At 57.7% G+C, this 57,430-nt stretch carries 53 protein-coding genes and 2 pseudogenes (2 of these 55 only partly in view); 29 read left to right on the top strand and 26 right to left on the bottom strand.

Going from position 1 to position 57,430, the window contains the following annotated elements; translation table 11 throughout:
• The 16 genes and pseudogenes from ABWH92_RS09095 to puhB form a co-directional block, all read left to right on the top strand.
• A protein-coding gene (locus ABWH92_RS09095) for a ferredoxin:protochlorophyllide reductase (ATP-dependent) subunit N (RefSeq protein WP_375574223.1) crosses the window boundary here: on the top strand, positions 1–342 show its 3' portion. Its footprint begins 930 nt before the window's first position; the window shows 342 of its 1,272 coding nt (coding positions 931–1,272); the start codon falls outside the window, past its left edge; the stop codon is at positions 340–342.
• Positions 343–345: 3 nt separating this feature from the next.
• Positions 346–1,947, top strand: a complete 1,602-nt coding sequence (bchB, locus tag ABWH92_RS09090) for a ferredoxin:protochlorophyllide reductase (ATP-dependent) subunit B (protein ID WP_375574086.1) — start codon at positions 346–348, stop codon at positions 1,945–1,947.
• Positions 1,922–5,705: pseudogene (locus tag ABWH92_RS09085) on the top strand (magnesium chelatase subunit H). The gene bchB and the pseudogene ABWH92_RS09085 overlap by 26 nt, the downstream one beginning before the upstream one ends.
• A complete protein-coding gene (gene bchL, locus ABWH92_RS09080) occupies positions 5,702–6,643 on the top strand; it encodes a ferredoxin:protochlorophyllide reductase (ATP-dependent) iron-sulfur ATP-binding protein (RefSeq protein WP_375574085.1) in 942 nt (313 codons plus the stop codon). Before ABWH92_RS09085 ends, bchL begins: the two are co-directional and overlap by 4 nt.
• Positions 6,643–7,344 (top strand): magnesium protoporphyrin IX methyltransferase, encoded by a 702-nt coding sequence (gene bchM, locus ABWH92_RS09075; RefSeq protein ID WP_375574084.1) that lies wholly within the window; start codon positions 6,643–6,645, stop codon positions 7,342–7,344. The genes bchL and bchM overlap by 1 nt, the downstream gene beginning before the upstream one ends.
• Positions 7,341–8,792, top strand: coding sequence for a PucC family protein (locus ABWH92_RS09070; RefSeq protein WP_375574083.1), 1,452 nt, complete (start codon positions 7,341–7,343; stop codon positions 8,790–8,792). The genes bchM and ABWH92_RS09070 overlap by 4 nt, the downstream gene beginning before the upstream one ends.
• 24 nt (positions 8,793–8,816) lie before the next feature.
• A complete protein-coding gene (locus ABWH92_RS09065; RefSeq protein WP_375574082.1) occupies positions 8,817–9,116 on the top strand; it encodes a hypothetical protein in 300 nt (99 codons plus the stop codon).
• Complete coding sequence (gene acsF / locus ABWH92_RS09060) at positions 9,113–10,219, top strand: magnesium-protoporphyrin IX monomethyl ester (oxidative) cyclase (protein ID WP_375574081.1); 1,107 nt, start codon at positions 9,113–9,115, stop codon at positions 10,217–10,219. The genes ABWH92_RS09065 and acsF overlap by 4 nt, the downstream gene beginning before the upstream one ends.
• 10 nt (positions 10,220–10,229) lie before the next feature.
• Positions 10,230–10,964: pseudogene (puhE, locus tag ABWH92_RS09055) on the top strand (putative photosynthetic complex assembly protein PuhE); the annotation flags it as partial.
• A gap of 282 nt (positions 10,965–11,246) precedes the next feature.
• On the top strand, positions 11,247–12,461 hold the full coding sequence (gene hemA, locus ABWH92_RS09050) for a 5-aminolevulinate synthase (RefSeq protein WP_375574222.1): 1,215 nt from the start codon (positions 11,247–11,249) through the stop codon (positions 12,459–12,461).
• Between the two features lie 273 nt (positions 12,462–12,734).
• A complete protein-coding gene (locus ABWH92_RS09045) occupies positions 12,735–13,211 on the top strand; it encodes a c-type cytochrome (protein WP_375574080.1) in 477 nt (158 codons plus the stop codon).
• 240 nt (positions 13,212–13,451) lie between these two features.
• On the top strand, positions 13,452–15,146 hold the full coding sequence (bchE, locus tag ABWH92_RS09040; RefSeq protein WP_375574079.1) for a magnesium-protoporphyrin IX monomethyl ester anaerobic oxidative cyclase: 1,695 nt from the start codon (positions 13,452–13,454) through the stop codon (positions 15,144–15,146).
• A complete protein-coding gene (gene bchJ / locus ABWH92_RS09035) occupies positions 15,146–15,793 on the top strand; it encodes a bacteriochlorophyll 4-vinyl reductase (protein WP_375574078.1) in 648 nt (215 codons plus the stop codon). The genes bchE and bchJ overlap by 1 nt, the downstream gene beginning before the upstream one ends.
• Before the next feature lie 44 nt (positions 15,794–15,837).
• Positions 15,838–16,383: an isopentenyl-diphosphate Delta-isomerase gene (idi, locus tag ABWH92_RS09030; protein WP_375574077.1), complete on the top strand. Its 546-nt coding sequence runs from the start codon at positions 15,838–15,840 to the stop codon at positions 16,381–16,383.
• A 360-nt stretch (positions 16,384–16,743) separates the two neighbouring features.
• Positions 16,744–17,541, top strand: a complete 798-nt coding sequence (gene puhA, locus ABWH92_RS09025; protein WP_375574076.1) for a photosynthetic reaction center subunit H — start codon at positions 16,744–16,746, stop codon at positions 17,539–17,541.
• A complete protein-coding gene (gene puhB, locus ABWH92_RS09020; RefSeq protein WP_375574075.1) occupies positions 17,538–18,707 on the top strand; it encodes a photosynthetic complex putative assembly protein PuhB in 1,170 nt (389 codons plus the stop codon). The genes puhA and puhB overlap by 4 nt, the downstream gene beginning before the upstream one ends.
• Before the next feature lie 710 nt (positions 18,708–19,417).
• On the opposite strand, the gene pufM is transcribed toward puhB, so the two are convergent.
• The 11 genes from pufM to ABWH92_RS08965 all read right to left on the bottom strand — a co-directional run bounded on the left by pufM (position 19,418) and on the right by ABWH92_RS08965 (position 29,619).
• Positions 19,418–20,536, bottom strand: coding sequence for a photosynthetic reaction center subunit M (pufM, locus tag ABWH92_RS09015; RefSeq protein ID WP_375574221.1), 1,119 nt, complete (start codon positions 20,534–20,536; stop codon positions 19,418–19,420).
• Between the two features lie 9 nt (positions 20,537–20,545).
• Complete coding sequence (gene pufL / locus ABWH92_RS09010) at positions 20,546–21,376, bottom strand: photosynthetic reaction center subunit L (RefSeq protein ID WP_375574074.1); 831 nt, start codon at positions 21,374–21,376, stop codon at positions 20,546–20,548.
• A gap of 129 nt (positions 21,377–21,505) precedes the next feature.
• A complete protein-coding gene (gene pufA / locus ABWH92_RS09005) occupies positions 21,506–21,703 on the bottom strand; it encodes a light-harvesting antenna LH1, alpha subunit (RefSeq protein ID WP_375574073.1) in 198 nt (65 codons plus the stop codon).
• Between the two features lie 29 nt (positions 21,704–21,732).
• Complete coding sequence (locus ABWH92_RS09000; RefSeq protein ID WP_375574072.1) at positions 21,733–21,879, bottom strand: hypothetical protein; 147 nt, start codon at positions 21,877–21,879, stop codon at positions 21,733–21,735.
• Between the two features lie 195 nt (positions 21,880–22,074).
• Complete coding sequence (locus tag ABWH92_RS08995; RefSeq protein ID WP_375574071.1) at positions 22,075–22,296, bottom strand: hypothetical protein; 222 nt, start codon at positions 22,294–22,296, stop codon at positions 22,075–22,077.
• Between the two features lie 58 nt (positions 22,297–22,354).
• The gene (gene bchZ / locus ABWH92_RS08990; RefSeq protein ID WP_375574070.1) at positions 22,355–23,833 is read right to left on the bottom strand and encodes a chlorophyllide a reductase subunit Z; all 1,479 of its coding nucleotides are present in this window, start codon (positions 23,831–23,833) and stop codon (positions 22,355–22,357) included.
• Positions 23,827–25,362: a chlorophyllide a reductase subunit Y gene (bchY, locus tag ABWH92_RS08985; protein ID WP_375574220.1), complete on the bottom strand. Its 1,536-nt coding sequence runs from the start codon at positions 25,360–25,362 to the stop codon at positions 23,827–23,829. The genes bchZ and bchY overlap by 7 nt, the downstream gene beginning before the upstream one ends.
• 122 nt (positions 25,363–25,484) lie before the next feature.
• Entirely contained in the window at positions 25,485–26,537 is a 1,053-nt protein-coding gene (locus ABWH92_RS08980) for a chlorophyllide a reductase iron protein subunit X (RefSeq protein ID WP_375574069.1), read from the bottom strand.
• The gene (bchC, locus tag ABWH92_RS08975) at positions 26,534–27,487 is read right to left on the bottom strand and encodes a chlorophyll synthesis pathway protein BchC (RefSeq protein ID WP_375574068.1); all 954 of its coding nucleotides are present in this window, start codon (positions 27,485–27,487) and stop codon (positions 26,534–26,536) included. The genes ABWH92_RS08980 and bchC overlap by 4 nt, the downstream gene beginning before the upstream one ends.
• A 103-nt stretch (positions 27,488–27,590) precedes the next feature.
• On the bottom strand, positions 27,591–28,721 hold the full coding sequence (locus tag ABWH92_RS08970) for a methyltransferase (RefSeq protein WP_375574067.1): 1,131 nt from the start codon (positions 28,719–28,721) through the stop codon (positions 27,591–27,593).
• A gap of 28 nt (positions 28,722–28,749) precedes the next feature.
• Entirely contained in the window at positions 28,750–29,619 is an 870-nt protein-coding gene (locus tag ABWH92_RS08965; protein ID WP_375574066.1) for a polyprenyl synthetase family protein, read from the bottom strand.
• A gap of 109 nt (positions 29,620–29,728) precedes the next feature.
• On the opposite strand from ABWH92_RS08965, the gene crtD reads away from it, so the two are divergent.
• Together crtD and ABWH92_RS08955 are read left to right on the top strand one after the other, a co-directional pair.
• Positions 29,729–31,258, top strand: a complete 1,530-nt coding sequence (gene crtD, locus ABWH92_RS08960) for a 1-hydroxycarotenoid 3,4-desaturase CrtD (protein WP_375574065.1) — start codon at positions 29,729–29,731, stop codon at positions 31,256–31,258.
• Positions 31,259–31,401: 143 nt separating this feature from the next.
• Positions 31,402–32,121, top strand: a complete 720-nt coding sequence (locus ABWH92_RS08955) for a hypothetical protein (protein ID WP_375574064.1) — start codon at positions 31,402–31,404, stop codon at positions 32,119–32,121.
• Here the strand turns inward: ABWH92_RS08955 and ABWH92_RS08950 are convergent.
• The 6 genes from ABWH92_RS08950 to ABWH92_RS08925 form a co-directional block, all read right to left on the bottom strand.
• The gene (locus ABWH92_RS08950) at positions 32,118–32,603 is read right to left on the bottom strand and encodes a TspO/MBR family protein (RefSeq protein ID WP_375574063.1); all 486 of its coding nucleotides are present in this window, start codon (positions 32,601–32,603) and stop codon (positions 32,118–32,120) included. The two genes, ABWH92_RS08955 and ABWH92_RS08950, sit on opposite strands and share 4 nt — an antisense overlap.
• An 81-nt stretch (positions 32,604–32,684) precedes the next feature.
• Positions 32,685–33,683, bottom strand: coding sequence for a phytoene/squalene synthase family protein (locus ABWH92_RS08945; RefSeq protein ID WP_375574062.1), 999 nt, complete (start codon positions 33,681–33,683; stop codon positions 32,685–32,687).
• A gap of 127 nt (positions 33,684–33,810) precedes the next feature.
• Positions 33,811–34,761, bottom strand: coding sequence for an alpha/beta fold hydrolase BchO (bchO, locus tag ABWH92_RS08940; protein ID WP_375574061.1), 951 nt, complete (start codon positions 34,759–34,761; stop codon positions 33,811–33,813).
• 2 nt (positions 34,762–34,763) lie between these two features.
• Positions 34,764–36,614, bottom strand: a complete 1,851-nt coding sequence (locus tag ABWH92_RS08935; protein ID WP_375574060.1) for a magnesium chelatase subunit D — start codon at positions 36,612–36,614, stop codon at positions 34,764–34,766.
• Positions 36,615–36,621: 7 nt separating this feature from the next.
• Positions 36,622–37,611: a magnesium chelatase ATPase subunit I gene (bchI, locus tag ABWH92_RS08930; RefSeq protein WP_375574219.1), complete on the bottom strand. Its 990-nt coding sequence runs from the start codon at positions 37,609–37,611 to the stop codon at positions 36,622–36,624.
• A 96-nt stretch (positions 37,612–37,707) separates the two neighbouring features.
• On the bottom strand, positions 37,708–38,835 hold the full coding sequence (locus tag ABWH92_RS08925; protein ID WP_375574059.1) for an ATP-grasp domain-containing protein: 1,128 nt from the start codon (positions 38,833–38,835) through the stop codon (positions 37,708–37,710).
• 88 nt (positions 38,836–38,923) lie between these two features.
• Here ABWH92_RS08925 and ABWH92_RS08920 point away from each other — a divergent pair, with 88 nt between their 5' ends.
• Positions 38,924–40,435, top strand: coding sequence for a phytoene desaturase (locus ABWH92_RS08920; protein WP_375574057.1), 1,512 nt, complete (start codon positions 38,924–38,926; stop codon positions 40,433–40,435).
• A 41-nt stretch (positions 40,436–40,476) separates the two neighbouring features.
• Here ABWH92_RS08920 and ABWH92_RS08915 read toward each other — a convergent pair whose 3' ends face one another.
• The 4 genes from ABWH92_RS08915 to ABWH92_RS08900 all read right to left on the bottom strand — a co-directional run bounded on the left by ABWH92_RS08915 (position 40,477) and on the right by ABWH92_RS08900 (position 42,848).
• Positions 40,477–40,944, bottom strand: coding sequence for a DUF6194 family protein (locus tag ABWH92_RS08915; RefSeq protein WP_375574055.1), 468 nt, complete (start codon positions 40,942–40,944; stop codon positions 40,477–40,479).
• Positions 40,907–41,605 (bottom strand): helix-turn-helix transcriptional regulator, encoded by a 699-nt coding sequence (locus tag ABWH92_RS08910; protein WP_375574053.1) that lies wholly within the window; start codon positions 41,603–41,605, stop codon positions 40,907–40,909. The genes ABWH92_RS08915 and ABWH92_RS08910 overlap by 38 nt, the downstream gene beginning before the upstream one ends.
• A 9-nt stretch (positions 41,606–41,614) precedes the next feature.
• Complete coding sequence (locus ABWH92_RS08905) at positions 41,615–41,920, bottom strand: hypothetical protein (RefSeq protein ID WP_375574051.1); 306 nt, start codon at positions 41,918–41,920, stop codon at positions 41,615–41,617.
• Between the two features lie 142 nt (positions 41,921–42,062).
• The gene (locus tag ABWH92_RS08900) at positions 42,063–42,848 is read right to left on the bottom strand and encodes a hypothetical protein (RefSeq protein ID WP_375574049.1); all 786 of its coding nucleotides are present in this window, start codon (positions 42,846–42,848) and stop codon (positions 42,063–42,065) included.
• 82 nt (positions 42,849–42,930) lie between these two features.
• Between ABWH92_RS08900 and ABWH92_RS08895 the strand changes: the two genes are divergently transcribed.
• The gene (locus ABWH92_RS08895) at positions 42,931–44,298 is read left to right on the top strand and encodes a cytochrome P450 (protein WP_375574047.1); all 1,368 of its coding nucleotides are present in this window, start codon (positions 42,931–42,933) and stop codon (positions 44,296–44,298) included.
• Here the strand turns inward: ABWH92_RS08895 and ABWH92_RS08890 are convergent.
• From ABWH92_RS08890 to ABWH92_RS08875, 4 genes are all read right to left on the bottom strand, one after another.
• Positions 44,295–44,894, bottom strand: coding sequence for a ferric reductase (locus ABWH92_RS08890; protein ID WP_375574046.1), 600 nt, complete (start codon positions 44,892–44,894; stop codon positions 44,295–44,297). The two genes, ABWH92_RS08895 and ABWH92_RS08890, sit on opposite strands and share 4 nt — an antisense overlap.
• 14 nt (positions 44,895–44,908) lie before the next feature.
• The gene (locus ABWH92_RS08885) at positions 44,909–45,391 is read right to left on the bottom strand and encodes a twin-arginine translocation pathway signal (protein WP_375574044.1); all 483 of its coding nucleotides are present in this window, start codon (positions 45,389–45,391) and stop codon (positions 44,909–44,911) included.
• Between the two features lie 91 nt (positions 45,392–45,482).
• A complete protein-coding gene (locus tag ABWH92_RS08880) occupies positions 45,483–46,520 on the bottom strand; it encodes a cysteine synthase A (RefSeq protein WP_375574043.1) in 1,038 nt (345 codons plus the stop codon).
• Between the two features lie 135 nt (positions 46,521–46,655).
• Positions 46,656–47,885, bottom strand: coding sequence for a YbiU family protein (locus ABWH92_RS08875; protein WP_375574041.1), 1,230 nt, complete (start codon positions 47,883–47,885; stop codon positions 46,656–46,658).
• A gap of 205 nt (positions 47,886–48,090) precedes the next feature.
• On the opposite strand from ABWH92_RS08875, the gene ABWH92_RS08870 reads away from it, so the two are divergent.
• From ABWH92_RS08870 to nagA, 9 genes are all read left to right on the top strand, one after another.
• Positions 48,091–49,575, top strand: coding sequence for an FGGY-family carbohydrate kinase (locus ABWH92_RS08870; RefSeq protein ID WP_375574039.1), 1,485 nt, complete (start codon positions 48,091–48,093; stop codon positions 49,573–49,575).
• Positions 49,576–49,687: 112 nt separating this feature from the next.
• Positions 49,688–50,428: a GntR family transcriptional regulator gene (locus ABWH92_RS08865; protein WP_375574037.1), complete on the top strand. Its 741-nt coding sequence runs from the start codon at positions 49,688–49,690 to the stop codon at positions 50,426–50,428.
• Positions 50,425–51,153 carry an SIS domain-containing protein gene (locus tag ABWH92_RS08860; protein WP_375574035.1) on the top strand — a complete coding sequence of 243 codons (729 nt, stop codon included), beginning with the start codon at positions 50,425–50,427 and terminating at the stop codon, positions 51,151–51,153. Before ABWH92_RS08865 ends, ABWH92_RS08860 begins: the two co-directional genes overlap by 4 nt.
• Positions 51,154–51,193: 40 nt before the next feature.
• The gene (locus ABWH92_RS08855; RefSeq protein ID WP_375574033.1) at positions 51,194–52,474 is read left to right on the top strand and encodes an ABC transporter substrate-binding protein; all 1,281 of its coding nucleotides are present in this window, start codon (positions 51,194–51,196) and stop codon (positions 52,472–52,474) included.
• Between the two features lie 15 nt (positions 52,475–52,489).
• Positions 52,490–53,365 carry a carbohydrate ABC transporter permease gene (locus ABWH92_RS08850; RefSeq protein WP_375574032.1) on the top strand — a complete coding sequence of 292 codons (876 nt, stop codon included), beginning with the start codon at positions 52,490–52,492 and terminating at the stop codon, positions 53,363–53,365.
• Positions 53,362–54,189 (top strand): carbohydrate ABC transporter permease, encoded by an 828-nt coding sequence (locus tag ABWH92_RS08845; protein WP_375574030.1) that lies wholly within the window; start codon positions 53,362–53,364, stop codon positions 54,187–54,189. The genes ABWH92_RS08850 and ABWH92_RS08845 overlap by 4 nt, the downstream gene beginning before the upstream one ends.
• 21 nt (positions 54,190–54,210) lie before the next feature.
• Entirely contained in the window at positions 54,211–55,302 is a 1,092-nt protein-coding gene (locus ABWH92_RS08840) for an ABC transporter ATP-binding protein (RefSeq protein WP_375574028.1), read from the top strand.
• 15 nt (positions 55,303–55,317) lie between these two features.
• Complete coding sequence (nagB, locus tag ABWH92_RS08835; protein WP_375574026.1) at positions 55,318–56,100, top strand: glucosamine-6-phosphate deaminase; 783 nt, start codon at positions 55,318–55,320, stop codon at positions 56,098–56,100.
• Positions 56,093–57,253, top strand: coding sequence for an N-acetylglucosamine-6-phosphate deacetylase (nagA, locus tag ABWH92_RS08830; RefSeq protein WP_375574025.1), 1,161 nt, complete (start codon positions 56,093–56,095; stop codon positions 57,251–57,253). Before nagB ends, nagA begins: the two co-directional genes overlap by 8 nt.
• 8 nt (positions 57,254–57,261) lie before the next feature.
• Here nagA and ABWH92_RS08825 read toward each other — a convergent pair whose 3' ends face one another.
• Positions 57,262–57,430 carry the final stretch of a fumarylacetoacetate hydrolase family protein gene (locus ABWH92_RS08825; protein ID WP_375574023.1) on the bottom strand. Its footprint extends 515 nt past the window's final position, so only the last 169 of its 684 coding nucleotides appear in the window; the start codon falls outside the window, past its right edge; the stop codon is at positions 57,262–57,264.

Genomic DNA, 57,430 nt, shown 5'->3' with positions numbered 1-57,430 from the left:
CTTGCCCGCTTTCTGCATGCCGAGCTTGGCATGGTCCCCTTGGAAGTGGGCACCCCCTTCTTGAACAAAGCCCTGATGGCACCTGAGCTCGACGCCCTGCCGGATGAGGTGCTGGTCAGCGAGGGTCAGGATGTCGACAAGCAGTTGGATCGTTGCCACGACCAGCGCCCTGATATCACTGTTTGCGGCCTTGGCCTTGCGAACCCTCTGGAGGTCGAGGGCCTAACGACCAAATGGTCGATCGAACTCGTCTTCACCCCCATTCAGGGCTACGAGCAAGCTGGCGATCTGGCTGAACTCTTCGCCCGTCCGCTAGTGCGGCGGACAAGGCTGGAGGTCTAGGCGATGCAGCTCACCGTCTGGACCTATGAAGGCCCGCCCCATGTCGGAGCGATGCGCATCGCCACCGCGATGAAGGGCTTGCACTATGTGCTGCACGCGCCGCAGGGCGACACCTATGCCGATCTGCTGTTCACGATGATCGAGCGGCGAAAAGAGCGCCCGCCCGTCACCTACACCACCTTCCAGGCTCGTGATCTGGGCAAAGACACGGCCGAGCTGTTTCAGACAGCTGCGCGCGATGCCTATGCACGCTTCCAGCCGCAGGCCATGATCTGCGGTGCAAGCTGCACCGCTGAACTTATCCAGGACGATCCAGGTGGTCTCGCCAAGGCGATGGATTTGCCGATCCCCGTAATTCCCTTGGAGCTGCCTTCTTACTCCAAGAAAGAGAACTGGGGCGCCTCGGAAACCTTCTACCAGCTGGTGCGCGGTATTGCGGGTGCACAGGCACCGGCGCCGGGCACAACGCGGGCACCACGCCCAGAGGGCCAGCGTCCCACAACTAACCTTCTAGGGCCCACGGCCCTGGGCTTCCGCCATCGCGACGATGTCACCGAGATTACACGGCTGCTTGGCAGCTTAGGCGTCGATGTGAACGTGGTTGCCCCCCTGGACTGCACGCCCGCCGATCTCGCCAAGCTGGGAGATGCCGACTTCAACGTCGTGCTCTATCCGGAAATCGCTGAGACAGCAGCCAATTGGCTGAAGCGCGCATTTGGACAGCCGAAAACAAAGACCGTTCCCATCGGGGTTGGTGCCACGAAACAGTTTATCCGCGAGGTCGCGGAAATCATCGGGGCGGATGCCGACGCGCTCCTAGCAGCCGAAGAAAGCCGCCTACCCTGGTATTCGCGATCCATCGATTCCACCTACCTCACTGGCAAACGCGTTTTCATCTTTGGTGATGCCACACATGCTCTGGCGGCTGCCAAAGTTGCTGAGAGCGAAATGGGATTCAAAGTTGTTGGGCTAGGGACATACAGCCGCGAATTCGCCCGCGACGTGCGCGCTGCCGCCAAAGAGTATGGCGTCGAGGCGCTGATCACCGACGATTATCTGGAAGTTGAGCAGGCCATCATCGAGGCCACGCCAGAACTGGTGCTTGGTACGCAGATGGAGCGCCACATTGCCAAGCGCCTAGGTATCGGCTGCGCGGTGATTTCTGCACCTGTTCACGTTCAGGACTTCCCCGCACGGTATTCCCCCCAAATGGGCTTTGAGGGCGCAAATGTGCTCTTTGACACCTGGGTCCACCCGCTGGTGATGGGCCTTGAGGAGCACCTGCTGGGCATGTTCCGCGACGACTTTGAATTCTCCGATGCCAACGGACCTTCGCACCATGGCCATGCGCCAACGCGTGCCGCTCAAGAGCCCGAAACAGCAGCTGCTGAAGCACCGGTTCAAGAAGCTGCCAACACACTGATCGACAACCCGGCTGACATGCCAACCGGTTGGACCGCCGAGGCTGAAAAGGAACTGAAAAAGATACCGTTCTTTGTGCGCGGAAAGGCGCGCCGCAACACGGAAGTTTTCGCCGCCGAACACGGGCTGGCGCAAATCACTTTGGAGACGCTCTACGATGCTAAAGCTCACTTCGGCCGCTGACGGCACGCCAGTGAAGGTGGTGATCGTCACGCTGGACAATCATTTGTCCGGTGCGGTGGAGCGCGCCCAAAAAATGCTGCTACGTGAGATGCCCGGCGTATCCATCGTGCTGCACGCGACATCTGAATGGGGCGACAATCCGGACGCTCTGGAGGCCTGCAAGAACGACATAGCCACCGGCGACATCATCCTCGCCACCATGCTGTTTCTGGACGATCAAATCCAGGCCATCCAACCGGCTCTTGAAGCCAGGCGCGCACGCTGCGATGCCATGATCGGCATGATGTCAGCGGGAGAGATCGTCAAGCTCACCCGTGTCGGCCAGTTCGACATGAGTGCCAAGCAAAATGGTGCGATGGCGTTGCTCAAGCGCCTGCGCGGTTCCAGCAAAAAGTCCGGCGAGCAAAGCTCTGGCGCCAAGCAGATGGCGATGCTGAAGCGTCTGCCGAAAATTCTGCGTTTCATTCCTGGCACTGCGCAGGATGTGCGCGCCTACTTCCTGACGCTGCAATATTGGCTGTCCGGGTCGGATGAAAACGTCGCCAACATGGTGCGCTATCTCGTCAGCCGCTATGCTGCTGGTCCACGCGAAAATCTGCGCTCCTCCATCAAAGCGGATATGCCAACGGCCTATCCAGAGGTGGGCATCTATCACCCGGACCTGCCAACCCGCGTTACTGAAACCGATGCTGGTTTACCAACACCCGCCAAGGCACATGGTACGGTGGGGCTCATCCTCATGCGCTCTTACCTTCTGGCAGGTAACACAGCGCACTATGATGGGGTCATTCGCGCCATCGAAGCGCGTGGTTTGAAAGTCATCCCGGTCTTCGCGTCCGGTTTGGATGCGCGCCCAGCCGCGGAAAAGTTTTTCGTCAAAGATGGTCGCCCCATCGTGGATGCAATGCTTTCGCTGACCGGCTTCTCACTGGTGGGCGGTCCCGCCTACAATGATGCCAAGGCCGCCGAAGAGATGCTGGCTGGGATGGACGTTCCCTACCTTGCAGCTCACGCTATTGAATTTCAGACCCTGCAGGATTGGGCAAAGTCCAACCGTGGCCTGATGCCGGTGGAATCAACCATCATGGTGGCGATCCCCGAGCTAGATGGCGCCACCGAACCCACTGTTTTTGGTGGCCGTGTCGACCCGGCGGGCAGCCCATGCACTGGATGCCACAAAGCCTGTGATTTCTGCGACCCAGACCTCGCCAAGCTGATGCAGGTCTGCTCAGAGCGCGCCGAGCGCTTGGCTGAGCGTATCGACCAACTGATCACACTTCGTCGGTCCGACCGTGAAGATCGTAAAGTCGGCATCGTGCTTTTCAATTTCCCGCCCAATGGCGGCAACACCGGCACAGCCGCTTACCTTTCGGTCTTCCGCTCACTCTACAATGTGCTGCAAGGCCTTGAAGATGAGGGCTATGATGTGGAGATGCCCGAAAGCGTGGACGCGCTGCGTGATGCGGTCATCACTGGCAACGCCGCTCAGTATGGCGCGCATGCCAATGTCCACGCACGCATCCCGGTCGATGATCATGTCCGCCGCGAACCCTATCTGAAAGAACTGGAAGCCGTTTGGGGACCAGCGCCAGGCGCGCAGCAAACCGACGGTCAATCGATCTTTGTGTTGGGGGCGCAGTTCGGCAACGTCTTTGTCGGCGTGCAACCTGCCTTCGGCTATGAAGGCGATCCGATGCGCCTGCTCTTTGAGCAAGGCTTTGCACCAACCCATGCTTTCTCAGCTTTCTATCGCTGGATGCGCGAAGACTTCGGCGCCGAAGCTTATCTGCACTTTGGCACCCATGGCGCCCTGGAATTCATGCCCGGCAAGCAGACCGGCATGTCCGGCAAATGCTGGCCTGATCGCCTGATCGGCGATGTGCCCAACTACTATCTCTATGCCTCCAACAACCCATCAGAGGGCATGATCGCCAAGCGGCGCGCTGCTGCCACGCTGATCAGCTATCTCACGCCACCACTGGCGCAAGCCGGGCTCTACAAAGGCCTCAACGAGCTGAAAGCCTCCATCGAGCGTTGGCGCGGCATGGATGATGTTTCAGGTGCTGAGGCCGAGAGCTTGGCAACGCTTATCCAGACACAAGCTGCCGAGCTTGATCTGGCCGAAGAAACACCCGCCTGGGAGCAGAGTGCAGGCGAACACATCGTCGCGCTACAGGAAGCCGTTCTGGAGCTTGAATACACACTCATCCCCCACGGATTGCACGTGGTTGGCGAGCCGATGAGCGAGCTTGAGCGTGCCGACATGATCCAAGCCATCGCGGAGTCAGCCCACGGCTTGGACCTTGGGCAAGAGGACGCGCTGGCCATCGTAAAAGGCGAGGATCCCACGCAAGAGATGGATGTCGAAACGCTCAATGCTTTGGCACAAACAGACAGGCTCTTGTCTGAAGACCATGAGCTCAAAGCGATCATCCATGCATTGGATGGCGGTTTCATCACACCAGCGCCAGGCGGCGATGTTGTGCGCACACCGGAAGTTCTACCGACCGGCCGCAACATTCACGGCTTCGATCCATTCCGCATCCCCTCCGCGTTCGCAATGGCCGATGGCGCACGCCAAGCCGACCGTCTACTTGCCCGCTACAAGGAAGAAACCGGCGCGCTGCCGACCTCGGTGGCGCTCGTTCTCTGGGGCACCGACAATCTGAAAACCGAAGGCGGCACCATCGCGCAAGGTTTGGCACTGATGGGCGCGGCCCCTCGCTTTGACAGCTATGGCCGCCTCTGCGGGGCACAACTAACACCGCTCGAAGAGCTTGGTCGCCCACGGGTTGATGTGGTGATGACGCTGTCAGGCATCTTCCGCGACTTGCTGCCGCTGCAAACCAAAGTTCTTGCTGAAGCGGCGCTTCTGGCTGCAGAGGCCGATGAGCCGCTCGACCAAAACCCCATCCGCGCCCATGCATTGGCCTACGCCGAGCAGCATAGGTGCGACATGGAAACGGCTGCGCTGCGCGTCTTCTCCAATGCCGATGGCGCTTATGGTTCCAACGTCAACAATTTGGTCGAAGCTGGCACCTGGGATGACGAGAACGAGTTGGCTGAGACTTATGAGCGCCGCAAAAGCTTTGCTTACGGTGCCTCGGGCAAACCCGTTCAACAAGCTGCGCTTTTGCAGTCCATGCTGGCGGATGTCGACATCGCTTATCAAAACCTCGAACTCAGTGGAACTCGGCGTCACCACGATCGACCACTATTTCGATACGCTTGGCGGCATCAGCCGTGCGGCCACCCGGGCCAAGGGCGATGCAATCCCGGTCTACATTGGCGATCAAACTCGTGGCGAAGGCAAGGTACGCAGCCTCTCTGAACAGGTGGCGCTGGAAACCCGCACCCGCATGCTCAACCCCAAATGGTACGAAGGCATGTTGCAGCACGGCTATGAGGGCGTGCGCCAGATTGAAGAGCATGTGACCAACACCATGGGTTGGTCGGCCACCACCGGTCAGGTCCAGCCCTGGGTCTACCAGCAACTCACTGAAACCTATGTGCTCGACCCAGAGATGCGTCGCCGCCTAGCCGAGTTGAACCCAACCGCATCGGCTCGTTTGGCTGGCCGTCTGCTGGAAGCCCATGAACGTGACTATTGGCAGCCCGACGACGCCGTTCTCGATGCGCTGCGCGACGCTGGCGAAGAGCTGGAAGACCGTTTGGAAGGCATCGGTATTCCCGCCAACGACACAAATCATCAACAAACCGCCGCCGGGCAATCGATCGGCATGGAGGCCGCAGAATGAACATCGTGACCCCACCGCCGACAGGCACCAAGACCACATTGCTTGATCGCTCACCCAAAGGCTTTTCAACCGGCCACGAGGATGGCGAAGGCTCGGTCCAGGTCAAAATGGACCCTGCTATGACCATCGACACCGCCAAGGTGTTTGCTGTTTACGGCAAGGGCGGGATCGGCAAATCGACCACCTCGTCCAACCTCTCGGTGGCCTTCTCCAAGCTCGGCAAGCGCGTTTTGCAAATCGGCTGCGACCCCAAGCACGACAGCACCTTCACGCTGACCAAGAGCCTCTGCCCGACCGTCATTGACGTGCTCGAAGAAGTGGACTTCCACTCTGAAGAGCTGCGCACCGAAGACTTTGTGTTCGAGGGCTACAATGGTGTCATGTGCGTCGAGGCTGGCGGCCCACCTGCCGGTACCGGCTGCGGCGGCTATGTTGTCGGCCAGACCGTGAAGCTCTTGAAAGAACACCATCTGCTTGAAGACACCGATGTGGTGATCTTCGACGTGTTGGGTGATGTAGTCTGTGGAGGCTTTGCGGCTCCTCTTCAACATGCCGAAAAAGCTCTGATCGTCACTGCCAACGACTTTGACAGCATCTTCGCGATGAACCGCATCGTGGCAGCCATTAAAGCCAAATCGAAAAACTATGATGTGCGCGTCGGCGGCGTGATCGCCAACCGTTCCAAAGCCACCGATGAGATCGACCGCTTCAACGAGGTGGTTGGCCTTGAGCGCGTGGCGCACCTGCCGGACTTGGATGAAATCCGCAAAAGCCGACTGAAAAAACGCACCCTCTTTGAGATGGACGAAACGCCAGCTGTTCTCGCCGTCCAGGAAGAATATCTGCGCCTGGCCGCCAGTCTCTTGGTGGATGACACCATCTGCGATCCCTCCCCCATGAAGGACCGCGATATCTTCGACTTCCTGGGGTTTGACTGATGGCCAGCACATACCTTGATCGCCGTGGCGAAATCGAAGCCTATTTTGATCGCACTGCCGCCAAAACCTGGGAGCGCCTGACGTCCGACGCCCCAGTCTCTGGCATTCGCGCCACGGTACGGGCAGGCCGCGATGCAATGCGCGCCACGCTGCTTTCTTGGCTCCCCGACGATATGACAGGCCAACGTGTGCTCGATGCCGGTTGCGGTACTGGTGCATTGGCTGTCGAAGCGGCCAAACGCGGCGCCGAGGTCGTTGCTGTCGATCTCTCCCCCAATCTGGTGGATGTTGCCCGCGAACGCATGCCTGCAGGCCTGAAAGGCTCGATCACCTGGCACGCTGGCGACATGCTGGATGAAAGCTTTGGACGCTTTGACCATGTGGTCGCTATGGACTCTGTCATCCATTATGAATCAGGCGACAAAGTCGGTGCTCTAGCTCGTCTTGGCGAGCGTACCGACGGTCAGGTGCTTTTCACCTTCGCGCCCAAAACGCCATTGCTGGCTGCCATGCACACGGTTGGCAAGCTTTTCCCGCGCGGTGATCGCTCACCAGCCATCGTGCCGATTTCAGAGAAGAAGCTGCGCCGCCTCGTCGATGAGCGCATGCCCGACTTTGCGGCAGGCAACACCAAACGCATCGCATCAGGTTTTTATACCAGCCAGGCCTTCCAGATCACACGAACGGAGCCGCGCACGTGAGCAGACGGCTGCCCCAGCTCAAAGATCAGTGGACCAAGATTGGACCACGCTTTCTGCCGTTTGCTGATGCTGCAACCGATGAGCTGCCGCTGCCCCGCTTGCTGCGCCTGGCACTGTTCCAGATTTCCGTTGGTATCGCGGTGACACTGATCACCGGAACATTGAACCGCGTGATGATCCTTGAACTGTCGGTTCCAGCTTGGCTTGTCTCCATCATGGTGGCTCTGCCCCTGCTCTTTGCACCACTGCGGGCGCTCATCGGGCACAAATCCGACACCCACAAATCCATCCTTGGCTGGAAGCGTGTGCCGTACATCTGGTTCGGCACCATCTTTCAGTTCGGCGGCTTGGCCATCATGCCGATGGCCATTTTGCTCATGAGCGAGGGAGGTGGGCCGTTCTTCCTGGGCCACATGATCACTGGTCTCGGCTTCCTGCTGATTGGCCTTGGCCTGCACACCACGCAAACCGCAGGACTTGCTCTGGCCACAGATCTCGCGCCCCAAGAAAGCCGTCCACGTGTCGTAGCCCTGCTTTACGTGATGCTGCTCATCGGCATGGTGATCGGTGCGCTGGGTTTCTCGTGGCTCCTCGCCGATTTCAGCCACCCACGTCTTATTCAGGTCATTCAAGGGGCGGCAGTCGTTACCATCGTGCTGAACGTCATCGCGCTTTGGAAGCAGGAAGCGCGCAACCCAGCCGCCACTGCGCCCGACCTCGCTCGGCCAACATTTTATGAGGCGTGGCGCGCCTTCACCAGCACCAACCGCACCGGTCGTTTGCTGCTTGCTGTTGGTTTGGGCACGCTAGCCTTTTCCATGCAAGATATCTTGCTGGAGCCCTATGGAGGGCAGGTGCTCAACCTGTCGGTCAGCGCAACCACGTTGCTCACCGCTCTGTTTGCCGGCGGTACACTGGCAGGCTTTGCACTGGCCGCACAGCGCCTGGGCAAGAACTGCGATCCGTACCGTTATGCAGGCTTAGGCGCGGTTATCGGTGTGGTGGGTTTCACATTGGTTGTGTTCTCAGCGCCACTCCAATCGGCCTTCATGTTCCGCAGCGCAACAGCAATGATCGGTTTTGGTAGTGGTCTTTTTGCTGTGTGTTTGCTTACCGCCACCATGCAACTGGCAAAGACAACGGCTGACGGTCGCTCCACCAATGGCATAGCGCTGGGCGCGTGGGGCGCCGTTAACGCGACAGCGGCAGGTCTTGGTCTGGCTGCTGGCGGCGCACTGCGCGATCTTTTCACTGCCATGGGAAGCTCGGGGCTTTTTGGCAGGGTCATCACCGATCCCGCCTTTGGTTATGGGGCAGTCTATCACCTGGAGATTGGACTGCTCTTCGCAACGCTCATCGTTCTGGGTCCCCTTGTGGGTGCCCAGCGACGAGCCACGGACACCACCACCAACAGGCATGGCTTTGGCCTTGCCGAGTTCCCCGGCTAGCCGGGGCAAAAAGGAGGACCGCACATGCTGAACTTGTTAAGCCGCGAGAGCTTTGACGTTGGCTGCACCGTGGATGTGCAGAACACGTTCGATAGCTTGCACGCCTATGTCGAATTGGATGGTGATATCGCCATCGAGCCCGGTGATGAGGTCATTGTCCATGGCCGCCCCGTCGAGGTTCCCTACGGCGAACGCGTGGTCTTGCAACGCACAGCCACCGTGCGCCGTGCCCACTGGCTGGAGCGCACCTGGACCCGCATGACCGGCGACTTTGAATTTATGGAACTGTGCGAATTCAGCTTCTCAGAAAGGGCAGCGCTATGAACGTCCATGCTCCCGTCAAAGATGGCACCCCCGTCACCTCAGCGGTGAAGGCCCGTGCCCCAATCAACGAAACCACGCGCATGGCGCAGGAGACCACCCTGCTTGATCCGCGCTTTTACACGACCGACTTCGACAAGCTCGACAAGGTTGATGTCACCCTGGTGCGCGAGGAATGGGATGCGCTGATCCAAGAGATGCGCGATGACCCCAACAAAGGCCATTTCAAGCGCAACGAGGACTGGGACCATATCGACATCGATGCGCTGGACCCACAACTGAAGAAAGAGTTCATCGACTTTCTGGTCTCCTCGCTGACAGCTGAGTTCTCCGGTTGCGTGCTCTACAAAGAGATGAAGAAGCGCGGCAAAAACAAAGAGATTTGCGAGCTGTTCTCGTTGATGGCGCGCGATGAAAGCCGCCATGCTGGCTTCATCAATGACGCTTTGAAAGAGTTCGATATTGGCGTAAATCTTGGTTTTCTAACCAAGGCTAAGAAGTACACCTACTTCCAGCCAAAATTCATCTTCTACGCCACCTACTTGTCGGAGAAGATCGGCTACGCGCGCTACATCACCATCTTCCGCCATTTGGAAAAGCATCCAGACAAGCGCTTCCACCCGATCTTCAAATGGTTTGAAGAGTGGTGCAACGACGAGTTCCGCCATGGCGAAGCCTTTTCGCTTTTGATGCGTGCCGACCCAGCACTTTTGGAAGGTCGCAACAAGCTTTGGATCCGCTTCTTCCTGCTCGCCGTCTTCTGCACCATGCATGTGCGCGACCAAGCCCGCCCGGCGTTTCACGATGCGCTTGGTGTGGATGTCGAAGAGTACGACATGCAGGTGTTCCGCACCACGACGGAGATCACCAAACAGTGCTTCCCCGTTTTGCTTGATCTGGATAATCCAAAATTCTTGGAGGGTTTGCGCAAGCTGAACCGGATCAACCAAGCCATGGGCGAGGCTGATCGTGCTGGTGGCCTTGGCGGCAAACTGCGCAAGTTTGGCCTTGGCACGAGCGCGTTTCTCACCTTCGCCGGTCTCTACTTCATGAAGACCAAACCCAACACGATCCCGGCAACCAGCCGGCTTCAACCCACCTGGTAGGCCACGTACCGTGACAGGCTGGCTCGCCCCGATCGGTTTTGCATTGTTCCTCTGGTGGTTCTCCACCGGCGTGATCTTGCTTGCCGATCGTCTGCCACGGGTCACACCACGTGCAACCTTTGTGGCCGCCACCCTGTTTGGCGTGGCGGCCCTCGCCGCAGCTTGGTTCACCCGCGACATGGCGACCGTAAGCGGTGCCTTTATCGGCTTCACTGCTGGTTTGGCCCTCTGGGGTTGGCATGAGGTCAGTTTTCTGACCGGCATCATCACCGGACCACGGCGAGATGATTGCCCAGCAGGCGCCTCAGGATGGCAGCGTTTTATCTATGCCACGCAAACGCTGATCCATCATGAGGTCGCCATCGCGCTGACCGTTGTAGGTTTGGCTGTGATGTTCTGGGGGGCTGACAATCAAGCGGCCCTTTGGACATTCACAATCCTTTGGGCGATGCGGCTTTCCACCAAGTTCAACATTTTTCTCGGTGTGCCCAACATCACCGAAGAGTTTCTGCCAAGCCACCTGGAACATCTGAAAAGCTATTTTCGCAATCGGGCACTCAACCTGCTTTTTCCTATCTCGGTGACCGCCGGAACTGTTCTCACCGTATGGCTTGCCCAACAAGCATGGGGCGCGGTCCCGCCAACTCAAACAACCTTTGTTCTGCTCACAACACTCGCCGCCTTGGGCGTGATTGAGCATTGGTTTCTGGTCCTGCCCTGGCGCGATGAGGAACTCTGGCGCTGGTATCTGAAAAACCCAATGCCACCACCTTCTGAAGCGCCCAAAGAGGCGCCCCTTCCAACCACCACCATCACACACCATGCCAAACCACGGCGTGAGACTGACGCGCTGTCTAGCGTGCCTTCCAATCGGGGATTATCGATCATGACGGACACCACCACACCCACCAAGAACGAGAATGGCGCTGTTCCGTTCAGCATCTCCACGCAGTCAAAAGGTTGTCCAGCAGCCACTTTGGCCACACGCGTTAAGTCCACACACCCGGCGGCTGCCAATGATGAAGTGATGGACTACGAGACTTACTTCGCCGGAGCCCTTGATGGCCTGCGCGAAGAGGGGAACTACCGCGTGTTCGCCCACCTTGAGCGGAAAATGGGCGCCTTCCCAAAGGCTGTACGCCACACCGATGACGGCATCCATGACGTCACCGTTTGGTGCTCCAATGACTATCTTGGTATGGGCCAAAAAGACTGTGTGATCGATGCTATGCACGGCGCCATTGATCGCTGCGGGGCAGGTGCTGGCGGCACACGCAACATTTCCGGCACCAACCATTTCCACGTGCTCTTGGAGCAAGAACTGGCAGACCTGCACGGTAAAGAAGCCGCGCTTATCTTCACATCCGGTTACGTGTCCAACTGGGCGTCGCTCGGTACATTGGGTTCGACCATTCCAGACTGTGTGATCCTGTCCGACGCGCTCAACCATGCATCCATGATCGAAGGCATTCGTCACTCGCGCGCTGATAAAGCGATCTGGAAGCACAATGATCCAGAAGACCTTGACCGCAAGCTGGCAGCCATTGAGCCAAGCCGCCCAAAAATCGTGGCCTTTGAATCGGTCTACTCCATGGATGGCGACATCGCTCCCATGAAAGAAATCGTAGAAGTCGCTGAAAAGCATGGGGCAATGACTTATCTAGACGAAGTGCACGCCGTTGGCATGTACGGACCACGCGGCGCCGGCATTGCCGAGCGTGATGGCGTGATGGACCGCATCACGGTGGTTGAAGGCACGCTTGGTAAAGCCTTCGGTGTGATGGGCGGCTACATCGCGGCATCAGCAGCGCTCTGTGACTATGTACGCTCCTTCTCGTCAGGCTTCATCTTCACCACCGCTTTGCCGCCAACCATCGCAGCCGGTGCAACGGCCTCCATTCAGCATTTGAAAGAAAGTTCGGTTGAGCGCGATGCTCAAAAAGAGCGTGTTGCCACAGTGCGTGCAGCCCTTGATGCGAAAGGCATTCCCCATCTTCCCAACCCTAGCCACATCATTCCCGTGATGGTGGGAGATGCTAAAAAATGCAAATTTATCAGTGACGTACTTCTTGATCAGTATGGCATCTACATTCAGCCGATCAACTATCCAACAGTGCCTAAGGGCACTGAACGACTGCGCATCACCCCAGGTCCCTTGCACAGCGACGATGACATCGCCCATCTGGTTGGCGCACTGAACGACCTTTGGTCACAATGCGCTCTCTCACGAGCCGTCGCGTAAGGCGATGCATGTCGGTTGGCGGCTTTTCCCGTCGCCAACCCAGGTAAACGTCGAAGCATTTTATTTTTTGTTCGCCGTAAACCAAACACCACACCATGCGTAAACCCAATGTGCAGACAAAAGCTTATGGAAACCATCTCTCAATTCCGTGAGAGAAGTTCATGGGCTAATTCGATGCGCGTCAACCCGCTGGCTTGACTCAGCTTTCATGCTGGCTTCAGTGTTTCTGCGGAGTGGCATTTCAATAACGGCCATCTGGCCAAGGGAGATAGAATGATGAAACGTTTCGGGATCGCGCTCGCAGCTGCTGCATTCACCATGGTCGGTGGTGCTGGCATCGCAACCGCGCAGGACGCCCAGCCTTATATCGATGCAGATGCTGAGGCCGGTGCAGCCGTCTTCCGTCAATGCTCGGCCTGCCACATGGTCGGACCCAATGCCATGGCGCGCGTCGGACCGCCGCTCAATGGCATCATAGGCCGTGAATGGGGCTCTATTGAAGGGTTCCGCTATTCTGACTCGCATGTCGCTGCTGGCGAAGAGCAAGGCGGCGTTTGGACTGTTGCGATCATGTCTGAGTACCTGGAAAATCCACGTGCAATGGTTCCCCGGACCCGCATGGCTTTTGCCGGTCTGCGTCAGGAAGCGCAAATCCAAAACGTGATCAAATATCTTGCTGGCTTCGATGCCGACGGCAATGAAGTGGACCCCGCGCCCGTGCTCACCGAGCACTATGGCGGCGACATGTAGGTCCTTTCCTACGGAAAGACTTCACAAAGGCCGGTGCATGAGCACCGGCCTTTTTTGTGCTCAAAACCAGCAACGTGCAAACAACAGGCACGTTTGCGTGATGGTCCGTAAAACCATGAACCGGGTAGTGCGTAGACCAAACCCTGAAACATTTGATGCGTGTCAACGTAAATTGACATTCAAAACTGTTCACTGTCCTGATCAGACCTTCGTTGGAAACAACCACGAACAGGGCCAGTCATGCGCATTCTTCTCATCCATCCCAACTATCACTCGGGCGGCGCGGAGATCGCGGGCAACTGGCCTCCGGCTTGGGTGGCCTATCTGACAGGGTCGCTAAAAAAAGCAGGCTACACCGACGTCGCCTTCATCGATGCGATGACCAACAAGATGTCGGACGCCGACATTCGCGATGCCATCGCTGCTGAAAAGCCCGATATCATTGGCTGCACGGCCATCACGCCATCCATCTACAAAGCCCAAGGCATCTTGCAGGTCGCCAAAGAATTGCACCCAAATGCGGTGACGGTGCTGGGCGGCATTCACGCCACTTTCATGTATCAGCAAGTGCTGGCCGAAGCGCCCTGGATCGACTGTATCGTACGCGGCGAAGGCGAAGAGATTTTCGTCGATCTCATCTCCACCATCCACGCTGGCAACTGGCCAGGAGCTCGCGAAGCCGTACGCGGCATCGCCTATCTTGATGGTGACCAGGTTGTTGCAACGCCAGCGGCCCCCACGGTGAAAGACATTGACGGCCTGTCACCAGACTGGTCGATCCTCGATTGGGAAAAGTACATGTACATTCCCATGAACCGGCGGGTCGCCATTCCCAACATGGCACGCGGCTGTCCGTTCACCTGCTCGTTCTGCTCACAATGGAAGTTCTGGCGCGATTACCGCATCCGCGACCCGAAAAAGGTGGTCGATGAGATCGAAGTGCTGGTGAAAGAGCATGATATCGGCTTCTTCATCCTCGCCGACGAAGAACCGACCATCAACCGCAAGAAATTCATCCAGTTCTGCCAGGAGCTGATCGATCGCGACCTGGATGTGCTCTGGGGCATCAACACCCGTGTGACCGACATTCTGCGCGATGAGGAATTGCTGCCCTTTTATCGCAAGGCTGGTCTTGTCCATATCTCGCTTGGCACCGAGGCAGCTGCTCAGTTGAAGCTGGATCTCTTCAACAAAGAGACGACAATTGAGGAAAACAAACGCGCTATCCGCTTGCTGCGTGAGGCCGGTATCGTCACGGAGGCCCAGTTCATTGTCGGGCTAGAAAACGAAACCGTCGAAACGCTGGAAGAAACCTACCAAATGGCCCGCGACTGGGAGCCGGACTTGGCCAACTGGGCAATGTATACGCCCTGGCCGTTCTCCGATCTTTTCAAAGAGCTGGGTGACAAGGTCGAGATCTTTGATTTCGACAAGTACAATTTCGTCACGCCCATCATGAAACCCGAGGCGATGGACCGCGCCACGCTGCTCGACCGCGTGATGCACAATTACCGCCGCTTCTACATGAACAAGGCGTTCTTTTCGTATCCTTGGAAAGGCACAGGCCAGCGCCGCAAATATCTGCTCGGTTGCCTGAAAGCCTTCCTCAAAGCCGGGTTTGAGCGCACCTTCTACGATCTTGGCCGGGTGAACTATTGGGGTCCACAGTCGAAGAAAGGCGTCGATTTTCACTTCGACACGACCAAGAAACGCTTCGATGCCAGCAAGATCGAATGGCAAACCAACCACAACCGTCCTGCCAGCACCATGCATGAGGCGGCCAAAGCTATGGCCTGCGGTGGTGCTCCCATGCAGCTGACCGATGAGCAAATGGCCGAAGCCGAGAAGGCTGGGCGCGTCACACTTTTCGATGGTCACAAACGTGCACAGGATAAAGCAGCCAAGGCGAAAACAAACCAAGACGTGCCAGCCTGATGAACAGCGCCACGAGCTGGCAACCAACTGAAACTTTGGAGCGCGGCCACTCAAGCGATCACGCCGGCCGCATCGGCCCAAACGCGATCCTTCAAGTGTTCAATGCTCTGGAAAAAGTGCAAGGCAGACAAGAGGCAACACGCCTGGCGCACTTGGCAGGCCTTGCTCATCATTGCACGCAGCCTCCAACATCCATGGTCAGCGAACGCGACGTGGTCACGCTGCACAGAACCGTGCGCACCATGATGACCAAAAGTCAGGGTGATCAGTGTCTCTGGCGGGCCGGCGAACGCACCGCGAACTACATTCTGGCCAACCGCATTCCCAAACCTGTCCAGGTTCTGCTGCGGCTTCTGCCAGCCAAACAGGCAAGCACGCTCCTTTTAAACGCCATCGCAAAGAATGCCTGGACCTTCGCAGGCAGCGGCACCTTCGGTTTCACAACAGGCAAGCCTGCCACACTCACACTGACGGACTGCCCTGCCTGTGATGAGGTCTATCGCCCAGACGAGCGATGCCTTTACTACACAGCGACCTTCCAAGGCCTGTTTCAAGCTTTGGTCCATCCGGACGCACGCATTGAAGATGACCTAAGCCCCTCCACCAATGGGCGGGTGCGTCGGTTTGTTTTAGACTGGCCCCGTTAGGTGGCAGAGAGAACCTGCCGCGCATCGCTTCTCTGGGTACAGTCATGTCAAAAAGCACTTCATCACAGATCACCATTCCGGCCATCGCCGAGGATGGCTCGCTCTACCCCATCGAGAAGCTTCGAGCGCACGAACTGGGCGTTCTACACCTGGCCATTTCTGCCTTTGTGTTCAGCCCAAAGGGAGAGCTGCTCATTCAGCGGCGCGCCTACGAAAAATATCACTGCGGCGGCCTATGGGCGAACACCTGTTGCAGCCACCCCCACTGGCAAGAGGACATTGCCGATTGTGCGCATCGCCGCCTGAAAGAGGAGCTGGGAATCACCCTACCCTTGGAGCCCATTGGCGACGTCACCTATCGCGCCGATGTAGGCGGCGGGCTGACCGAGCATGAGCATGTACACATGTTCAAGGGCACCGCCGACCCGCAGACATGGATTCCCAAGCCAAACCCCGATGAAATAGCCGAGCTGCGCTGGGTATCAATGGAAGCACTGTTCGCGGAGAATGCGCAGAATCCCGAGCATTTTACCCCCTGGTTTAGACTCTACATTCAGCGCTGGTCAGACGTTTGGGCGCCGGCGGCTTAACCCGCCTCATCAGTACCGTTGGTAGCAAACGATTCTCGCCCTAGGTTTTTCACCTGTAAAACAAAATCAACGTCCAATTTTATTGACACATAGGGAGTGTCGACCGTACTCTGTAAGGTGTCGGCGCGAGATCTTCCCGCACTGGCAGCTACCGGTGGCATTCCATCGGATCGAACAGAACGGACGAACCAGATGATGCTCGTCATTGGACAGGTCAGAATTGCTCTGGTGCACGCTTTTGCACCGAACAGCGCTGCGCTCCATCATCACCACCGCTCTGCTCAGCCACCCGCACGGCAGTGCTCAATCCGCCTTCGGCCTGGCCATTTTTAACGCATTAGGGAGCATTTGGAGGGCGCTATGGATTTCTCGCAATTCGACTTCGTCAACTTCACCACCCACTTAGATCTTGCTCAGGTCCTGCTGTACGGCTTCTGGCTGTTTTTCGGCTATCTGCTATTTTATCTGCAAAGAGAAACACGGCGCGAGGGGTATCCGCTGGAGTCCGATGAAACGGGCAACGTGTACGAGCATGGCATCTACATGCCAGGGCCGAAAACGTTCCGCCTGCCGCACGGCCATGGGTCTGTAACAGTGCCCAATTATGAGCGCGAAGCCCGCGAGCTGGCGCTTCAGCCCAGCGAACCTTGGTCAGGCGCTCCAAAGGATCCAACAGGCGACAACCCAATGCTCGATGGCGTTGGACCAGGCGCTTACGCACTGCGCGCGGACGTGCCAGACCTGTTGAACTCAGGAGCCGTCAAAATTCGCCCAATGCGTATGCTTGAAGCATTCGCTATCCCTGATGGCGATCCCAATCCAATTGGCCACCCTGTTGTTGGGTGTGACAAAGAAGTTGGCGGCACCGTGGTCGATGTTTGGGTCGATCAGGCTGAAAGCGTTATCCGCTACTATGAGATTAAGGTCTCCGATGAGGATGGTGCACGCACAGTGCTGATGCCAACCAACTTCGCTGTGGTGAAAACGCAGCCCAACTTGCGGCTCTACGTCCACGCCATCAAAGGCGAGCATTTCGCCGATGTGCCACTAACGGCAAACCCTGATCAGATCACCATGCTCGAGGAAGAGAAGATCATGGGCTACTACGGCGCCGGCTATTTCTATGCCACGCCTAAACGCGCGGAACCGATGTTTTGAACTACATCCACAACCATGATGACTATGCCACTGAGCCAGTTCGCGGACTTCCCGCAGCTCTGCCACGCGGCGAGTTCGTGTTGTGGCAAGGCGCCCCATCCTGGCGGGCTTTCGCTCGCCAGGTTTTCAAGACCCATATCATCACAGGCCTGGTTGTCGCTGGTGCCATTGCACGCGCTGCCTGGTCGCTGAACGCTGGCGCCACCCTCGGTACAGCGACCGGCGAAGCCGGTATCATTCTAGCGTTTGGACTGATTGGGGTTGGCATTTTGATGCTTCTCGCCTGGTCGGTTGAGAAAACAACGGTCTACACCATCACCAACAAGCGCATCATGATGCGCGTTGGCGTTGCCATCCAGAAAACCTTCAACGTGCCCTTCGCTGTCATCGACAGCGCAGCACTAAGGGCCAATGGCAAGGATGTCGGCAACCTTTCGGTTTCACTAAAGCCGGGCGTCTCCTTAGCTTACCTTATTCTATGGCCGCATGTGCGGCCGTGGCGCATGCGCGACACAGAGCCAACACTGCGCGCGATCCCCAATGCTTCAATCGTCGCCAAGCTGTTGACGGATACCTATACGGCGCATGTGCAAACAACCGACGCTTTGGCACGCTCTGGCGTCAAAGTTGAGCACCTGGATGCCGAGCAGCCCGTTGCAGAAAAAAATACGACCGGCACAAGCCGTGAGAGCGACGAGACAAAGCCTAAAGATCCGCACTACATTCCGCGGTCCTTGGTGATCATGGCGGCAAGTGCGGTGATCATCACCATCCTAACCGTTGCTTTTGCACAGTTGGTCGACACGAGTACGTTGCGCACCAATGATGGTGCCCCTGCCTTCTCGCAAGAGGTTCAGTTTCTCCCACTAGAGGGGGATCGCATCGCGGTGCGGTCTGTTGCCGACGGGGCACTGATCACGACCGTTGAGGTGGGAACTGATGGATTGTTGCGTGGCGCACTGCGTGGCCTCAACATGTCACGCAGCCAGTCGAACTTCGATCTGACAGCGCCCTTCATTCTCCAGCGTTTTGACGGTGATGGGGTCTACTTGGCAGACCCGCTGACCGATCGATCCATTCGATTGGAATCGTTCGGACCAATCGAAACCGGAGCAACTGCTGATCTGCTGCGGATTGGACATGCAACAGGGTTGGCCACACCTTAGAGCGCAACGAGCAGCGATCGAATGCAATGCTCAAAAGGCAGCACGTCAACGTGCTGCCTTTTTTAGTAGCTGGGCGTGCTTTGAACGATAAGCTCTACCCGTTTCAAAAGAGCTACAACCCAACCTCAAAAGGATGGTGTTGGCACGCAGGTAGCCGCATTCCCCCTGCCATAGTTAAGACATGCGCAGGACGGCTACCATTTCTGCTCAATCAGCCCACGTGCGTCGTCACTGCACTGACCACAAAGCCTGAGATCACAGTCATTGTCCTGAGCGCAGAACTAAAGCATACCTGTTCAAACCAGCCATCAGGCAACGGCCAGTACGCGCTTAAGCAAGAGGCAATGACAATGCTTCCCAGCTTCGGCAAAAGCCCGTTTTGAATGCGCCCTGCCCTTTAGGCTCAACGATGCTGCAACACCTTCCACCGCACTCGAGATGCGGCCAGCACGGGGTGCGCGAAAGGGACCGCATGATGGTTGATACGCGGGCAGCTCGAATGGACGCCGTCCGGTAACTCATACATGCCGCCAGCATGGCACGCAGCTTTAAGCGCCATTCTTCGTGGAGCTATCGCAGATCAGCACAGCGAGCGACACGTTAGGTTCGCGAAGCAATGGCGTATGCCAGTCTTGGACCAATCACGGCAAGAAAAACGCCGACCCAAGGGCCGGCGCTTTGAAATCTTGTGCTCAGAAGAGACGGCCTACTTAGTTGGTCGTGCCCTCGCTGGGTGACCCAGCATCATCTGCACCGGTTGACGTGTCACCACTTGCGGCCCCATCAGCTGCTGGCATGGCATCGGCAGCCGGCGCCGCCTCTATAACCGGAGCAGGTGGCGGGGCAGGCTCCACGCCCCACTGCGAGATGGTGGAGTCTGGTGTGATCGGCCACCATGAGAGGTCCTCCGGCACAACGCCGTGCTTCATACCCCATAGGGTCCAGTCATCAACCACTGTACCTGTGATCAAAATGCCGATGCCACCTGTCAACGTGGTCAGCATAGCAAACCACCAAGCCCAACGGTGAATGGATTCCATCGAGGCATTGAAGCCCATCGTCCAGCGCCAGAAAAGTGCAGCACGTTCAGACGCCGTCCCACGATCAGTGATCTGCTCAATCTCACGCTCACCGCCATAGCGGGTCACCGCAAGGATTGTCGCGCCGTGCATGGCGAACAGCAGAGCCGAGCCGTACAGGAAAACAATCGACAGCATATGGAACGGATTCCAGAACAGATTGCCCCACTCGATGGAGAAGTTGTTCGTCCAGTCCAGATGCGGAAAGACCCCATACGGCACAGCGTGGTGCCAACTGCCCATCATGACCGGGCGAATAAAGCCAAGCACGAGGAACAGCCAGATCGCCGCTGCAAAGGCCCAGCAAACGTGAAGCCCAAGCCCAAGCGCTTTGGCGCGGCGGTACATCCGAACCCACCACAGCAGAATAGACGCTGTCAGGAAGAAACCGGCGATCAAAAACCAACCACCCTCACGCAGGGGCGGCAGAACCTGCAGCCCATACTCTGGGCCTGGCGGATCAAGCGACAGCCAGAAGAACTCGCGAACGAACAGGACAGGGTTCCAGCCAACATCAGCGGCCATATTCATGCCCATGATGAAGAACGAGATCGAGAAGCAGATCACGGAGGCAACACCCAAAGCCCCAAGATAGATGGGGCCGAGCTGCGCGTTACCGATCTTACCGATCCAGTAGCTCAAAAAGCCACTGGTGCGCTCATAGGCTGTGTCATCATCGGGGATGTCCACACCCGGCTCAACATGGCCCATCACCTGAACACGGGTGAAGATGTTTTGATAGTTGTTCATCATACCCTCCTAAACACCATCCCAGGTGATTGTTTCGCGAATGAACTCCCACCAATCGATCCATGAACCGGCATAAACCGGGCCGGATATGATGATGCACACCGCGCTCCAGAAGCCCGCGTTCAACGCCAGGAACAGCCCCAAACGGTGAATACCAAGCGTACCGATGGAGTAGCCAATCGTGTCGCGGAAGTAGGTGTCTTCGTGCTCCGGCGTCTTCACTTCGCCGCCGCGCTGCGGGTTAACCGCTGAGAGCACCATGCCGCCGTGCAGGGCCAAAGCGAATGTGGTGGTGAAGAAGAACGTGATCGCCACCATATGAGCGGGGTTGTAGTGGAAGTTCCCGTACTGGTAGCCGGTGAACCAAACCCAATTCAGGTGGCTCATAATGCCGTAGGGAAACCCGTGTCCCCACGCGCCCAGAGCAAATGGGCGAAAAACGTTGAGCGTTACAAACGCCAAGATCGCGATGGAGAAGGCAAAGGGAACGTGAAGCCCCATGCCGAGTTTTCTGCAAATTTCCACCTCGCGCAGCGCCCAGGAACAGAAGGCACCGACCGCGCAAATGGTGATGATTTGCCAAAGACCGCCTTCCTGCATGGGCGCTAAAGCCAGCCCGTAGGAAACGTCAGGCGGATTGATGGAGAGCAGCCAAATGTTCCAGGTCGGCCCCATTGAGGCGCCAAAAATGATCAACGCTGTTCCAAGCACCGCGAAGAAAATCGACGTCACGCCAAAGAAGCCGACGTAAAAAGGCCCCACCCAGAAGTCGAATAGGTCGCCTCCGATCAGTGTGCCCCCGCGCACGCGATACTTTCGCTCGAAGCTGAGCAAAGCCATGATGTCCTCCTTAGCCGAGCGTGGCGGATCGTCAGCTCAAGCCATAAATCGTCGAGTGAAGGGAGGCGGGGGGAGCGGGGAACCCGTGTTCCCTCCGCCGCCATTGGCATGTGAAACGCGCAAACGCGCTTAGCCGAGCAGTGTCGGCTGTGCAGGTACGCTCATTTCGATATGAGATGTGCTGCCTGTCATGGTTGATTCTTCCAACCAATTGAACTTGTCGGTGCTGAGCAAAATGAAATGGATCAGCACAGCCAGAGTGAACAGGAACACGGCCAACGCCACGAGAACGCGACGCGGATCGAAGAGAAGCCAGATTCTCCACATGTTTTCAGGTCCTTATTTGGTGCGGCCAGTTATAGCCAAGGATTGTAGAACCACATGGAAATGTGGGCGAGGAAGGGGAAGAGTGACATAGCAATCGCACTCTTCTTGAAGAGTCTGTGAAACTCTTGCGCCTCCTCCGCGGAGAGACCCGACAGGGTACCTTTGTCAGCGGCCATAGGCATGACCTCCATGTTGTGGTCGAAACAACGACCGTTACCGCGCACCTCCCGCGCGGCGGGGATGCCAGAGCATGCCGAAGCACCCCTGGCGTTAGCCCGGCGAACCGGACCAACTCTTTGACGGTCCGGCATACCGGACCAAAATGAGCGCGCCGCCGCGGGCCTAGGAACCCGCAGCAACAACGACGGGCGTTAGCCCATAAAAGCGTAGCCAACCGCTGCACTGGCGGCCGAACGAGCCTCAGCAATGACAGACGGGCGCGCGCCGCTCTGTGCGCCAAACACTCGCCACGGCAGCAGTCTGGCGAGCATCACAAACGGCAAGGCCACCATGAAAATCAGCGCAAACAGCATCCAAAACGCGCGCCGGTCATCACCGCGCGCACGCGGCGACTGGATGGTTGTATCGGTCATGAGCAAGGCTCCCCGGTGCTGGTCAAAAGGACAAATTTGAAAAGAAAGGCTCTCTGCATCAGGCAAACTCCGGCTTGGCTTGGAGGTCGCTGGCGGAGCCGCTTACGGATTGAACTGTCATTAGGCTGACGTGCCGCAAACCTTCTGCGCGCGCCGATGCTTCGGCCGCATCTCGCAGACGTTTGGCCGCTGAAATGCGCACGAGCACAGGCTCGGCTTCGACGATCTGATCGAGCAAAGCCTTGGCATCATCGTCCCAGGTGAGCTCTTCCATCACGCGTGCAGGCGTGGCCGGGGCCTGGTCCATGTCGGTGGCCAGTGGCAAGATGTTGAACAGGGCGTCAAACAGCCCGTTGCATATTTCCTGGATGAGGTAGGTTGCACCCGCGTACCCCATGAACGGCGTGCCGGTGTGTCGCCGGATCACCGCACCAGGGAACGAGGCTGGGATGTACTGAGCCGTTGGTCCGTGGCCGCCAGCTGGTTTCTCAGCCAGATACATGCGCTCATTGTAAGACCCGAAAAGAATGAGCGGCGTTTTGGTGTGCACCAGTTCTCGCACCGCTGCATTGTCGGTTTTCTTGCCGGTGTGCCGCGCCACTGAGAAGGTACAGGGCAGACCCATTTCCTCTTCCAGGAAATGCCGCAAGCCACGCGCATAAGTCTCGTTGGCCACAACGCCGAAGCTCGCAGTGCCAAAAAAGTCTTGGGTCACCGACCGCCACAGATCCCAGAGCGGCTTAATGGTGGTGTGCTTTTCCTTCTCGATGAAGGGCTCTGGATCAAGATCCAAAAGCTCACCCAGCTTGCGCAGGAACTTGGTGGTGGAATGCAGACCAATCGGCGCTTGCAGATAAGGCCGATCCAAACTCTCACAGAGCAAGCGACCGAACTCGCGATACATGCAAACATTCACTTCCGCGTCGGCCAGTTTGGGCACATCGGCCAGATGGCTACCGAGCGGGAAGGTGAGGTTCACCTCTGCACCGATGCCTTCAATGAGACGGCGAATTTCAGCAAGATCAGACGGCGTGTTGAAGGTGCCGTAGATCGGCCCAATTATGTTGACCTTCGGCTTGGCACCTTCTTTGCGCGGCTTGAGAGCCTTCACCTTTTTCGGACCGTACTCGGTCCAAAGCCATTTGATGGCCCGGTCAGCGCTTTCCCACTGATCTTCATCGATCGTGCGCGGCAGAAAGCGGGCAATGTTGGTGCCTTCGGGTGTCACGCCGCCGCCGATCATCTCAGCAATTGAGCCGGTGACAACAACAGCAGGCAAATCCGGGTCCAGCACCTTATGCGCCCGGCTCATCGCCTCTTCGGTGCCTTTTTGGCCGAGCTCTTCTTCAGCAAGGCCCGTAACAACAATCGGCAATTCATGCGGCGGCAGTGCATCGGTGTAATGCAGCACCGAGGTCACCGGCAGATTTTCGCAACCCACCGGACCATCAATGATCACTTGAAGGCCCTTGATCGCCGTGAAGGCGTAGACCGACCCCCAATAGCCACCGGCACGGTCGTGATCGAGAACTAGCATCCGACTGAGCCCTCCACGACTTTTTTGGTTTTAGAGGCAATGCGCGCGGCGTACTTTTTCTTAAAGTCCGGGCGCACGTTCGGCATGCCTTCCCAGACCCCCGCTGTGTCACCGGTGCCAACACCTTCAAAGAAGGCCGTCATGGTATCGAAGCGCTCTTTGTTGGCGAGCGCTGCATTGATCACCGTCGCCAGCGAACCTGCACCAGCCGGTCCCATAAGCGGACGGGCCGAAATAAGGTTGGTGAAGTAGAGCGCTGGGATGGAAAGCTCTTTGGCTTTCTGCACCACCGGCGTCGTTCCGATGGCCAAATCCGGCTCATACTCGGCCATCGCTGCCAGATCCTGCTCCAACGAAGCGCGGAACTGAACCTGCACACCCTGCGCTTCCAACCACTCGCGATCTGGATCTGAGAAACGCGTGCGCGGCAAAGCTGTGCCGACATAACGCAAGTCAGCACCGCTTTCGACAAGCAGACGACCGACCAGAAGTTCCGAGCCTTCATAGCCTGAAAGGGTGATGCGCCCATTGATCGGCATTGCACCGAGTGCGCCTTCAATAGCAGGCATGATCGCATTCTGAGCTGCGCCAATCACGTCGGCTGACACGCCACAGGCGCGGCCAATGGCCTGCAACCAATCGGCAGTACCGTCACGGCCCACGGGCGCGGAACCGATCACAGGGCGACCAGCTGCTTCAAACTCCCGGAAGGAGGCGGTGTAGAACGGGTGAATGCCCGCAACGGCCGCACAATCAAGCGCTGAATAAAGCTCGCGCCATTCGCGTGTGGGAACAACAGGACCTGCAGCCAGGCCCATCGGCGCAAGAAGTTGCGAAATGACCACAGGGTCAGCGGGAAACATCTCGCCCACCAGGGTCACAGTCGGCTTGTCGGAGCGCGGCGCATCGGGCGCCTGCACCGGCCCGCTCGTGGCTTCCTCGCGCGCATATTTCAGCATTGCGCCCGCGAGCACATCCTTGGCTTCCGCGTGGGTTGGGATGCCGAAACCTGGAACATCAATGCCGATGATGCGCACACCGTTGATCTCTTTGGGCAAAAGCCGCAGCGGCACACCAGAGGCCGATGGCACGCAGAGATTGGTGACGACAATCGCGTCATAGTCTTCGGGCTTCGCCATCTCAAATACAGCCTCACGGATGTCCTCAAACAGCTTGCCGGTGACCAAAGTCTCGGAGTTGAACGGCACGTAACCGACCGTGCGTCGCGCGCCGTAAAAGTGTGTGGTGAAGGTGAGGCCATAAACGCAGCAGGCCGAACCGGAAAGCACACTTGCAGTGCGCTTCATCCGCAAGCCAACACGCAAGCTTCCAAAGGCAGGACACATGCTCTGGGGTTGATCATGTGGACCCATTGGATAGTCCTGCGCGAACTGATCCAGCATCTCGCTTTGGCCAGCCTGCTTGGCGGCCTCCAGCATGGTTTCTTTGCCAGCATGGCAGCCATCGGCTTGAGGTGCTGGCTGTTCAGATGGGGTGACCGGTTCAGCCGCCGGCTGTTCAAGCGGCACATTGTCGATCAAGACCTGACCGGCATCATCATAGACGACCTCATGCACCTCGCGATCACCGGCAGAAAAACCGCCAGTGTCGGAAGTGTTGGACCGGTCAAGATGATCGATTGCGCTCACCCTCAGACCTCGTCGTAGACAACTTCAAGAGAGGGCTTTTCGACGTAGTTCACGCCGCACATATCGGCGTAGGTCGCCGGTTCCAGCTCGTAGCCGTTCTCGCTCTCTTTGCCTTTGAAGAGATCAAGCAATTGCTCATGGCTAAGCGGTGTTGGGTGCTGCGGTGGCGCCTCGGCGACATTCAAGCCCAGCTCTTCGAACAGAGGCCCCCATTCACCGCCTGGCTTGCCGATAATGTCGTAATTGGCGCTCTTGCGGCGAATGTCCTCATCCGCTGGGATCGACGCCAAAACCGGAATTTGCACCGACTCTGCAAAGGCAGCAGCCTCGCCGGTCCCGTCATCCTTATTGATGACCATACCAGCGACACCGACATTACCGCCAAGCTTGCGGAAGTACTCCACCGCCGAGCACACATTGTTGGCCACATAGAGCGATTGAAGGTCGTTCGAGCCGACAACGATCACCTTCTGACACATGTCGCGGGCAATCGGCAGGCCGAATCCACCGCACACAACGTCGCCCAAAAAGTCGAGCAGAACGTAGTCAAAGTCCCAGTCGTGGAAACCCAATTTCTCAAGGGTTTCAAAACCATGGATGATACCGCGTCCGCCGCATCCACGGCCGACCTCAGGGCCGCCAAGCTCCATGGCGTAAACGCCGTCGCGTTTAAAGCAGACATCGCCCACCTCAACCTCTTCACCGGCCGCCTTCTTCTTTGAGGAGGTCTCGATGATAGTTGGGGTGGAATGGCCACCGAACAGAAGGGAGGTGGTGTCGGATTTTGGATCACAGCCAATCAGCAGCGTTTTTTTGCCCTGCTGCGCCATCATGTAGGAAAGGTTGGCCAGCGTGAACGACTTGCCGATTCCGCCTTTGCCGTAGATCGCAATGATCTGCGTTTCCTTCGTCACCGGCCCGGTGTGCACATCGTCCGGCTCCTGTGCCGCCTCAGCGCGCACCGAAGCTTGCGTGTCGATCAGCGTGTGCTGTGTTGGGGCTTCAGCAGCCTCAGCACTCGAAATCTGGCTGGCATCTTCAAGCATGGACGTCATGCGGCATTCCTCCAGTCGAGCACCATTTTCAGGCAGTCAGGATCGCCAAACGCCGTGCGGTAGGCACGGTCGGCGGCGTCTGCCGGTTCGTTGTGCGTGATCAAGCCATCCAGCGAGAGCTTGCCCGCATCAATCAGGCCAAGAACCGCTTCCAGATCGCCAGGCTGCCATTCAGCGGCCACGCGCAGACGCGCTTCGCGCATAAAGGCTGGCGGGAAAGCAAACTGCAGCGATTTGTCGTAAAAGCCCGCGAGCACAATCTGCCCACCGCGCGCCAATCGACCAATCAAACTGTCGAGCAACGAGCCGTCGCCGCTCACATCGTAGATGGCTTTGTAATCGCGCCTCTCATCCGTATCGGGATGAACAACCGTGTACCCCTGAGCACCTTCGGCACGCTTGGCATTGGTTTCCCAAACGGTGGGTGCTTCATCGGCAAGGCTGGTAGCAATCCGCGCGAGCAGACGACCGAGCACACCATGACCAATGATGAGGTCAGGCAAAATCGCATCATGCTGCGCCAGTGCGTGGTAAGCCGTTGCAGCAAGCGCCAGCAGCACACCGTTACGGCCAAGATCATCATGGATAGCAGGGGCGCGGTCAGACGCGATAACCACCCGCGCTGCAGAACCGCCAAACAGACCACGGACATCGCCAAAGCAGCGCGCGCCGGGCACAAAAACCGTCTGCCCAATACGCTCGGATACGTCCGAACCGGCGTCCACAACCCGGCCCACCGATTCGTATCCCGGCACCAGCGGATAACCCATACCAGGGAAATCCGGCATGCGCCCACTCCAGAGCAATCGCTCGGTCCCGGCGCTGATTCCGCTCCACGCCACATCGACCACAAGGTCTCCCGCACCAGGCGCTGTGAGTTCGAGCTCACGAACACTCAGTGTTTCTGGGGCCTGAAGAACAACGGCCTTTGTAGAGAGGGAGAGGGTCACGGCTTTGTGTTTTCGATTTATGCGTCACTTCTACTTTATGACACTCTAAATTGACACATAAATCTGTCAAGTCTAATTGACACTCCACTGACTGGTTTTTGCTTTACACTGCGAGGGCAATCAACACGCGCGTCAGCAACGGGCTGGACGTTCGCGGACTATGAATGCGCCCAAAACCGGTTTGCTGCAGGAAATCACGCAACTCTTGTTCGGTGCGCGGACGACCGCTGCGCATGGCGAGCAGATAGAAACCGAAATACGCGTCCCCAGCTTTTTGCGCTCCCGAGGTACCCGCCATAGGTTCCGCAACCAGCAGAGTCTGGCCGACATCAAGCGCAGCCCGCACCTGATGAAGGAGTTGCAACGCTTTATCATCGTCATGATCGTGAAGAATGCGCACCAACGAGATGACGTCCGCACTCTGAGGTAGGGTATCGGAAAAGAAGTCCCCACCCGCTGTCTCAAAACGTCCAGCCAGTCCCGCAGACCCAAGCCGATGACGCGCACGATCAGCAACGGCGGGAAGATCAAACACGGTGGCATGCAGCCCTGGCGTGCGCTCCAGGGCGGCTTGTGCAAACCGCCCCTCACCACCCCCGACATCCATCAACCGTTGGTGGCGAGCGAGCGGATAGGCATCAAGAACCTCATCGCTGATAAAACCCTGCGATGCCGCCATCAGCGCGCTGTAATCACCAACCGCATCTGCTTCTAATCCATTCGGCGCGCCACTTTGGGCATACGCCCAATAGCGCGACAAAGCCGTTGGGCTTTTCTGATCCTTCAGCAGCGCTAGAGGATCGCGCAGATCTTCATAGAGAAGCTGATGATGCTCGATCATCGCGATCACACCAGGGTTGGCAAGCAGCGCGGCCCCAAGCTCATCCAGTCCATACCGGCCACCCGAACGCGGAGAGATGAGCTCAAGCGCTTGCGCTCCACGTACCAGGCGCAGCGTGGCATCCTCATCAAGGCCTATCGCTCGCGAGAGATCGGCCAGCGTGGCCGGTCCATCAGCCATCTGATCCAACAACTTCACACGCACACATGTGGTGACAATCTGGGTGTAAACGAACCCAGCCACCAGATCGAAAAGCTGACGCGTTTTCTGTCGGGAAAGCGGCCGTGTCAGGGGGAAGCGCGTTGCCCAGCGAATGAAGGCGGGCTTCTGCAAAAGCCGCGCACGCCAATCACGGAAACGGTCGCCAAAAGTGTCGCGAGCCGTGTCTGTCACATGGATAGGCCTTTACTGGAAGGTAGACTTACGCGGCAACCAAAGACAGGTTTTTTGGCTTCAACCGCTTGGCTTCGCTCATAATCAGAGCTTCCAGAGATGCACGCCCCTTGCAATCGGGTATCGAGGCAATCGCACCCGCCACATAGCCTTCCAAACGGCCCACAGTCTCCTTGACCCCACATTCGCTCACCAAGCTGGGTCGATCATGGGCATTGTCTTGCCCGGCGGGCTTGCCCATTTCCTGTGATGAACACAGCGCATCGCGAAGATCATCTGCCGCTTGATAGGCCGCTCCCAGACTGTCACCCAAGGCACGCCAAGGAGCCGGATCAGCTCCAGCGGCAATGGCCCCTGCCATCGCTGAACCAACAAACAATGCGCCCGTTTTGGCTCGGTGATACGCTTCGACCGGGACGGATGTTTCGCTTTCCCAACCCTGGCCAGCAACGATGCCGCTCGGCATACCAACAGCACCGGCAACTGTCGTGATCAATGGAGCCAGACGTTCAGGTGCATGGCCAGAAGCGCGCGCCAAGACTTCAAAAGCGAGCACGATCATGCCATCGCCTGCAAGCAGAGCCAGAGGCTCACCGTAGGCAGCGTGAACCGATGGTCGTCCCCGGCGAACATCTGCATTGTCGAAGCAGGGCATGTCATCATGAACAAGAGACGCGCAATGCAGAAGCTCCACTGAGGCGGCCGCCGCATTGGTCAGTTCAGGGCGATCATCACCGCAAGCAGCCGCAACTGCCAAGCAGAGACGTGGCCGCACACGCGCACCGCCAGGAAAGAGGGCATACCGAATGGCTTCAGCCAGTTGAGGAGGTGCATCTGAACCGCTGGCGCCATCAACGGCGGCTCGAAGAGCATGGTCGATACGAGACGTGATATCCATGGAGACCATCCTTTGCAGCGGCAGCTCAGATTGACTGCGTTATTGTCAACTTACAACGACTTAGTTTAGTGTCAAGAATAATTGACACTTGATGCACAAGGCTTCGTTTGTGACCTCCCACCATGCTGTGATCGTAGGCGCTGGAGTTGGCGGCTTGTCCGCCGCGTTGGCGCTTGCTGGACAAGGCCTCCAGGTAACAGTTCTGGAAGCGCAGAGCGAAGTCGGCGGCAAGATGCGCGCCGTCCCGGTTGGCGGCGCGGTGATTGACGGTGGCCCCACCGTCTTCACCATGAAATGGGTGTTTGACGAGCTGTTTGATGAGGCGGGGCTTGCCTTTGATGACGCTGTGACCCTGTCCAAAGCCGATATTCTGGCCCGCCACGCATGGGATGACACAGGCACGTTGGACCTGTTTGCTGACCTTGGGCAAAGCGCGGACGCCATCGGCACGTTTTGTGGTGCCAAGGAGGCAGAAAACTTTCGTCAGTTTGCACGCGAAGCGGCCAGCATGTTCACAACGCTGGAAACGCCGTTTCTACGATCGTCCAAACCCAGCATGCTCGGTATGAGCGCACGTCTCGGGCCAAAAGGGTTGGCCGTGAAGCCGTTTTCAACACTCTGGTCCGCGCTTGAGAAGCGCTTTGGCGACCCGCGCCTCATCCAGCTCTTTGGTCGCTACTCCACCTACACTGGCGCCTCGCCCTTTCTGGCCCCAGCAACCCTGATGCTAATCGCCCATGTTGAGATGGATGGCGTATGGATCGTGAAAGGCGGTATGCGCGAGCTGGCGCAAGTGATGCGTCGCGCCTGCGAAGCTAGGGGCGTGACCATCCAAACGGGCGCCAAAGTCCAGCAGATAGAGCTTGAGCAAGGCCAAGCCCGCACCGTGGTAACGGAAACCGGCGAACGTCATAACGCAGATGTGGTGATTGTGAACGCTGATGCCTCCGCCGTTGGCACTGGATTGTTTGGAAAAAGTGTCCAGACAGCCGTAGACCCAGTGCCACTCGCCAAGCGTTCCTTGTCGGCCATCGGGTGGGCCTTGAAAGCCAAAACAGATGGCTTTCCACTCGTCCATCACTCAGTCTTTTTTGGGCAAGACTACCCAGAAGAGTTCGACGCCGTTTTCAAACGATCACGCTATCCTGCTGATCCAACCGTTTACATCTGCGCGCAGGACCGTGCTGACAGAGGCAAACTGGCAGACCCTGCTGCGTCTGAACGGATGCTAATGGTGATCAACGCCCCACCCACTGGCGACCAGAGTCCCAGCCAATCGGAGATGGAAGAATGCATGGAACGCAGTCTGGCACGCCTGAAGGCCTGCGGCCTTTCCGTGGAAGTGGACCCGAGCATGAGCGTTCCAACGGGGCCGGAGGGTTTCAATCGCCTGTTCCCAGCGACGGGGGGCGCGCTTTACGGGCGGGCCAACCACTCCCCGTTCGCGAGCTTTCAGCGACCCGACAACAGAACCAAGATTCCGGGGCTCTATCTGGCGGGTGGCAGCGTTCATCCGGGCCCGGGGGTTCCAATGGCAGCCCTTTCGGGCCGCCTGGCGGCAGCGCGGATCGTTGCCGACCTCGCTTCGACACGCCCGTCGCGCAAGACGGTTATCGTTGGTGGTATGTCGACGGCCTAAGCGATGATGGCCGCTATGGCCTTTCGGTCATCGCCTTTATCGGCTCGGTCTTCTCGCCCTACTATGCCTGGTCTGGTCGCAAAGACCCGTATGACCACATCTCGATCAATGTCGCACTCTACGGACCCAAAGCACGCTGGGCGATGACCGAACGCGGCAAAGATGCTTTGGATGATGGGCCTGATCACTTCACCGTTGGTCCGAGCGCCCTCCACTGGGAAGGCGACACGCTGGTGATCGATGTCAACGAGATCACCGTTCCCTTGCCTTCGCGCCTCAGGGGCCAAATCCGATTCACGCCGGACGTTGGACAAACCACCCAGTTCGCGCTGGACACCACCGAGCGGCATCATTGGTGGCCCTACGCTCCCTTCGGTCGAATCTCCGCTCACTTCGAGAAGCCGAACCTCTCATGGGAGGGCCACGGCTATGCCGACACCAACACCGGCACAGCGGCTCTGGAAGCCGACTTCTCAGGTTGGACCTGGTCGCGCGCTACCGTCGACGATGGCGCAGTGATGTTTTACGAGCCGCAAGAGCGTGCCGGCGCCCACAAAACCATTGTGTTCCACGTTGGTTCGGATGGGACGCTCACCCATCGCCAAGCGCCTCAGCGTGTTGATCTGAAAAAAGGGTTTTGGGGCGTTGCCCGTGACACGCGATCGGAAGACCCAACACAAACGCGAATTACCCAAACCTTTGTGGATGCGCCTTTTTACACGCGTGACGCGCTCCAAATGGTGCTCGATGGCAGGCCCTGCCCAGCAGTCCATGAGAGCCTCAACCTTGATCGGTTTGCAAGCCCAATTGTGAAGCTGATGCTACCCTTTAAGATGCCACGACGAGCACATTGGCCGCGCTAGCTGACCTGCCTGGGATTGAGCCGCAAAATGGTAAGATTGAGAAAGGCCGCAAAACTCACCCAGGCGAGATAAGGCACCATCAGCCACCCAGCGAGCGTGCTGACTGGCCAGAACAGCGCGATGGTTGCAGCGATGGAAAGCCACAAGAGAACCACATCCACCAATGCGTAATCCATGCGCTTCATGCCGAAGAACAAGGCTGACCACAGCGCGTTGAATACCAGTTGCACAAACCAGAGCCCAATTGGCAGCGCCGCTGCGGGCCAACCAGCCCTTTCCCAGACAAGCCAAGCGGCAACGGCCATCATCGCGTAAAGAAGCGTCCAAGCGATTGGAAACAGAAAATCCGGCGGATTCCAGCTGGGTTTCTTGAGGTCGCGATACCATTCACCTGGCCGAAAATAGCCGCCCGACGTCGCAGCAGCAAACGTCACGACGAAGAAGAAAATCAACGACCAGGAAATCGACAAATCCACACTCATCCTTTTGCGAAGAACGCGTCATACACGTTTTTCCAGGCGAAAGACCAATGTCTCACGAGAAAAAGGCAGCGTGACAAGCAGCTAAGATGAGCGGCGTGGCGCCAATTGGTCTTGTTTGCGGCGCTCCAAACGCTCAAGAATTTCCACAATGCGGATCATTGGGCGGGTGTCTTGATAGTCCCCGACGCCGCCGCGTTCAGGATCAAAGGGCGGGACGGCATCAACCAAGAAGGCAGTTTCTGAAAGCGCTGGAGCAGGCTCGCTGTGCGGCGTCCACATCGCTGCATTGCAAGCTGTACCAAGCAGCACCAACTTGCGATGCTTGGAAACAACGGCGCGCTGATCGACAGAATTGTAGCTATTGGCCGCCACTTTACGTCCAATCTCACGATAGATCAGCCGCGCTGCATGAATGGCCGGGCGGCAGTCAGCCGGCAGGGCAGCGATGCCGCCGATCGCGCGATCGTAAAGCATATCAGCCGTTTCAAGCAGACGCTCCACACAGGCCGCAATGCGCGCATCAAAAACGGGCTTGGCCAAAAACGCATCAACGTCAACGCCAGCCTCGCTCAGCCAGTCACGCGGCAGATAAGTCCGACCGTTGCGCGCGTCTTCACCGACATCGCGTGCAATGTTGGTGAGCTGCATGGCGACACCGAGATCGCAGGCCCGCGCCAACGTGTCAGGTTCGCGACGACCCATAAGCACCGTCATCATAGCACCGACAGCAGCAGCGACACGCGCGCTGTAGGCATAGGTGTCAGACAAGGTCTGAGGCGCCCAACCGGCACTGTCCCACTCCAAGCCTTCCAATAGGGCCTCAGGCAGTGCGCGCGGCATCTGATAGCGCTGGACCATCTCCGCAAAGGCTCGGTCTGCCGGAATGTTTTTCGGTTTCTCAGCATAAGCGAGATCCAACCGCTCACGCAGCCGATCAACCGCATCTCTAGGCGCATCCACTGCGTCCACCGCATCATCAGACAGACGGCAAAACGCATAGAGCGCATAGGCAGGCGTGCGGATGCGCTGGGGCAAAAGAAGAGACGCGGCGTAAAACGACTTTGATCCTTGACGGATCAAAGCCCTGCACGCAGTCTCATTCCAACCGCTTTGAAGGCTGGTTTTAAAAGCAGGTGTTGGCAGTGTCTTTCACCTTCTTGCGGTCCACGCATTGAGCATAGCCATGAGTGCAAAGGTCGGGCAACAGTCAGTTCTGTATATCGGCCTTGGCCGGCGTCTGAAGCACCCCAAGGGTTTGCGCAAAAGACACGATGCGTTCCACTGCACGCTCTGGTGCTTCTTCGTGAGCCAGATGACCCAGGCCAGGCCAGAGCTCAAGCTTCGCGTGTTCGCAATGATCAGCCACGTCCTTGGAAACTTTGGGCGGCACCGCACGATCTTTGTCGCCAGCAATTAGGAGCAAAGGCACGTTGAGACTTGGCAGCTCTCGCATCAGTTGGGACAGCTCCCAATGCGCCATCATGCCCAAGACACCTGCTATATGGCCCGGTGACTGCATGAGCACTCGATAATAGTTCAAGCCTTCATCGGTAAGGCGCGAACCGGTACCCTCAATCAAACGCACCACACGGGAGCGGCTGCGCCCACTGAGCGCGAAAAGGCGCGGTGTTAGCGGATTAACGAAGAGAAGCTTGGCAAGTGCGGGAAAAATCGTGCCTGCTGCTCCATCGAACGGCTGAAACGCGCCGTTGAAACTCACCACCCCAGCAGGGGTAATCCTGTGATCAAGGGCCATTCGAGCGAGCGTCGCAGCCCCTGCTGAGTGGCCGACGGCCAAACGCACATCGATCCCAAGGATCTGAATCAACTCACCAAGCAACGCTGAAACACGTTGAAGGGTTGGTCGATAAACAGCTGGAGAGTCGGAGAACGCATGGCCTGGCAGGTCTACGGCTATCACCCGAAAGTGCTTCGCCAAGCCTGGCATCAAGTCTCGCCAAGAATGGGTCGAGGCGCCAGCCCCGTGCAAAAGAAAAAGCACTGGCATCTCGTGATCTTCCGAGCCCATCTCTTGCACATGCCAGCGCACCCCACCGGCGTTCACAAACCGGCTGTGGGTATGGTGTGGCCAAGACCGTCCGATAGCCCGCCAAGACAGAGCAGCCGATGGGCTGGATGTTGTTGGCCCGCTTTTCATTGTTACCCCACCGCCTTGCGTTGCAGGCCGCCATCGACCAGCTCTTTCAAGCCAGCAGCGTTGGGATAGGGCAGCGGCAAGTGGATTGCCCGCATCGCCTGTGCAATCTCAAGAGCTTTGGACATAGAATCTTTGCGACTGCCCCGCTGCGGACTGGTGTCGATGAAAAGACTAGCAATGCCGTGGGCCGCGATGCGCTCGGCTGCGGTCAACGCGTCCGCGCGTGCCCCTGCCCGTCCGCTGGTGGGGTCATAGCCAATGTTGGCTTGCGCATCGCTCATCACCACCAATCGAGGGCTTCGCCCGAGGCGCTTGCATTCCAGCGCCACGTCCAAACCAGCATCCAAACCAGCAGCAAGCGGTGTTCCTCCACCACCTGGCACGCCCGCCAAACAGCGCTTGGCCCGCACCAAGGAGCGCGTTGGTGGCAAAACCATCTCAGCGCTCTCGCCGCGAAAAATGATCAACGCCACATAGTCGCGGCGGGCGTAACTTTCGGCCAGCAGAAGCTCCACCGCGCCCTTCACTTCCGCCAAGCGATGCAAAGCCGCCGACCCAGAGGCATCAACAACAAAGATCGTGACGCTTTCCTCGTTCTGCTTGAATCGGCGCACACGGATGTCGTCATTGGTGATGGAAAGTCTGGAAGCCTTATCATGAGACTGTCGACGAATAGGCTGCCAAGGCGCAGCAGCCCTTAGCGTGTCCACCACATGCAGCTTTGCGCGCCCATCCAGCCGACCACGACGTGACCCAATAGGCCGGCCCCGTATCAATGCTTGTTGCTGCGCACCTTGGCCACCAGTACTCTGGGCACTGGACGTGGCCATAGCCGCCCCCAGCCTTAACTGCTCAAGAAGCTGAGCCGGTATGGCTGCTTCAACAGCCTCCAGAACACGATCCTCCAAAGGACCATCCGGAGCAGGTTGCGGGTCATCTTGCTCGTCCTGCTGCGACATGTCTTGAGCTTCCGACTCCGGTGGCGGGGCCTCATCCGGCGTCATCTCATCGGGCGGCTGTTTGTCCTCAGGCTGATCGTGCATCGGTAACCGTGTGGCACGTGGCGCAATAACCAGCCGAGCTGCCAGCTCAACATCCTGGTCCTCAACGAACGCGCGTCCATCAAGAGCCGCCAAACCGCGTGCTGTGCGGATGGCGAAGAGGATCGCGCGGACCGACGACACGCCGAAGGCCGTTGCAAGCGCCGTGATGGTCTCCGTCAACCGATCATCGGTTGACGCGGCATCGAACACGCCTTTCGCCTTGGCCACATCCTGCTGTGCCAAAGGCGCATCAGCCAAATCGCGAATGGAAAGGTGCGTGAGGTCAACGCGAAACGCCATGCGATCGGCCAAAGCGTGTGACAGGCTTTCCTCGCCCAACCCCTCATCCAACGCCACCACACCCAGCTTGGCAGGCAGCGACGCGGCAATGCCATCGCGCTGCAGCGACACTTCAGCCATATCGAGCACACCGGTGAGACGTGACGCCGTGAGTGCTTCCATGCGCTCCGCCATGGGCACAAGAATGATCCCGCCATCGGCTTCAGAAAGCAGGCCACGCTGGGTTACAGGCTTTCCAGCTTTCAGTGTGGCTGCCATATCCAAACCACCAAGCAGCCGTTCATCAGCAATATGACTGGGCATTTTGCGCACCGGCATGGTGTCCGCAACCAAGCCATGAAGTATCTTCACCAGCGCATCACGAACCGGCCCGGCATGTGCGCGTATGACGATCCCACCGAAGGCATGAGGATCAAGTGCCACAAGCGCGATGGCCGTTAGTGCATCAGCCCAGATCTGCGCCTTGGCATCAGCGGATAAATCGGTTGACGGATCGACCGGAAGGTCCATCAGACCATCACCCCATGGCCTCTTCTATGGCACGTTCAACGCGAACGGACGCGCGAGAATCGTCCAACGGATTGCGCCGCAAGCGGTGGCCGAGCACCATGGGCGCAACGAAGCGCAGAGCATCGCCTGTCACCTCTGCATCGCCTTCGAGCGCAGCAAATGCGCGGGCGGCGCGCATCAAGGTCAGTTCGCCTCGCAAGCCGTCAGTGCCCAGCGCCATACAAAGCTCTGCCGCCTGACCAAGCACAGCATCGGGCACCTCCAAACCTTCCAACCGTTCTCGGGCGCCAACAATCTCCCGGCGAACCGCGCCATCTTTGCGCTTCCATTTGGCAACAAAGGCTTCTGGGTCACGGTCAAAGGCGTCGCGCCGTCGCACCACTTCGATGCGTTGTTTGACATCCTCGGGTGTGGACACATCCACCGACAGGCCAAAACGATCAAGCAGTTGCGGCCGAAGTTCGCCTTCTTCTGGGTTCCCTGAACCGATCAGAACAAACCGCGCGGGATGGCGGATCGAAAGCCCTTCGCGCTCAACAACATTTTCACCCGAGGCCGCCACATCCAGCAGAAGATCAACCAGATGGTCTTCCAAGAGATTGATCTCATCGATGTAGAGAAACCCTCGATTGGCCTGCGCCAGCAATCCGGGCTGAAAGGCGCGCTCGCCCTGGGTTAGCGCCTTTTCAATATCAAGCGCTCCCACAACGCGGTCTTCGGTGGCGCCCAGCGGCAAGTCGACGACGGGCACCGGCATCTGCCGTGTTTTCACATCCGGGTCATCAGATTTGGCTGGATCAATATTGTAGGCAGAGCCAGCGACAACTTTCATCCTCGGTAGAAGCTGCGCAAGTGCCCGAACGGCGGTGGATTTGCCGGTGCCGCGATCACCAAAAACCAGCACACCGCCAATGGTTGGATCGACGGCGGAGATCAGAAGCGCGCGCTTCATTGCCTCTTGTCCAACGATAGCGGAAAAAGGGAAGTTCACACGCATAGACACAAGAGGCAGCCAATCACAGAATTTAGGAGTTGCAGTCCTAGCAGCGCAAAAGCGTCATGCAAAGTTGACACTTGTCCCTATCATCTTTGGTCAACGTTCGGACGGCCCAAACAAACCAATATCGTGGATCGCAGCTTCGCCCAGAGAGCGCCCGTCAAACATCGCCTGCCGTAACAACGGCCACGTCGCTGGTGTCATAAGAGCGAAGGGAAGAGGGTCCCGCCAAGACCAAGTGACATCACGGCTGGTGAAGAGTGCCTTGGCGATCTGTCGATAGCGCGGCCATGTGCCAATCGCCCCCCAAAGCAGGGTAAGCGTGGGATAGGCCTGCTGCATCCGCGCGTGGCGGTTGAAGCGCGGCACGAAACCTGGCTCCAAGATGGCACACGCAATATCGCCCGTTTCTAAGAAATGAATACCACTGTTGGCGCGGGGGTTGCACTCAAACGCCGTGACATTGGCCCCATTAATCATGAGGTCGAGAGACAGAAACCCTGTATGCCCGCTCGATTGCGCGACCTGGTCAACATAGGTCTCAACATCTGGCGCATTGATGCGCTCAAAAACCGTTGAAACGGTACCGTCGCGAATGACCGGTTGATAGACAATCGTCGCCGACACTTTGCCTGCATGCACGATGGAGAAACTGCTGACCTCGTCGCCTTTCAGTTGTTCTTGAACCAGAGCATTGGGTCTGTCTGGCTGCACCCAGCCCTGCTCACAAAACGTCACGTTCGAGCCAGAAGCTCCCCACCGGTCTTTGACAACTGTCGGGCCAGCCTGGGCGATGGCTTGCGCTTCCGATGTGCCGAGCAAAGCGGTTTTGGGCGCCGGGACTCCAGCCTTTTGCAAACCTTCGGCAAAGTGAAACTTGTCATGCAATGCAAGGACAGCATCCGATCCAGCCGTGAACAGCCTCACATCATCCGGCAGGCGTTCGCCAAGCGCAGCAACATGCATCGTTTCTTCGGAGATCGGCACAACCAACGACACACGCTCACGAGCGATCAGCGCCAGGAGGGCATCCAGATACGCTGACTGATCTGTGTTTGGCGCAGGCACTCGAAAAGACTGGGCCACCGACCGGGACAAGGCACACAGATGCCATCCAAAGGGCTCGGCAACCAACACCCGCCAACCAGCAGCGTGGAAGCTGCGCGCGATATCCAATCCTTTTGGAAGACGCCCCAGCGTTAGCAGCACCGTCTGCGTGACCAAACCTTATCTCCCTGCGGCGGCCCATCACGTTGCCCGCCCTTTGCCAAGCTGGTAGCGTCAAACATGTTTGACACACAAGAGGCGCATCATGCTTGACACCACATCGGATTCTCGTCCCCGGGCGATTGTGGTTGGCTCAGGCTTTGGCGGCTTGGCCGCTGCTGTGCGACTGGGTGCAAAAGGCTATCGCGTTTCGGTGCTGGAAAAACTCGATAAGCCCGGCGGGCGCGCCTACACCTATACGCAGGACGGCTTCACCTTTGATGCCGGACCGACCATCATCACCGCGCCGCAAGTGTTCCATGAACTGTGGGAGCTGTGCGGCAAGCGCTTTGAAGATCATATCGATCTGCGCCCTTCCGACCCGTTTTACGACATCCGCTTCGATGATGGTCGCGTGTTTCGTTACAGCGGCGATGATGAGGCGATGCTTGCCGAGGTCGCACGGTTCAACCCCGATGATGTGGAGGGCTTTGAGCGCTTCAAGAAAGTCAGTGAAGACATCTACAAGGTAGCCTTTGAGCAGCTGGTGGATGTGCCTTTTCACAGCCTCCTCTTCACGCTGAAATGCGCGCCGGACTTGATCCGGCTAGGCGGCTACAACTCGGTCTACAACACCGTCTGCAAATATCTGAAAGACCCCGCGCTTCGGATTGTGTTCTCCTTTCACCCGCTGCTGATCGGCGGCAACCCGCTGACCACCACGGCGTATTACTGCCTGATCGCGCATCTTGAGCGCAAATACGGCGTGCACTACGCCATGGGCGGCACCGGCGCGCTGGTGCAAGGGCTGGTGGACCTGATCGAGGGTCAGGGCGGCGAGGTGATCTGCGATGCGGGTGTGGATGAAATCCGCATCGAAAACGGAACCGCTGTTGGCGTGACGCTGGAAAGCGGCGAGCGGCTGGACAGCGCGGTGGTGGTTTCCAACGCCGATGCCGCCTTCACCTACACGCACCTTCTACGCAAACACAAACGCAGGGTGTGGACCGACGCGAAGGTGAAGCGCCGCGACTTTTCAATGAGCCTGTTCGTCTGGTACTTCGGGACCAACCGCACATTTGACGATTGCCAGCACCACACCATGGTGCTCGGGCCCCGCTATGAAGAGCTGCTGAAGGACATCTTCGCCCGCAAAAAGCTGGCGGACGATTTCTCGCTCTATCTGCACCGACCGACGGCCAACGACCCCTCACTCGCGCCCGAGGGATGTGACTCCTTTTACGTGCTCTCACCGGTCCCGAACCTGAAAAGCGGCACCAATTGGAGCCGGCAGGCTGAGCCCTACCGAAAGGCAATTGAGAAGCGCCTAGAAGAAACGGTGCTACCGGGCCTCTCGCAGAGCATCGTCACCCAACGCATGCTCACGCCCCAGGATTTCCAGGACCGCCTGTCCTCGGTCAACGGGGCGGCGTTTTCCATTGAACCAAAGCTGTTCCAAAGCGCCTGGTTCCGCCCGCACAACAAGTCTCCGGAAGCCAAAAACCTGTTCTTGGTCGGCGCTGGCACCCACCCCGGCGCAGGCGTGCCGGGCGTGCTGCCCTCAGCCAAAGTGATGGAGAAAGTCGCCCCTGATGCAAGTGAATTTGTGAAGGTTTAGCGGAGAGCATTGATCCGCCCTACGGTCGTGGCCTCAGCTCGCTATCGCATTCGCTTTGCATATAACGTTCTTGCCCGCTCGTAAGCGTCGTGGAGCAGCGGGATACACGTCCGCCAGGTTACTTCGGATGGCGACAAAACAGCGATCCAGCTCATCCAGCCATAAATTGGGTGCGGCGTGATTTGGTCGAGTTGCGTGAAGTCCCAAGGCCCTTCAATGATAGCGCCCTTACCAGGTCGCGCAGGCGGTCGGCCAAACAAATCGGCAAAACTGGCGCGGGAGATGCCTATGTTGAGCCGCCAGACCCCTTCCCGGTCGATACCTGATCCTTTGTCGTTCTCACCATCCTTTTGCTTGATGGTGGCGAAATAGGTGCCGCGTTTGAGACGATGCCCTGGATTATAGAAGTAAGAGACTTCACCCCATGCCGAAGTCGGCACAACGCCAGGCAGTTTGCTCGTGATGTAATTCTCAACGGTCGTGATCGGAACGGATGTTGGCTTCGACATGCTTCAAATAATCTTCGACGGTTTTGCCTGGCTCATCTTGAAATGTCAGGCCCGTTGCGATGCAGTCTTCTATCTTATCGATGCGGAAAGATCGAAAACCCTCTCGTAGCTTGCACCAGGCTGAGAGCGTCCACACATGACCCCAATAATCGGTCTGAAGCGGGCAGATCATGCGCTCTGAGTGCTTTCCTGACAGGCTCTCATAGGTGATCAGCAGGACCTCACGATTGCGAATGGCGCGGCGCAACAGCGGCATATGCTTGAGGCCAGCGCGAACGCGCTTGAACTCATAGAGGCCAAAGCCCCAGCTCTTGGGTGATTTTTTGCGGTTTGGCGCGTAGCTGGCGATCTTCTCATGCAGGGTATTGGCGCCCAGACGGAGCTCTTCGTCCGCCACCTCCTGCACGATAGACATGCCAAGACTGAGCGCTTCCAGCTCAATCATCGACAGCGCGAGCGGGGGCAGGAACACAGGCTCCCTGAGCATATAACCCACCCCACGCTCGCCCTCGACAGGAATCCCGGATGCAATCAAGGCACCAATGTCGCGATAGATTGTCCGCTCAGAAACCTCTAAGGCATCGGCAATATCGCGCGCCAAATGCAGACGCCCGTCACGGATGATCTCAACAATCTCCGAGAGCCGTTCGCTTCGGCGCATAATGCCCTGCTAGTTTACCGACACTTTCAGCTCGGTGTGATGCATCTTGACCGTTGAGCCGTCGATCGCTGATAGGAAAGCCCGGTTGCCCTCGACCGACCCGATGGCGGCAGCCGCTCCTTTGGCTGCGTCCATATCTGCCCACTCAATGTGCTCAATCCACTCGCCATCGGCGCTGCACGACAGGCGGCGTGCTATGAAACCAGGGCGAGAGGTGACGAAGTCGTTCAATGCCTTTGCGGTGTCGGCAAACTGCTCGCGGCTCACACCTTCGTTGAGTTTAAACGTTACGGTTTCGATTACATGATTGCTCATTGTTCTCTCCATCTCGGATTGCAGGTTTGATGGAGTGTAGGGGATAGCAACTGACAAAAACTGTCAGTTTGTTGGCGACCATTTTGCTCGTAGCTGTCATCAATTAGCTAGGTCAACAGCGGGCAAGAGCTAGAAACAGCCCCTACTCCGCCGCTTGTACGGAACTTTCCCGCCGCACCTTCCGCTTCGGGTTCTTCACCCGGTACCACTGGTAGAAGATGATCGAGAGACCCACGATCAACGGGATTGACCAAAGAGTGGGCGTGAGTGCTGCCTCAGGCAAAAAACGCACCGCGCCAAATGCGAAAAACGCCGTGTAGACCGAGATGCCGGTGCCCACCAGCGCTTTGATGTGCTCCATCAGCCAGTCCTTCACCCAAGGCTTCGGTTTGTAGAGAAACCAGAGGTTCGTCGCGACCGTTGCGTAACCGATGGTGGAAATGCCGATCATCAGTACCTGCCCATCAACCAGCCCATGGTAGGTGCAGTTGATCGTCGCTACCAAAAGCGCCGCTTGCAGAAACAGGTTCAACGGATCACGGATCGCCACCCGGTTCACCTTGTGCTTCACCGTCTGCCAGCCATACCAAGTGAGGTTGATGGTGAGGATGGCCAGATAAATCATCAGCCAGCCAAAAATGTCGCGGATCACGGTGACATCGCCAAAGTCGGGATGGGTCATCAGATGCGGGTGTGTGCCCGCCGGATCGTAGAGCGTTGTCAAACTGATCAATGTCGCAAAGCATCCAGTGGCAAGCATGCTGACGGTGAAAATGCGACCTGCCCGCACGTGCCACCAGCCACCTTTTTTGCCAGCCACCGGCACCCAAAAGATCACCAGACCAACAGCGCCAAACACGATGTGGCCCCACACCAAGGCGTGGAAGACATCAATGCTTGGAATGCCAAAGATCGTCAGGGCCTGCATGTCCACACTATGCGACAGTTGAGGGTGTCAAAGCCAGTAGATTTGTGGTGAATGTAGAGCGAATATCGCCCGATTGGCCATAATGAACAGTCCTTACATACCGCCTCGCCCTGTTTCTCTGCCCGCCATTGTTTCGCTCATCCGCGTGCTGCGCCAAGGCGATGGCGATCTTCTCAGCCTGTTGCCGATCACGGCCTATCGCGATCCTATAGGCCCGCTTGGCTATTCCCGCCGGTCCATCATCATTGCCAACGATCCAGCTTTGATCCGGGAAGTCTTGAGCGATGAGAACGAGATTTTTCCCAAAAGCGACCTGATGGTGAACGCCACCGAGGCACTGATCGGCGACTCCATCTTTGTCTCCTCAGGCGACACCTGGCGGCGACAACGTGCCATGGTGGACCCGGCTTTTACGGCCATGCGCATCAATCGCGCCTTCCCTGCCATGAGCGCAGGTGTGGATGAAGCCGAAGCATTCTTCGACAAAACACTCGCTCAAGGACGGTCCTTTTCGCTGGATAAGGCGATGGGTCATCTGGCAGCTGACATTATCTGCCGCACGGTGTTTTCCTCTTCGCTGAAGTCGGAGATCGCCAACCAAGTCTTTGATGACTTTGCGATTTTCGAGCGCTCTGTTGCGCAAGTTGAGGTGCTCCGGCTGATCTTTGACAAAGCGTGGAGCAAAGTGCCGCAAAAACCCGATGTGCTGGCGGCCTGCGCGCGTATTCGTTCGCATCTGGGCACCTGGATTGATGGTCATAGGGAAGCGCCCAAGGGCACCTATGACGACATTGCCTCAGCAGTCATCGCAGCCCGGGACGAGCAGACTGGCGAAGGCTTCACCCGCGAAGAACTGATCGACCAACTCGGTGTTTTCTTCTTGGCCGGACACGAAACCACCGCCAGCGCGCTCACCTGGGCCGTCTATCTGCTGGCCATGCATGCCCCGACCCGCGAACGCATGCGGGCCGAAGTGCAAGCGGTGGCAGGCGATGATCCCATCACCATTGAGCATACCAAGAAGCTCACCTTCACCCGTAATATGTTTCGCGAAACGCTGCGGCTCTATCCGCCCATCACCTTCCTGCCGCGTGTGGCGCTGCAAAGCACTCGGCTTGGAAAAAAGCGGATCAAAAAAGGCGCTCTGGTGATGATCGCGCCCTGGGTGGTGCATCGCCATCAGTGCTATTGGAAGGATCCAGATGTCTTCGATCCGGATCGCTTTTCACCAGAGCGCGAGGCGGAGATGACGCCGGGCTGCTACATCCCCTTTGGACAGGGCCAACGGCTGTGCTCCGGCGCTGCGTTCGCCACCATTGAAAGCACGTTGTTTCTAGCGCGGCTGGTTCGCGGCCACGATATTGAGATCGAAAACCCCGATGTGCGTCCCGTCGCGCGCATGACCACACGGCCCAATGAGCAAATCATGGTGAAGCTCCAAAAGCGCTAACGTCTCGCTGTTGATTGGCGGCCTACCCGCCAATGCAAAGCCACAGGCAGAGCGGCGAGTACCACCAACACACAAAGCAACACTTTTGACTGGCTTTCCATGATGCCCTCGATCAGTAGGGCGTGAGCCACAGTGCAGGCTACAATAATGGCTGCCAACCCAAGGTGAAGCACGCGCCACGTGATCCAACGCAACCTAAGCATGCCCCGCAGTGCGGCCAAACATGCTGTGGCAATCAACCCCCACATAGCAATCACACCCCACAGCGAGAACGGGGTTGGTGATACGAAAAGCAGTGCATCCACCACATCGGGCGGACTGGTGACCCAGAGGCCGCCAATATGTGCAAGCACTGCAACAACCAGCGCTCCACCCACCACTTTATGGATGCGTCTGCCTACAATCTTGGCGAAGCCCGGCAGATAGCCAGCAATCAAAAGAGGCTGCACCAAAAGTAACCCCAGGCCTATGATGCCTGCAAAACTTGATGCGATGTAGATCGGCTCGCGCCAGGCGAGCTGCGGACTGAAAGCCGCCAGCACAAGCGGCATACCCAGCGCCAGCAGGAGCCCCGCCCAAATCAGCAACCCACGCATGGGCAGCCCTGCCCCTAGGCTGGTTGCAGCACGAAATGGGCCTCAAGGCTGGTATCGCTGGATCGCGACATAACCGGGCGCAGGAACACCGTTTCAAAGGCTTCGCTGTCATACGCCAGATGCCCGTGCGCCTGGCCAAAGGCCGGCACAATCTGTGGCATATCCATGCGGAAAACCCCGTTGTCGTCGGTCAATGTGGCACCATGGCTGTGCAGGTCGCGCTCATGGCCCTCGGTTGTGTGCGCCCAAATCTGGATGCGCTGACCGGCAAGCGGCGCACCGTCACCGGCACGGCGCACAGTTCCTGCCATCATGAATCCGCCACCGCCTATCCGCTCCACGACTGGTGCACCCGGGCGATAATTGTTGGATCCACCGCGCATGGAACGTGTTGGCTCGACCGTTTGGGCCTTCGCTGTTGCTGGCAACAATAGACCGGCAGCACCCGTCGCGCCGGTAACAAGCAGGGTTCGTCGACTGAGAAGTTTTGATGACATTAAGCAGTCTCCTGACAACTTACTTTTGTAAGTAAGTGTTGAGCGCGAAAAATGACAACAATGGGTCGTGAGGAAAAATGAGGCAGACCTATCAAACGGGCTCGAACACCTGAGGAACACTCCGCCCCTCGCCTTCCAGCCAAGCTGGCACCGGCAAGCTCTTCTCGCGCAAAAACGCGGGATTGAACAGCTTGGACTGATAGCGCGTGCCGTAGTCGCAAAGGATGGTCACGATGGTTTTGCCCGGCCCAAGATCACGGGCAAGACGCATCGCACCAGCGACGTTGATGCCGGATGACCCGCCAAGAACCAGCCCTTCATGCTCAAGCAAATCAAAGACGATGGGCAGCGCTTCATCATCGGGGATGGAGTAAGAACGGTCGGGCTTAAAACCTTTCAGATTGGCCGTTTCGCGCCCTTGCCCGATTCCTTCGGTGATCGAGTTGCCCTCAGCCTTGAATTCACCAGTCGTGTAAAAGGAATGGATGGCCGAACCACCAGGGTCGGCTAGCGCAATGGTTACGCCTTTAGGCTGCAACGCCATGCCAACCCCCGCCAATGTGCCACCAGTACCCACCGCTGAAACGAAGCCGTCCACCTTGCCATCGGTTTGATCCCAGATTTCAGGGCCCGTCATTTCGATATGGGCCTGACGATTGGCGACATTGTCGAACTGATTGGCCCAAATCGCGCCATTGGGTTCGGTTTTGGCCAGTTCATCGGCCAGACGCTGTGAGTACTTCACGTAGTTGTTGGGGTTTTTGTAAGGAACCGCGGGCACTTCCACCAACTGTGCGCCCGCCAGCCGAAGCATATCCTTTTTCTCTTGGCTCTGCGTTTCAGGGATCACAATCACTGACTTGAAGCCAAGCGAAGCGCCCACCAAAGCCAGCCCGATGCCGGTGTTGCCCGCTGTGCCTTCAACAATCGTCCCGCCAGGCTTCAGCGCACCGCGATCCACCGCATCGCGGATGATGTAAAGCGCAGCCCGATCCTTGACCGACTGGCCGGGATTGAGAAACTCTGCCTTGCCCAAGATCTCGCAGCCCGTCGCTTCGGACGGTCCGCGAAGGCGGATGAGCGGCGTGTTGCCGATCATCGAGGCAAGATCAGAATGGGTGGCGGACATGGCAGGGCTCCTTACAACAAGGCAACCGTGATAGGCGCCCGCCACGCAAAGCTCAAGGCGCGAATACCATCTATTCGGACGATCAACGCAATGTCATTTTTATCAAACATCATTCAATGACATTTGATTGCGCCGCTAGAACCCCATTTGTGCGCGACCAAGCTCGGTCAGATCATCCAGCGTCGCGCGTCCCTTGAAGTCGACCTCATAGTTTTCAGCAGCAAAGTCAGGGGCGCTTTCACCAGCCAGGAACTTTTCCGCCTGCTTACGGGCATAGGCTTCGTTCTTCGCGCATTTGGGCGAGGCAGCAATGTAGATCACGTTCGCATAGTCTTTGCCGTGATGCTCATCACCCACAGCGTGCACCACATCTGGATGCCACCACACCGTATCACCTGGCTCGACCAACGGAATAGAAACCAATCCGTTGAGAATGTCCTGATGCCAGTCTGGGCTGCACGACAAAGCGCGGCCAGGTTGAGCACCGCAGAGATCATCGTCAGCCACATCGTCTTGCAGCGCGCGCAGCAGCATGTAGGCGATACCCTTTGCCGATGGGATCACCCGCAGTGTGCCATCCTCGGGACCTTGTGGTGTCAAGCATGTCCAACCTTGGAAGGTGCGGAACATGGAGCAGACAGCAGGCGATGCATACTCGCGTGTTTGCGTTCGGAACGTCGCCTTCCAGGGGTCGTAATCCTGCCAATGCCCCTCATAGATCGCGCCATAGATGCGTTGATAGGCCGGGTCCACCCAACGCTCATACGACCCTGAATCCATATGCGGTGAAAGGCCCAAAGTCGTGTCGCCGGGCTCGCGGCGGCGCGTGCGATCCGCATAGGCGTAGTCCATGTCGGGATCGAACTCATCGCCCATCGGACCATCAACATCCCAGAGCCGGTTGAGAAAGCTTTTGGTCGCCGCCATGCTTTCTGCCTGCCGCGCCATAACCTGCGGCTTGGACCAGTATAGCCCGTAGATCTGCGGCGCTCCGGCCTTCAACTGGCTGAAGTATTTGTCCATGCCAGCTTTTTCTTTTTGCTTGGCCAGATAGTCGTTCTCAGCGATGTAATCACCAAGCTCCGCGTTCCAGCTTTCCGCCTGCGCCTTTGGAAAAACACCACGAACAATGGCGGTTCCGGTGCGGCGAATGGCATCGACGGTTGCAGCAGGAACACGACCCGCCTGCACATCGGCATAGTTCACTTCCGGTATATTTGGGCGGCCTTGCGCGTCGTTCTCGGCAATGGTGTCGACCTCACGCAGCATCGCCTCGCGCACTGAGTTGAAGGCTGCTTTCACATCTTGCAAACCGCGCAAATGCTGCTTGGTGTCGCGAATATAGGTGGCAAGATCAGCGCTCATCAAAGGTCTCCCAATAGATCGGCCGCTCTTATGGACAGATATGGGCGGCTCTTTTTTTCACGCGCAGTTGAGCACCGCGATGCCCCACGATCAAGCCAAGATGTGAGCATCTGATGCCAGTTCTTTGCGCTCGCGCATTGGCAGAGCGACGCAAAGATCGCTATGCACGCTCCCGATTGTGCAAAGCATGTGCTTGGGAGACGTGATGGCCAACCTGTTTCTTGGGATTGATGCTGGCTCCTCGGTGCTGAAGGCAGCAGTTTTTGATGCGACCGGTAGGCAAGTCAGCGTCGCAAGCGCCCATACGCCATTGCAACGACCTCAGCAGGGCTGGGTCGAAGCCGATCCACAAGCCTGTCTCGATGCGCTTGAGCACGTTATTGCTGAAACCATCAAAGGTCACGAAGAAGCCATCAAAGCTATCGGGATTTCAGGCGCCATGGTCGGTGCTTGGCTGGTGGACGAAGACGGCAAAGCCCTGCGAGCAGGCATCAACTGGGAGGACAGCCGCAGCCAAGACTTACTCGAAGCCATGATAGCTGACCGCCCATCGCTTATGTCGGACATCTTTTCGGTGTCCGGGTCGGTGCTGCAGCAAGGCTGCACCCTACCAGTTCTCGCCTGGTTCAAACAAAACCAGCCGGATCTCTTAGCGCGAACGGCGCACGTGCTCACCTACAAGGATTTCCTGCGCCATCACCTCACAGGAACTTTTGCGGCAGACCGAAGCGAAGCGGCCGTACTTCCCGGCGACGCACGATCACAGGATCGCAGCCCAGAATTAATGGACATGTTCGGGATCGCCGACTTGACCCGCTTACTGCCCAGTGTATCAGACAGCCAAGATGTCGTTGGTCATCTCGCTCCCGAGGCAGCAGAACGCACGGGCTTGCAGACGGGTACTCCCGTCGTTGCAGGTGCAGGCGATGTGATTGCCAATGTCATCGGCGCCAATGGATTGAAGGCGGGTGCAGCGACAGCAATCCTCGGCACAACTTGTATGGTCGGTGTCTGTCACGACGAACCAGTTTTCACGCCCGCTGACCTTGGCCTGCTGTTCTCTCTGCCAGACCGGCATTGGTATCGCGCGATGGTCAACGTGGCAGGAACGCTCAACCTCGATTGGACGCTCAAGCTTTTTGCTCCTGACCTAAAAGACGATCCGAACCGCTTCTCAAAGGTCAATGCAATGGTCGCCAACACGCCAATAGGAGCCAATGGCGTTACGTATCTGCCCTATCTGAGCGAGAGCGGCATCATCGCACCAATCGCCGACCCTAACGCTCGAGCCCAGTTTTGTGGCCTGCATGCTGGCCACGACCGCGCTGACATAGTGCGTGCCGTTTATGAGGGCGTCGCGTTTGCGATAGCCGACCTCGTGGATCTGCTATCCATCAAACCCGACATGCCCATCACCCTGACGGGCGGCGGCAGCCATAGCTCAGTATGGTGCCAGATAATCGCCGACGTGACTGGCAGGCCCATTCTTGTGCCTGAAGGCTCGGAGTTCGGTGCCAAGGGTGCAGCCCTCTTGGCTGCCACCGCTATTGGCACATTTGCAAGCGTAAAAGAGGCATCGCGGGCCACGTCGGCAACCGGGACGCTAACCCAACCGGAAACGGCATCACACCAGTCTTGGGTTGAGGCTCGCGACCGTTTCGCAAAGCACCGCGACGCCCTTCTTCACTAACCGGTACCACCCAACAACTCGCATCGAACCATCGGCCCTTGCCAATCCAAAAATTGGTATATACCATTTTTGTACTGGTATAGTCCTTTGCTGTCTACGGAAACCGTCATCCATGCCTGAACCTCAGCAGGCCCGCTACCGACAGATCGCTTCGGCGTTGGAAGCCGACATCCTGTCCGGCCGTTTAAAAGCGGGTGAGCAGTTACCCTCTGAGCGGGCCATGGCAGAACAGCTTGGCATCAGCCGCATGACCGCGCGCAAAGCGCTCGAACAATTGGCTGGGCGCGGCATGTTGGAAACACGGGTTGGCCACGGCACCTTCGTCGGCACACCGCGTATCCGGCAGGAGCTTTCAGCTCTTTCTGGCTTCACTGAAGAGATGGAACGCCAAGGGCGCACAACATCAAGTATTGTTGTGGAGGCACAGCATTGCGCACCAACAGACGAAGCGGCCAAAGCGCTCAAGCTTGGTCCTAAACAGTTGGTGTACCGTCTGACGCGTGTTCGTCTGGCCGATGAAATGCCGGTCGCCTTTGAACGCACGGAGATCGACGCAGCGCGTGCGCCCGATCTGCTATCAAAGGCTGATTTTGCGACATCCTCGCTTTACGGCAACCTTAAGCGTCACTTTGGCATCGTACCGGTCATTGCCGAGCAGACGCTGGAAGCTGCGCTGGCCGATCAGTCCATCGCACTGACGCTCAGCATTGACCCAGGTGCGGCGGTCCTCATGCAAACCCGGTTGACCTTCGACAACACCAACCGACCCTTCGAGTTTGTAAGGTCCACCTATCGTGGCAATGCTTTCCAGATGAAGGTTCAACTCACCATCCCTGCCGAGGCGCACGCATGAACTCTGTTGCTAACGCGTATTTGGATGAACTCTGCCAGCGGCTCAGCGCGCTAAAGAACGAGGCTGCCAAGCCGATGGCAGCTGCCATAAATGCCATTGTTGAAACGGTGAGCAAGGATGGCTTGGTCTACGTGTTTGGCACCGGCCATTCACACATGCTGGCTGAAGAAGTGCATTACCGCGCCGGTGGCCCAGCCTTTACCGTGCCCATTCTCGCATCTGGGCTGATGCTTCACGAGGGCGCCATCGCATCGACGGCCATGGAACGCAATGAAGGCGTGATCAAGCCGCTGTTTGATCGCTATCCGATCACCAGCAACGATGTGCTTTTTGTTGCGTCCAACTCCGGCACCAATGCTGCACCACTGGGAGCGGCACGCTTAGGCAAACAGATCGGTTGCACGGTCATCGCAATCACATCTGTGGCCTATTCCACCGCCAGCGCCAATGGTCGGGAAAAACTCGCTGATGTGGCTGATATCGTCATCGACAATGGCACGCCGCCTGGCGACGCGATCGTGCAACTGCCTGGCACTGATTTGAAGTCAGGTCCGGCGTCCACCGCCATCGGTGTCGCCATCATCAACGCCATCTTCGCCGAAGTCGCCCACCGGCTGGCCGAGCAACACGAACCACCGATCTACCTGAGCGCCAACATGCCCGGCGCGAAGGAGAGCAACAGGGCGTTGGTCGAGCGCTACGCCAAGCGCAACCGACACCTGTAGAATGCCCCGTGACAACAGATCCCACAGGGAGGGACATGGTATGAAAATCGCCTTCAGAACACTGCTCGCAACAGCCATGCTGACCGTTCCAGCAACGGCGTTTGCCGACGCTGTCGAGATCACGCTTTGGCACATGGAGCAACCGCCACACCGGGTGGAACGCATCCAAATGCTGATCGACGAGTTCAACGCCGCCAACCCGGACATTGTGGTCTCGCAGGAACCGCAAAACTGGGGCGAGATCTATGCCAAAGCGCCTGCCGCACTGGCCGCTGGAACCGGGCCAGATATGCTGTTCGCCATTCCTGATTTCGCACCCATCCTGAAAGAAATGGGTGCACTGACGTCGGTGGAAGATTTCGTGACTGAGCTCGACGCTGAGCACGATTTTGTGGATAGCACTGTTGAAGCCTACAGCTATGATGATGGCGTCTGGGCGGTGCCGCTCTACAACATGACGCTCAATCTCTGGTACCGCAAAAGCGTGCTGGAAGAGGCTGGCATCGACGTGCCCACAAGCTGGGACGAGTGGCACGCAGCCGCTGAAGCTCTCACCACCGATGGCCGTTTTGGTATGGGGCTGCCAGCCAACCGCCAGCTCTACACCGACCAGACGATTTACTCGGTCATGGTCAATGGCGGCGCTTCAGAAATCTATGACGAAGATGGCAGTCTACGGTTCGATAACGAGGACACAGTCGCCGCGTACGACTTCTATAATTCCATGATGGAGTTCTCTCCACCGGACGCAACGTCTTGGACATGGGGCGAGGCCGAAGCCTGCTTTGCATCGGCCAGCTGCGGCATGATCATGCAGTTCACGGTGATCTCCACCTATGAAAACCAGGCTGAAGGTGATGCATCCGATCTAGGCGTTGCTGCCATACCAACCCGCGATGGCTCAGACGACAATGCCACCATTGCCTACGCCAATGCCGTAATGCTGCTGAGCCAGGAAGAAGCCGAGCGAGAAGCTTCACAAGAGTTCATTCGCTTCCTGCTTCAGCCAGAAAACTATGGCCGCTTCCTCAACATGGAGCCGGGCCTCTTCATGCCGGTGACAGCCGATGGTGCGACGGCGGAGTCGTTCTGGAGCGACCCGGTTGTGCAAGAGTATCGCGATCAGATCGAAACGGTCATCGCGAACGGCCAGAACGGCAAGCTTTTCGGCTTTACCTCTGGCCGTGTGTTCCCAGCAATTGCATCCATTTCGGCGCAGAACGTGCTCGCTGAAACCCTGCAAAGCGTGGTCGTCAGCCACATGGAGCCCGCAGACGCAGTAGAAGCAGGCCAGGCCCGCATGGAAGACCTCTCACGCTAAACTGAAGGCTTCGCCGTGGCACGCAAACCGGTCCTTGCTTTCGCGTTCGTCGCCCCGGCACTGCTGTTTCTGGCGGCCACCCTTGCGTGGCCGCTGGTTTCTGCCTTCATACTCAGCCTACAAAATGTCCGCGGCATTGGCACCAGCGGCCAGTGGGTTGGGTTTGAGAACTATCGCTTCATCCTAACCTATGCCGCCTTTTGGGAGTCGGCTGGGCTAAGCCTTGTTTGGGTATTAGCTAATGCGGTTGTTCAAACAGTTCTTGCGCTTGCCGCAGCGCTTATCCTCCATCAGAAGTTCCCCGGTGTACGCGTCGCGCGCACATGGATCATCCTCACCTGGATCGTGCCCACCGTCGTTGTGGTGATGATCTGGCGCTGGTTGTTCTCCACATCCGGCGGCATGATCAATCCGCTCCTGATGCAACTTGGAATATTGGATCGCCCAGTTGGTTTTTTTGCCACGCCAGAAAGCGCCTTTGCCACACTGGTGTTCATCAATTCCTGGCGATGGTTTCCTTTCATTGCGCTGATGATGCTGGCTGGCCTTTCGCGCATACCAACCGAGCTCTATGAAGCTGCACGCATCGATGGGGCAAACGCCTTCAAGCGCTTCACCCGCATCACATGGCCACTGTTGGCACCGACGCTCACCGTGTTGCTGATCATCGGTACGCTGCTCTCTTTCAACGTGTTCGACATCATCTGGCTGATGACGCAGGGGGGGCCAGCAGGCGGTACGCGCACGCTCCCCATCCTCATCTATGAGACCGCCTTCCGCAGCTACCGGATGAGCGAGGCCGCAACCATCGCTGTGCTTGCAACAATCCTTCTCATGGCCTTTGCGGTGCTGGCCACCCGATCCCTCGCGCGCTCCGGAGAGGAAAGATGACGCGTGGATTGAAATGGAATGCCCTGCTTGTTGTGGGTGTGCTTTTCTTCGTGGCGTTGGTCGGGCTGCCGTTCTGGTGGGTGGTCTCTGGATCTTTCAAGATACCCCAGGAAATCATCGCTCGCGTCCCGACGATGTTCCCGCAATCGTTCACGTTGGAACACTACCAAAAGCTGCTCTCGTCCTCGGACTACGGAACGTATTTGGTCAATTCGTTGGTCGTTTCCAGCCTGTCAGCTCTCATCACACTGCTGCTGGCGATCCCCGCGGGTTACGCCTTCTTCCGCTTGGAATTCAAAGGCCGCGAAACCTACTACCGCATCATTTTGCTCGCCTACGCTTTCCCATCGATCGTCGTGCTGATCCCACTCTTCGGCATGTTCGCCAAAGCAGGATTGGTGGACACACGTTTGGCCCTCATCATCGTCAATGTGGCCTTCGCTCTGCCCTTTGCAATTTGGATGCTGCGATCCTTTTTCGCTTCCATACCCAAAGAGATTGAGGAAGCCGCTCGGCTCGATGGCGGACCACCGCTAACGGTGCTTTGGCGCATCATGATCCCACTCACCGCACCTGGTATCGCAGCGGTGGCAATCTTCGCCTTTGTCACCTCCTGGACCGAATATGTGTTCGCCTCGGTGATGATCCTCTCGGATGCGCGACGCACCATTCCGGTCGGGTTTTCCGGCATCATCGGCCAGTACCAGGTCGATTGGGGATTACTGCTCGCCGGGGCGAGCCTTGCCATCCTACCGGTGGTGATTGTGTTTGCTTTCATCGGCCGCTGGTTTGTCACCGGCCTCACCGAAGGAGCTGTCAAATAATGCTATGTTTGGAGTTCGCCCATGGCCGTCACTGAGCTGAAAGGCGTCAGCAAATCCTTCGGTTCGGTCCGGGTGATCGAGCCTTTGGATCTGACCGTGGAAAGCGGTGAGTTCATGGTCATCGTTGGCCCATCCGGCTGCGGAAAGTCCACATTGCTGCGAATGGTTGCAGGCCTGGAAACCGTCTCAGGCGGCACCATCGCCATCGACGGCGTTGATGTCACCGGCAAAGAACCCTCCGAGCGCGGTGTCGCCATGGTCTTCCAGACATACGCTCTCTACCCGCATATGAGCGTGCGCGAGAACATGAGCTTTGGCCTGGAAATGGCCGGTGTTCCCAAATCCGAGCGTGAAATCCTGGTTCAGAAGGCAGCAGCAACGTTGCAGCTGGAGGACTATCTGGATCGCAAGCCCAAACAGCTATCGGGAGGTCAGCGCCAGCGCGTTGCCATCGGACGCACAATTGTCCGTGACCCGAAAGTCTTTTTGTTCGATGAGCCGCTATCGAACCTCGACGCCGAACTGCGTGTTCAAATGCGTTTGGAAATCGCCAAGCTGCACCGCGAGCTTGGCGCAACCATGATCTATGTGACCCATGATCAGGTGGAAGCGATGACACTCGCCACACGCATTGTTGTTCTCCGTGACGGGCGCATTGAGCAGGTGGGCACACCAAACGAACTCTACACTGATCCCGACAACACTTTTGTCGCAGGCTTCATAGGGTCGCCACAAATGAATTTGATCCCAGCACACGTGACGGGGACCAACGACGATGGTCATGCTCTGGTCGACATTCCAACCCTCGAAGTATCAGGCTTTGCTGTGCCACTGCGTGATGCCGAGGCTACCTTGCCAAGTGATGCGGTTTTTGGTGTGCGCCCAGAAGATTTGATTCAATGCGGACAAGATGAACCAAGTGACTTCACCTTGATCTGCGAACTGGTGGAGGACCTTGGTAGTAACGTCTTCCTTTACAATGCCGCCAGCCGGGAGGACGCTATCGTTGCCGAGCTACCGCGGGGCGCACATCCAGGCTACGGCGACCCTGTCCCTTTCCGCGTATCGAACGGAGCGTCCTACCTCTTCACATCCAATGGCCGTAGGCTCTGATAGGATGCGCCCGCGATGAAGGTTCTTGTTCTGCCCACCGCTGAGCGTGCTGCCGCCCGCACCGCTGGCCTTGTGGCTGACACCGTCGCAACGACAGATCAACCTGTTCTTGGGCTCGCCACTGGCTCCACAATGGAGCAGGTCTATGCCGACCTTGTCACGCTCCACCGCACTGACTCACTGTCCTTTGCAACCACGACGACTTTCAATTTGGATGAGTATGTCGGCCTATCGCCAGACCATCCCCAAAGCTATCGGCAAACGATGGAAGCACTGCTCTTCTCCCACGTTGATTTGCACCCACAAGCTTGTCACCTGCCCCGCGGCAATGCTCCAAACCCCTATGCCGAAGCCGAACGCTACGAAGCGGCGATAGCTGCCAAAGGCGGTATCGATCTGCAACTGCTCGGCATCGGTCACAATGGTCACATCGGTTTCAATGAACCAACCTCCAGCCTAGGCGCGCGCACGCGCATCAAGACACTGACGCGCAGCACACGTGAGGCCAATGCGCGCTTCTTCGATGACCCAAAAGACGTGCCGCGCTACGCCATCACGATGGGCATCGCGACCATTCTGGACGCGCGTCACGCGGTTCTGCTTGCAACAGGCTCGTCAAAGGCTGAAGCCGTCGCTCGCATGATCGAGGGGCCATTGGGAGCCGATTGCCCGGCCACTGCCCTTCAGATGCATCCCAGAACAACCGTTGTTGTTGATCGAGAGGCAGCAGCCAAGCTGTGCATGATCGATTACTATCTGGAAATCCATCCTGATGGTGAGGAGCCAGACCTTGGTTGATCATGGCGACCCCATCAACACGATCTTCGCTCGCGATCTCTATGATGGTTTAGCCGACGAGTCACGCGCCAACCAATTGATCACCATTGCGGACGGCATCATCGAAGATGTCCAACCGTTAGGTGCTGGAGAAACCGTGCCATCCGGCACCATAGAAACAAAAGTGGCGGCGCCCGGTTTCATTGACATCCAGATCAATGGTGCAGCCGATACGCAGTTCAATGAGGAACCGACTACGAACGCCATCGCGCGTATAGCAAGTGGGGCGCGCAACGGCGGGACCGCGCATATCATGCCAACGTTCATCACAGCACCAAAAGCCGATTACACCAAAGCCATTACAGCGGCCAATGAGGCGCTAGATCGCGAAGTACCGGGCATTCTCGGCGTCCATTTGGAGGGACCATTTCTGTCACCAGAGCGCCCTGGCATCCATCCGAAAGAGTTCATTCGCTCGCTCGAACCGGCTGATGTGGATGTGATAAATCAGGCCAATGGGACCGTGCTTCTCACCCTTGCGCCAGAGTGCCAGAGTCACGGACTAATCCGCCAACTGGTAGCGTCTGGCACTCGTGTTTTCATCGGTCATTCCAACGCCACAAAATCGGAAGTGGAGCGCGCGATTGAGGCCGGTGTCAGCGGCGTAACACATCTTTTCAATGCCCAATCGCAAATCTCAGCCCGTGATCCCGGCGTGGTTGGTTGCGCATTGATGTGCCCAGAACTCTTTGCGGGCATCATCGCCGACGGTTTGCATGTCGATCAGCAAAATCTTGCTATGGTCGCTAAGCTGATGCCTGACCGTTTGTGCCTGGTAACTGACGCCATGAAGACGCTCGCTGGCACAATAACCAGCTTCGACCTTTACGGTACGCCAATCACGCTTAACCAAGGTCGTCTGACAGGGCCAGACGGAACACTCGCCGGTGCCCACTTGGCAATGGATCAAGCTGTACGTAACGCCATCGCGTTGATGGACATGTCGCCAGCTCAAGCCATGCGGATGGCGAGTTTGAACCCGGCCAAAGCATTGGGTTTGTCAGGAGAACTCGGCACCGTTCAAATAGGACACCGCGCGAGCTTCACACTGCTTGATGATGGGTTTCAAGCGATGGGAGTGGTGGTCGACGGCAACGCGTTTCTCGCACAGTAAGGCCAGTTTCAGGTCACACGCACTGTCAGTTCGCCGATGCCAACGATACGGCCGTGCATCACATCACCACGCTGAACTGGCCCAACACCAGACGGCGTACCAGTCATGATCACATCGCCAGATTGCAGCACGAAGTAGCGCGATAGAATCGCAATGACTTCCGGAACCTTCCAGATC

The organism is Ahrensia marina (genome assembly GCF_042140245.1).
Taxonomy (GTDB): Bacteria; Pseudomonadota; Alphaproteobacteria; order Rhizobiales; family MH13; genus MH13.
The sequence above is the reverse complement of the archived record's forward strand: the minus strand, read 5'-3'. Positions and strand labels throughout refer to the sequence as shown.

What these genes read in the sequence shown, in the direction of transcription:
- pufL (WP_375574074.1), bottom strand. Translation starts at nt 21,376, where the DNA reads ATGGCTTTGCTCAGCTTCGAGCGAAAGTATCGCGTGCGCGGGGGCACA.
- ABWH92_RS08880 (WP_375574043.1), bottom strand. Translation starts at nt 46,520, where the DNA reads ATGTCCGCCACCCATTCTGATCTTGCCTCGATGATCGGCAACACGCCG.
- ABWH92_RS08855 (WP_375574033.1), top strand. Translation starts at nt 51,194, where the DNA reads ATGAAAATCGCCTTCAGAACACTGCTCGCAACAGCCATGCTGACCGTT.
- puhA (WP_375574076.1), top strand. Translation starts at nt 16,744, where the DNA reads ATGGATTTCTCGCAATTCGACTTCGTCAACTTCACCACCCACTTAGAT.
- ABWH92_RS08895 (WP_375574047.1), top strand. Translation starts at nt 42,931, where the DNA reads ATGAACAGTCCTTACATACCGCCTCGCCCTGTTTCTCTGCCCGCCATT.
- pufA (WP_375574073.1), bottom strand. Translation starts at nt 21,703, where the DNA reads ATGTGGAGAATCTGGCTTCTCTTCGATCCGCGTCGCGTTCTCGTGGCG.
- acsF (WP_375574081.1), top strand. Translation starts at nt 9,113, where the DNA reads ATGAACGTCCATGCTCCCGTCAAAGATGGCACCCCCGTCACCTCAGCG.
- bchZ (WP_375574070.1), bottom strand. Translation starts at nt 23,833, where the DNA reads ATGCTAGTTCTCGATCACGACCGTGCCGGTGGCTATTGGGGGTCGGTC.
- bchO (WP_375574061.1), bottom strand. Translation starts at nt 34,761, where the DNA reads ATGAAAAGCGGGCCAACAACATCCAGCCCATCGGCTGCTCTGTCTTGG.
- ABWH92_RS08875 (WP_375574041.1), bottom strand. Translation starts at nt 47,885, where the DNA reads ATGAGCGCTGATCTTGCCACCTATATTCGCGACACCAAGCAGCATTTG.
- ABWH92_RS08845 (WP_375574030.1), top strand. Translation starts at nt 53,362, where the DNA reads ATGACGCGTGGATTGAAATGGAATGCCCTGCTTGTTGTGGGTGTGCTT.
- ABWH92_RS08885 (WP_375574044.1), bottom strand. Translation starts at nt 45,391, where the DNA reads ATGTCATCAAAACTTCTCAGTCGACGAACCCTGCTTGTTACCGGCGCG.
- ABWH92_RS08950 (WP_375574063.1), bottom strand. Translation starts at nt 32,603, where the DNA reads ATGAGTGTGGATTTGTCGATTTCCTGGTCGTTGATTTTCTTCTTCGTC.
- ABWH92_RS08915 (WP_375574055.1), bottom strand. Translation starts at nt 40,944, where the DNA reads ATGTCGAAGCCAACATCCGTTCCGATCACGACCGTTGAGAATTACATC.
- ABWH92_RS08935 (WP_375574060.1), bottom strand. Translation starts at nt 36,614, where the DNA reads ATGGACCTTCCGGTCGATCCGTCAACCGATTTATCCGCTGATGCCAAG.
- ABWH92_RS08860 (WP_375574035.1), top strand. Translation starts at nt 50,425, where the DNA reads ATGAACTCTGTTGCTAACGCGTATTTGGATGAACTCTGCCAGCGGCTC.
- bchB (WP_375574086.1), top strand. Translation starts at nt 346, where the DNA reads ATGCAGCTCACCGTCTGGACCTATGAAGGCCCGCCCCATGTCGGAGCG.
- ABWH92_RS08865 (WP_375574037.1), top strand. Translation starts at nt 49,688, where the DNA reads ATGCCTGAACCTCAGCAGGCCCGCTACCGACAGATCGCTTCGGCGTTG.
- pufM (WP_375574221.1), bottom strand. Translation starts at nt 20,536, where the DNA reads ATGAACAACTATCAAAACATCTTCACCCGTGTTCAGGTGATGGGCCAT.
- ABWH92_RS08905 (WP_375574051.1), bottom strand. Translation starts at nt 41,920, where the DNA reads ATGAGCAATCATGTAATCGAAACCGTAACGTTTAAACTCAACGAAGGT.
- bchI (WP_375574219.1), bottom strand. Translation starts at nt 37,611, where the DNA reads ATGCGTGTGAACTTCCCTTTTTCCGCTATCGTTGGACAAGAGGCAATG.
- ABWH92_RS09045 (WP_375574080.1), top strand. Translation starts at nt 12,735, where the DNA reads ATGATGAAACGTTTCGGGATCGCGCTCGCAGCTGCTGCATTCACCATG.
- ABWH92_RS08965 (WP_375574066.1), bottom strand. Translation starts at nt 29,619, where the DNA reads ATGGATATCACGTCTCGTATCGACCATGCTCTTCGAGCCGCCGTTGAT.
- ABWH92_RS08920 (WP_375574057.1), top strand. Translation starts at nt 38,924, where the DNA reads ATGCTTGACACCACATCGGATTCTCGTCCCCGGGCGATTGTGGTTGGC.
- bchE (WP_375574079.1), top strand. Translation starts at nt 13,452, where the DNA reads ATGCGCATTCTTCTCATCCATCCCAACTATCACTCGGGCGGCGCGGAG.
- ABWH92_RS09000 (WP_375574072.1), bottom strand. Translation starts at nt 21,879, where the DNA reads ATGGCCGCTGACAAAGGTACCCTGTCGGGTCTCTCCGCGGAGGAGGCG.
- bchM (WP_375574084.1), top strand. Translation starts at nt 6,643, where the DNA reads ATGGCCAGCACATACCTTGATCGCCGTGGCGAAATCGAAGCCTATTTT.
- ABWH92_RS08995 (WP_375574071.1), bottom strand. Translation starts at nt 22,296, where the DNA reads ATGACCGATACAACCATCCAGTCGCCGCGTGCGCGCGGTGATGACCGG.
- idi (WP_375574077.1), top strand. Translation starts at nt 15,838, where the DNA reads ATGTCAAAAAGCACTTCATCACAGATCACCATTCCGGCCATCGCCGAG.
- hemA (WP_375574222.1), top strand. Translation starts at nt 11,247, where the DNA reads ATGGACTACGAGACTTACTTCGCCGGAGCCCTTGATGGCCTGCGCGAA.
- bchL (WP_375574085.1), top strand. Translation starts at nt 5,702, where the DNA reads ATGAACATCGTGACCCCACCGCCGACAGGCACCAAGACCACATTGCTT.
- nagB (WP_375574026.1), top strand. Translation starts at nt 55,318, where the DNA reads ATGAAGGTTCTTGTTCTGCCCACCGCTGAGCGTGCTGCCGCCCGCACC.
- ABWH92_RS08840 (WP_375574028.1), top strand. Translation starts at nt 54,211, where the DNA reads ATGGCCGTCACTGAGCTGAAAGGCGTCAGCAAATCCTTCGGTTCGGTC.
- bchJ (WP_375574078.1), top strand. Translation starts at nt 15,146, where the DNA reads ATGAACAGCGCCACGAGCTGGCAACCAACTGAAACTTTGGAGCGCGGC.
- ABWH92_RS08870 (WP_375574039.1), top strand. Translation starts at nt 48,091, where the DNA reads ATGGCCAACCTGTTTCTTGGGATTGATGCTGGCTCCTCGGTGCTGAAG.
- ABWH92_RS08980 (WP_375574069.1), bottom strand. Translation starts at nt 26,537, where the DNA reads ATGACGTCCATGCTTGAAGATGCCAGCCAGATTTCGAGTGCTGAGGCT.
- ABWH92_RS08910 (WP_375574053.1), bottom strand. Translation starts at nt 41,605, where the DNA reads ATGCGCCGAAGCGAACGGCTCTCGGAGATTGTTGAGATCATCCGTGAC.
- ABWH92_RS08890 (WP_375574046.1), bottom strand. Translation starts at nt 44,894, where the DNA reads ATGCGTGGGTTGCTGATTTGGGCGGGGCTCCTGCTGGCGCTGGGTATG.
- ABWH92_RS08955 (WP_375574064.1), top strand. Translation starts at nt 31,402, where the DNA reads ATGACCGAACGCGGCAAAGATGCTTTGGATGATGGGCCTGATCACTTC.
- ABWH92_RS08900 (WP_375574049.1), bottom strand. Translation starts at nt 42,848, where the DNA reads ATGCAGGCCCTGACGATCTTTGGCATTCCAAGCATTGATGTCTTCCAC.
- ABWH92_RS09065 (WP_375574082.1), top strand. Translation starts at nt 8,817, where the DNA reads ATGCTGAACTTGTTAAGCCGCGAGAGCTTTGACGTTGGCTGCACCGTG.